Annotated in this window: 56 protein-coding genes, 1 tRNA gene and 1 other RNA gene (2 of these 58 running past the window's edge); 32 read left to right on the top strand and 26 right to left on the bottom strand. The window is 61.9% G+C overall.

The features are described 5' to 3' along the window. Both ACGYK9_RS01660 and ACGYK9_RS01655 read right to left on the bottom strand, forming a co-directional pair. Positions 1–622: the 5' portion of a DUF1638 domain-containing protein gene (locus ACGYK9_RS01660; RefSeq protein ID WP_394407826.1), read on the bottom strand. Its footprint begins 23 nt before the window's first position; the window shows 622 of its 645 coding nt (coding positions 1–622); its start codon is at positions 620–622; the stop codon falls past the left edge of the window. A gap of 55 nt (positions 623–677) precedes the next feature. Continuing rightward, positions 678–1,376: a B12-binding domain-containing protein gene (locus tag ACGYK9_RS01655; protein ID WP_067266651.1), complete on the bottom strand. Its 699-nt coding sequence runs from the start codon at positions 1,374–1,376 to the stop codon at positions 678–680. A 201-nt stretch (positions 1,377–1,577) separates the two neighbouring features. Here ACGYK9_RS01655 and ACGYK9_RS01650 point away from each other — a divergent pair, with 201 nt between their 5' ends. Further along, entirely contained in the window at positions 1,578–2,654 is a 1,077-nt protein-coding gene (locus tag ACGYK9_RS01650) for a PA0069 family radical SAM protein (RefSeq protein WP_394407824.1), read from the top strand. A 3-nt stretch (positions 2,655–2,657) separates the two neighbouring features. Here the strand turns inward: ACGYK9_RS01650 and bmt are convergent, their stop codons facing one another. Together bmt and ACGYK9_RS01640 are read right to left on the bottom strand one after the other, a co-directional pair. Beyond that, positions 2,658–3,671, bottom strand: coding sequence for a betaine--homocysteine S-methyltransferase (bmt, locus tag ACGYK9_RS01645; protein WP_394407822.1), 1,014 nt, complete (start codon positions 3,669–3,671; stop codon positions 2,658–2,660). A 138-nt stretch (positions 3,672–3,809) separates the two neighbouring features. Then, positions 3,810–4,127, bottom strand: a complete 318-nt coding sequence (locus tag ACGYK9_RS01640) for a DUF1476 domain-containing protein (RefSeq protein WP_209217756.1) — start codon at positions 4,125–4,127, stop codon at positions 3,810–3,812. 167 nt (positions 4,128–4,294) lie between these two features. Between ACGYK9_RS01640 and purC the strand changes: the two genes are divergently transcribed. From purC to ACGYK9_RS01615, 5 genes are read left to right on the top strand one after another with little or no spacing between them, the layout of a single operon-like run. Continuing rightward, on the top strand, positions 4,295–5,056 hold the full coding sequence (purC, locus tag ACGYK9_RS01635) for a phosphoribosylaminoimidazolesuccinocarboxamide synthase (RefSeq protein WP_067266657.1): 762 nt from the start codon (positions 4,295–4,297) through the stop codon (positions 5,054–5,056). 48 nt (positions 5,057–5,104) lie between these two features. After that, a complete protein-coding gene (gene purS / locus ACGYK9_RS01630) occupies positions 5,105–5,335 on the top strand; it encodes a phosphoribosylformylglycinamidine synthase subunit PurS (protein WP_067266658.1) in 231 nt (76 codons plus the stop codon). Continuing rightward, entirely contained in the window at positions 5,335–6,003 is a 669-nt protein-coding gene (gene purQ / locus ACGYK9_RS01625; protein ID WP_394407819.1) for a phosphoribosylformylglycinamidine synthase subunit PurQ, read from the top strand. The genes purS and purQ overlap by 1 nt, the downstream gene beginning before the upstream one ends. 36 nt (positions 6,004–6,039) lie before the next feature. After that, positions 6,040–7,800, top strand: a complete 1,761-nt coding sequence (locus tag ACGYK9_RS01620; RefSeq protein ID WP_067266661.1) for an ATP-binding protein — start codon at positions 6,040–6,042, stop codon at positions 7,798–7,800. Positions 7,801–7,804: 4 nt separating this feature from the next. Continuing rightward, positions 7,805–9,139 carry a sigma-54 dependent transcriptional regulator gene (locus tag ACGYK9_RS01615; RefSeq protein ID WP_067266663.1) on the top strand — a complete coding sequence of 445 codons (1,335 nt, stop codon included), beginning with the start codon at positions 7,805–7,807 and terminating at the stop codon, positions 9,137–9,139. Between the two features lie 23 nt (positions 9,140–9,162). Here ACGYK9_RS01615 and ACGYK9_RS01610 read toward each other — a convergent pair whose 3' ends face one another. Continuing rightward, a complete protein-coding gene (locus ACGYK9_RS01610) occupies positions 9,163–9,453 on the bottom strand; it encodes a hypothetical protein (RefSeq protein WP_394407817.1) in 291 nt (96 codons plus the stop codon). Between the two features lie 548 nt (positions 9,454–10,001). On the opposite strand from ACGYK9_RS01610, the gene ACGYK9_RS01605 reads away from it, so the two are divergent. Then, positions 10,002–12,908 (top strand): Rne/Rng family ribonuclease, encoded by a 2,907-nt coding sequence (locus ACGYK9_RS01605; RefSeq protein ID WP_394407815.1) that lies wholly within the window; start codon positions 10,002–10,004, stop codon positions 12,906–12,908. Between the two features lie 89 nt (positions 12,909–12,997). Here ACGYK9_RS01605 and ACGYK9_RS01600 read toward each other — a convergent pair whose 3' ends face one another. Continuing rightward, positions 12,998–13,225: a sulfurtransferase TusA family protein gene (locus ACGYK9_RS01600; protein ID WP_067266668.1), complete on the bottom strand. Its 228-nt coding sequence runs from the start codon at positions 13,223–13,225 to the stop codon at positions 12,998–13,000. A 91-nt stretch (positions 13,226–13,316) separates the two neighbouring features. Between ACGYK9_RS01600 and ACGYK9_RS01595 the strand changes: the two genes are divergently transcribed. From ACGYK9_RS01595 to ACGYK9_RS01580, 4 genes are all read left to right on the top strand, one after another. Beyond that, positions 13,317–14,069 carry a cytochrome c biogenesis CcdA family protein gene (locus tag ACGYK9_RS01595; protein WP_271687236.1) on the top strand — a complete coding sequence of 251 codons (753 nt, stop codon included), beginning with the start codon at positions 13,317–13,319 and terminating at the stop codon, positions 14,067–14,069. A gap of 53 nt (positions 14,070–14,122) precedes the next feature. After that, positions 14,123–15,352: a hypothetical protein gene (locus tag ACGYK9_RS01590; RefSeq protein ID WP_394407813.1), complete on the top strand. Its 1,230-nt coding sequence runs from the start codon at positions 14,123–14,125 to the stop codon at positions 15,350–15,352. Further along, the gene (locus ACGYK9_RS01585) at positions 15,349–16,701 is read left to right on the top strand and encodes a cytochrome P450 (RefSeq protein WP_394407811.1); all 1,353 of its coding nucleotides are present in this window, start codon (positions 15,349–15,351) and stop codon (positions 16,699–16,701) included. Before ACGYK9_RS01590 ends, ACGYK9_RS01585 begins: the two co-directional genes overlap by 4 nt. A gap of 68 nt (positions 16,702–16,769) precedes the next feature. After that, positions 16,770–17,663 (top strand): fructose bisphosphate aldolase, encoded by an 894-nt coding sequence (locus ACGYK9_RS01580; RefSeq protein WP_394407809.1) that lies wholly within the window; start codon positions 16,770–16,772, stop codon positions 17,661–17,663. Positions 17,664–17,711: 48 nt separating this feature from the next. On the opposite strand, the gene ACGYK9_RS01575 is transcribed toward ACGYK9_RS01580, so the two are convergent. From ACGYK9_RS01575 to ACGYK9_RS01540, 8 genes are all read right to left on the bottom strand, one after another. After that, entirely contained in the window at positions 17,712–17,939 is a 228-nt protein-coding gene (locus ACGYK9_RS01575; RefSeq protein WP_394407807.1) for an N-(5'-phosphoribosyl)anthranilate isomerase, read from the bottom strand. Between the two features lie 9 nt (positions 17,940–17,948). Beyond that, positions 17,949–18,182, bottom strand: coding sequence for a ribbon-helix-helix domain-containing protein (locus ACGYK9_RS01570; RefSeq protein WP_394407805.1), 234 nt, complete (start codon positions 18,180–18,182; stop codon positions 17,949–17,951). Further along, entirely contained in the window at positions 18,179–18,355 is a 177-nt protein-coding gene (locus ACGYK9_RS01565) for a DUF4169 family protein (protein ID WP_067266677.1), read from the bottom strand. The genes ACGYK9_RS01570 and ACGYK9_RS01565 overlap by 4 nt, the downstream gene beginning before the upstream one ends. Further along, positions 18,352–19,743, bottom strand: coding sequence for a class II fumarate hydratase (gene fumC / locus ACGYK9_RS01560; RefSeq protein WP_209217764.1), 1,392 nt, complete (start codon positions 19,741–19,743; stop codon positions 18,352–18,354). The genes ACGYK9_RS01565 and fumC overlap by 4 nt, the downstream gene beginning before the upstream one ends. Positions 19,744–19,838: 95 nt before the next feature. Next, entirely contained in the window at positions 19,839–20,318 is a 480-nt protein-coding gene (locus tag ACGYK9_RS01555) for an SspB family protein (RefSeq protein WP_394407803.1), read from the bottom strand. A gap of 73 nt (positions 20,319–20,391) precedes the next feature. Next, the gene (chrA, locus tag ACGYK9_RS01550; protein WP_394407801.1) at positions 20,392–21,636 is read right to left on the bottom strand and encodes a chromate efflux transporter; all 1,245 of its coding nucleotides are present in this window, start codon (positions 21,634–21,636) and stop codon (positions 20,392–20,394) included. A gap of 120 nt (positions 21,637–21,756) precedes the next feature. Next, positions 21,757–22,105, bottom strand: a transfer-messenger RNA (tmRNA) gene (gene ssrA / locus ACGYK9_RS01545). 63 nt (positions 22,106–22,168) lie between these two features. Beyond that, positions 22,169–22,921: a FadR/GntR family transcriptional regulator gene (locus ACGYK9_RS01540; protein ID WP_394407799.1), complete on the bottom strand. Its 753-nt coding sequence runs from the start codon at positions 22,919–22,921 to the stop codon at positions 22,169–22,171. A 77-nt stretch (positions 22,922–22,998) separates the two neighbouring features. Here ACGYK9_RS01540 and ACGYK9_RS01535 point away from each other — a divergent pair, with 77 nt between their 5' ends. From ACGYK9_RS01535 to ACGYK9_RS01460, 16 genes are all read left to right on the top strand, one after another. After that, the gene (locus tag ACGYK9_RS01535; RefSeq protein WP_394407797.1) at positions 22,999–23,787 is read left to right on the top strand and encodes a DUF2182 domain-containing protein; all 789 of its coding nucleotides are present in this window, start codon (positions 22,999–23,001) and stop codon (positions 23,785–23,787) included. A 1-nt stretch (position 23,788) separates the two neighbouring features. Then, on the top strand, positions 23,789–24,421 hold the full coding sequence (locus ACGYK9_RS01530; RefSeq protein WP_067266687.1) for a DUF1326 domain-containing protein: 633 nt from the start codon (positions 23,789–23,791) through the stop codon (positions 24,419–24,421). Then, a complete protein-coding gene (locus tag ACGYK9_RS01525) occupies positions 24,418–24,918 on the top strand; it encodes a DinB family protein (RefSeq protein ID WP_394407795.1) in 501 nt (166 codons plus the stop codon). Before ACGYK9_RS01530 ends, ACGYK9_RS01525 begins: the two co-directional genes overlap by 4 nt. Then, positions 24,918–26,021: a dimethylsulfoniopropionate demethylase gene (locus ACGYK9_RS01520; RefSeq protein ID WP_394407793.1), complete on the top strand. Its 1,104-nt coding sequence runs from the start codon at positions 24,918–24,920 to the stop codon at positions 26,019–26,021. Before ACGYK9_RS01525 ends, ACGYK9_RS01520 begins: the two co-directional genes overlap by 1 nt. 36 nt (positions 26,022–26,057) lie before the next feature. Continuing rightward, positions 26,058–27,044 carry an acryloyl-CoA reductase gene (gene acuI / locus ACGYK9_RS01515; RefSeq protein ID WP_394407791.1) on the top strand — a complete coding sequence of 329 codons (987 nt, stop codon included), beginning with the start codon at positions 26,058–26,060 and terminating at the stop codon, positions 27,042–27,044. Positions 27,045–27,111: 67 nt separating this feature from the next. After that, complete coding sequence (locus ACGYK9_RS01510; RefSeq protein WP_067266693.1) at positions 27,112–27,537, top strand: HIT family protein; 426 nt, start codon at positions 27,112–27,114, stop codon at positions 27,535–27,537. 177 nt (positions 27,538–27,714) lie between these two features. Then, positions 27,715–29,352: a BCCT family transporter gene (locus ACGYK9_RS01505; RefSeq protein WP_394407789.1), complete on the top strand. Its 1,638-nt coding sequence runs from the start codon at positions 27,715–27,717 to the stop codon at positions 29,350–29,352. Positions 29,353–29,450: 98 nt separating this feature from the next. Further along, on the top strand, positions 29,451–30,674 hold the full coding sequence (locus ACGYK9_RS01500; protein WP_394407787.1) for an aminotransferase class V-fold PLP-dependent enzyme: 1,224 nt from the start codon (positions 29,451–29,453) through the stop codon (positions 30,672–30,674). Between the two features lie 61 nt (positions 30,675–30,735). Continuing rightward, on the top strand, positions 30,736–32,157 hold the full coding sequence (locus tag ACGYK9_RS01495; RefSeq protein WP_394407785.1) for a cryptochrome/photolyase family protein: 1,422 nt from the start codon (positions 30,736–30,738) through the stop codon (positions 32,155–32,157). Positions 32,158–32,219: 62 nt separating this feature from the next. Continuing rightward, entirely contained in the window at positions 32,220–33,431 is a 1,212-nt protein-coding gene (locus tag ACGYK9_RS01490) for a class I SAM-dependent methyltransferase (RefSeq protein WP_394407783.1), read from the top strand. A gap of 36 nt (positions 33,432–33,467) precedes the next feature. Continuing rightward, positions 33,468–33,908, top strand: a complete 441-nt coding sequence (locus ACGYK9_RS01485; RefSeq protein WP_271687254.1) for a TrgA family protein — start codon at positions 33,468–33,470, stop codon at positions 33,906–33,908. A gap of 5 nt (positions 33,909–33,913) precedes the next feature. Then, positions 33,914–35,047, top strand: a complete 1,134-nt coding sequence (locus ACGYK9_RS01480) for an NUDIX domain-containing protein (protein ID WP_394407781.1) — start codon at positions 33,914–33,916, stop codon at positions 35,045–35,047. Positions 35,048–35,060: 13 nt separating this feature from the next. Next, positions 35,061–36,095, top strand: a complete 1,035-nt coding sequence (locus ACGYK9_RS01475) for a cysteine synthase A (RefSeq protein WP_271691326.1) — start codon at positions 35,061–35,063, stop codon at positions 36,093–36,095. Then, entirely contained in the window at positions 36,092–38,452 is a 2,361-nt protein-coding gene (locus tag ACGYK9_RS01470; RefSeq protein WP_394407779.1) for a DUF3772 domain-containing protein, read from the top strand. Before ACGYK9_RS01475 ends, ACGYK9_RS01470 begins: the two co-directional genes overlap by 4 nt. Further along, positions 38,449–39,171 (top strand): alanyl-tRNA editing protein, encoded by a 723-nt coding sequence (locus ACGYK9_RS01465; RefSeq protein ID WP_394407777.1) that lies wholly within the window; start codon positions 38,449–38,451, stop codon positions 39,169–39,171. Before ACGYK9_RS01470 ends, ACGYK9_RS01465 begins: the two co-directional genes overlap by 4 nt. 72 nt (positions 39,172–39,243) lie before the next feature. Further along, positions 39,244–39,333 (top strand) — tRNA-Ser (locus ACGYK9_RS01460). A 110-nt stretch (positions 39,334–39,443) separates the two neighbouring features. Here ACGYK9_RS01460 and ACGYK9_RS01455 read toward each other — a convergent pair. From ACGYK9_RS01455 to ACGYK9_RS01435, 5 genes are all read right to left on the bottom strand, one after another. Beyond that, positions 39,444–39,734 carry a hypothetical protein gene (locus ACGYK9_RS01455; RefSeq protein WP_067266706.1) on the bottom strand — a complete coding sequence of 97 codons (291 nt, stop codon included), beginning with the start codon at positions 39,732–39,734 and terminating at the stop codon, positions 39,444–39,446. Between the two features lie 437 nt (positions 39,735–40,171). Continuing rightward, positions 40,172–40,768 (bottom strand): L,D-transpeptidase, encoded by a 597-nt coding sequence (locus ACGYK9_RS01450; RefSeq protein ID WP_394407775.1) that lies wholly within the window; start codon positions 40,766–40,768, stop codon positions 40,172–40,174. A 111-nt stretch (positions 40,769–40,879) separates the two neighbouring features. Further along, positions 40,880–41,509, bottom strand: coding sequence for a hypothetical protein (locus tag ACGYK9_RS01445; protein ID WP_394407773.1), 630 nt, complete (start codon positions 41,507–41,509; stop codon positions 40,880–40,882). Between the two features lie 21 nt (positions 41,510–41,530). Continuing rightward, complete coding sequence (locus tag ACGYK9_RS01440) at positions 41,531–42,607, bottom strand: FAD/NAD(P)-binding protein (protein WP_394407771.1); 1,077 nt, start codon at positions 42,605–42,607, stop codon at positions 41,531–41,533. Positions 42,608–42,654: 47 nt separating this feature from the next. Continuing rightward, complete coding sequence (locus ACGYK9_RS01435; RefSeq protein WP_067267369.1) at positions 42,655–43,224, bottom strand: DUF882 domain-containing protein; 570 nt, start codon at positions 43,222–43,224, stop codon at positions 42,655–42,657. Positions 43,225–43,555: 331 nt separating this feature from the next. On the opposite strand from ACGYK9_RS01435, the gene ACGYK9_RS01430 reads away from it, so the two are divergent. Genes ACGYK9_RS01430 through ACGYK9_RS01415 form a run of 4 tightly spaced genes read left to right on the top strand, consistent with a single transcriptional unit; the run spans position 43,556 to position 47,800 of the window. Continuing rightward, on the top strand, positions 43,556–45,172 hold the full coding sequence (locus tag ACGYK9_RS01430; protein ID WP_394407769.1) for a murein L,D-transpeptidase: 1,617 nt from the start codon (positions 43,556–43,558) through the stop codon (positions 45,170–45,172). 34 nt (positions 45,173–45,206) lie between these two features. After that, on the top strand, positions 45,207–46,298 hold the full coding sequence (gene lpxD / locus ACGYK9_RS01425; RefSeq protein ID WP_394407767.1) for a UDP-3-O-(3-hydroxymyristoyl)glucosamine N-acyltransferase: 1,092 nt from the start codon (positions 45,207–45,209) through the stop codon (positions 46,296–46,298). 32 nt (positions 46,299–46,330) lie between these two features. Next, positions 46,331–46,588, top strand: a complete 258-nt coding sequence (locus ACGYK9_RS01420) for an acyl carrier protein (RefSeq protein ID WP_209217782.1) — start codon at positions 46,331–46,333, stop codon at positions 46,586–46,588. A 3-nt stretch (positions 46,589–46,591) separates the two neighbouring features. Beyond that, positions 46,592–47,800 (top strand): beta-ketoacyl-[acyl-carrier-protein] synthase family protein, encoded by a 1,209-nt coding sequence (locus ACGYK9_RS01415; protein WP_394407765.1) that lies wholly within the window; start codon positions 46,592–46,594, stop codon positions 47,798–47,800. Positions 47,801–47,869: 69 nt separating this feature from the next. Here ACGYK9_RS01415 and ACGYK9_RS01410 read toward each other — a convergent pair whose 3' ends face one another. Continuing rightward, positions 47,870–48,520: an invasion associated locus B family protein gene (locus ACGYK9_RS01410; RefSeq protein WP_209217784.1), complete on the bottom strand. Its 651-nt coding sequence runs from the start codon at positions 48,518–48,520 to the stop codon at positions 47,870–47,872. A gap of 467 nt (positions 48,521–48,987) precedes the next feature. Between ACGYK9_RS01410 and ACGYK9_RS01405 the strand changes: the two genes are divergently transcribed. Further along, a complete protein-coding gene (locus ACGYK9_RS01405) occupies positions 48,988–50,526 on the top strand; it encodes a helicase HerA-like domain-containing protein (protein WP_394407762.1) in 1,539 nt (512 codons plus the stop codon). A gap of 74 nt (positions 50,527–50,600) precedes the next feature. Here the strand turns inward: ACGYK9_RS01405 and ACGYK9_RS01400 are convergent, their stop codons facing one another. The 6 genes from ACGYK9_RS01400 to ACGYK9_RS01375 form a co-directional block, all read right to left on the bottom strand. Continuing rightward, a complete protein-coding gene (locus ACGYK9_RS01400; RefSeq protein WP_394407760.1) occupies positions 50,601–51,905 on the bottom strand; it encodes a branched-chain amino acid ABC transporter permease in 1,305 nt (434 codons plus the stop codon). Then, complete coding sequence (locus ACGYK9_RS01395; RefSeq protein WP_067261483.1) at positions 51,902–52,912, bottom strand: branched-chain amino acid ABC transporter permease; 1,011 nt, start codon at positions 52,910–52,912, stop codon at positions 51,902–51,904. The genes ACGYK9_RS01400 and ACGYK9_RS01395 overlap by 4 nt, the downstream gene beginning before the upstream one ends. Positions 52,913–52,914: 2 nt before the next feature. Beyond that, entirely contained in the window at positions 52,915–53,736 is an 822-nt protein-coding gene (locus ACGYK9_RS01390; RefSeq protein ID WP_209217788.1) for an ABC transporter ATP-binding protein, read from the bottom strand. Then, positions 53,733–54,515, bottom strand: coding sequence for an ABC transporter ATP-binding protein (locus ACGYK9_RS01385; RefSeq protein ID WP_067266791.1), 783 nt, complete (start codon positions 54,513–54,515; stop codon positions 53,733–53,735). The genes ACGYK9_RS01390 and ACGYK9_RS01385 overlap by 4 nt, the downstream gene beginning before the upstream one ends. A gap of 88 nt (positions 54,516–54,603) precedes the next feature. Further along, positions 54,604–54,765 carry a hypothetical protein gene (locus ACGYK9_RS01380; protein ID WP_394407757.1) on the bottom strand — a complete coding sequence of 54 codons (162 nt, stop codon included), beginning with the start codon at positions 54,763–54,765 and terminating at the stop codon, positions 54,604–54,606. A 147-nt stretch (positions 54,766–54,912) separates the two neighbouring features. Then, on the bottom strand, positions 54,913–55,460 hold the end of the coding sequence (locus tag ACGYK9_RS01375) for an ABC transporter substrate-binding protein (protein WP_067266789.1). 637 nt of this gene lie beyond the right edge of the window; the window shows 548 of its 1,185 coding nt (coding positions 638–1,185); its start codon lies beyond the right edge, outside the window — the gene reads right to left on this strand; it ends in the stop codon at positions 54,913–54,915.

Genomic DNA, 55,460 nt, shown 5'->3' with positions numbered 1-55,460 from the left:
CCAAATCACCGTAACCCGTGAAGCGCCGCTCGAACGCAAGGCCGAGCCGCGCGGCGCAGTCTTGGGCCTTTTCGGTCAGCGCCGGGTCATCCGTCTGCGCCTGATAGACCAGTTTTTCGTAATTTCCGAAATACATGTCGCGCAGCTCGGGATGCCGGTCGAGGCCCATGGGTTTGATGATGAAAGCGTCGAACTGCCGGACCAGAAAATCGGTGAGGTAGAAGGTGGTGATCTCATCTTCGGCGGTTTTGGCGAAGCTATCGTTGCCTTGGAAAAAGCTGTAGCAATGCGGCCCGGCGACCATTTGCACGCCGAGTTCTGCGCAGGCGCGTTCCAGCCCGCCGCCCGTGCCGCAATCGGCGTAGACAACAAAGAAATCGTCGTAATCCGCACGGTGTTTGGCGACCGTATCACGCACCGCCTGCGTAATCTTTGCCGGGTAGAGGTGATATTTCGCGGGCAGGCAGGTCAGGTCCAGATGGGTCCAACCGTTGGCGGCTTTCAGATCCAAAATCTCACGCGCCAGTGCCCCGCAGGCGATCAGCAAGATACGGCCCGCGCGGGTGGGCGCGAGCCCGTCTTGGGTCAGGGTTCGGTCATCTGGGAGCGGGGTGTCATCCATGCCGATACCATCGCATGTCACCGCGCCCCAAGCCAAGCGGGCAGGGGCGAGAGGCTCAGGCGTTGGCCGAATTATGTCGACGGCCCATCCAGTCTTTCGCGGTTTCAACCGCCACGGCAGCGTCGCGGCAATAGGCATCGGCACCGATGGCCTTGCCGAATTCCTCGTTCAGCGGCGCGCCACCGACAAGCACGATATAGTCATCGCGCTTGCCCTGTTCGACCAGCGTGTCGATCACCACTTTCATATAGGGCATGGTCGTGGTCAGCAGGGCGGACATGCCAAGGATATCGGCCTTTTCCGCTTCGAGCGCTTCGAGATAGGCTTCGACCGCGTTGTTGATGCCCAGATCGACAACCTCGAAACCCGCGCCTTCCATCATCATGCCGACGAGGTTCTTGCCGATGTCGTGAATGTCGCCTTTGACGGTGCCGATCACCATCTTGCCCACGCGCGGCGCGCCAGTTTCCGCAAGCAGCGGTTTGAGGATGGCCATGCCGCCCTTCATCGCATTGGCGGCCAGCAGCACTTCGGGCACGAAAAGGATACCGTCGCGGAAATCCGCGCCGACGATGGTCATCCCGCCGACAAGCGCCTTGGTCAGGATCTCATAGGGTTCCCACCCGCGGTCGAGCAGGATTTGCACCCCTTCTTCGATCTCTTCCTTGAGACCGTCATAGAGGTCATCGAACATCTGCTGGACCAGTTCTTCGTCGTCCAACTCGGCCAGGATGATATCGTCTTCTTCCGACATGGTGTTTCCTTCTGCTGGGCGTGCAGGTGCATGACACTTGAGCCCTTGTCTCACGGAATGTTGGCGCCGGGGTCGCGGTTTGCGACATCGGCCGCGCCTTGCGCGACGCATTGGGGGCAAACTACTGCTTTTTGCGGTGTAAGGACAAGGGTTTGCACGAGGTTACTTGCCGATGTTCGCGCAATGTTCTAACCTTCTTTCATGGATAGGGAAGACCAGCGATTCCGCGTGCTTGGCCGCGCGGCAGGCAGCAATGATGCGGGCCGGTTTGAGCGTCATAGCCGCGTCGCCGAAGATGACGGTTGGGCGCGTGACGAGGTGCTTCCGGTGCTGCGCACCCAGACCAGTATCGAAGTGCCGCGCCGGGTGATCACCTACAACCGCTCGCCGGATTTGCCTTTCGACCGCTCGATCAACCCCTATCGCGGCTGTGAACACGGCTGCGTTTATTGTTTCGCGCGGCCCAGCCATGCCTACCTCGGCCTGTCGCCGGGCTTGGATTTCGAAACCCAGTTGATCGCCCGCCCCGAAGCGCCGGACGTTCTGGCGCGGGAGCTGCGGTCGAAGCGCTATCAAGTCGCGCCCATCGCCATCGGCACAAACACCGATCCCTATCAGCCGATCGAAAAGACCCATGGCATCATGCGAGAGTGCCTTGAGGTGTTATCGGCGTTCAATCACCCGGTGGCGATCGTCACAAAGGGCAGCCTGATCGAACGCGACATCGACATCTTGGGCGACATGGCAGGGCGCGGATTGGCGGCGGTCGGCATTTCGGTGACCACGCTGGACGCAAAGCTGAGCCGCTTGATGGAGCCGCGCGCGCCCGCGCCGCAGCGGCGGTTGCAGGTGATCCGAAAACTGTCGGAAGCAGGGATCCCGGTGCGGATCATGGCATCGCCGATGATCCCGGCGCTGACGGACCCGGAGTTGGAGGCGATCCTCACCGGCGGACGCGACGCCGGCGCGCGGCATGCAAGCTGGATCATGCTGCGCCTGCCGCAAGAGGTGTCGCCGTTGGTGCAGGACTGGCTGGCCACCCATTACCCCGACCGGGCCGAGCGGATCATGGCGCGGTTACGCGATATGCATGGCGGAAAGGAATATGACGCGGGCTGGCATAAGCGGATGCGGGGCGAGGGGCCATATGCGCAGATGGTGGCGCAACGTTTCGATCTGGCGGTGAAACGTTTGGGGCTGGCCCGTTCCGGCGTGCCGCTGCGCTGTGATCTGTTTCGACCGCCCTCCGAAAAGGGCGATCAATTGAGCTTGTTCTGAGCCTCAGCCCCGGCGACGCCCGCGGCGCGGCGCGCGGGTGGGGCCTTGGCCATCGGTGCCATCGCTTTCGGAAGAGAAATCACCGATCTCTTCACGGATCTGCTCCAACGTCGGGGCCGGGCCTTTTTCGGTGCTGTCGAGCGCCTCGCGCATGGCGACCAGATGCTCGGGCAGGGTGCCGCAGCAACCGCCGATGATGCTTGCGCCTGCGTTGCGGGCCATCACCGCATAGCGCGCCATCAACTCGGGCGTGCCGTCATAGTGGATGTGGCCTTCGACGTATTTCGGGATGCCTGCGTTGCCTTTCGAAATGATCGGTAGCGTGCCGTTCTTCGCGGCAAAGCCAAGCACGGTGCGCAGCAGGTCAGAGGCGCCGGTGCCGCAGTTGGCACCATAGGCCAGCGGCATGTTGTCGAGCCCATGCACCAAGTCGACCATCCCTTCGGAAGTCAGCCCCATCATCGTGCGGCCCGCGGTGTCAAAGCTCATCGTGCCACACCACGGCAGACCGGCAAGCTGGAACCCCTCGGCAGCGGCACGGTATTCTTCGGGGGCGCTGATCGTCTCTAGCCAGCCGATATCGGCACCGCCTGCCTTGAGCCCATCGGCGGTCTCGTGGAACATCTCAACGGCGAGGGAATGCGACAGGGTGCCCACAGGCTCCATGATCTCACCCGTGGGGCCGACAGAGCCTGCAACGATCACCTTACGCTCGGCAGTATCGGCCACTTCGCGCGCCAGTTCGGCGGAGACGCGGCTCAACTCATGCACGCGGTTCTGCGCGTCGTGCAGCTTGAGACGGGCGGCATTGGCACCGAAGGAATTGGTCAGGAACAGATCGCTGCCCGAATCCACCGCGAAACGGTAAAGCTTGGTGATCTTGGCAGGCTCGTCGGTGTTCCACAATTCGGGCGCATCGCCCGACATCAGCCCCATGTTGAACAGATTGGTGCCCGTGGCCCCATCGGCGAGCAAACTGCCCTTTTCAGCGAGAAGATCGGTGAATGCGTTGCTCATGGGGGCTCCTGTTGGGTCTGGGAATTTCGCCTGATGTCATGGCGGCCACTTGGGGGCAATCTCATAATATTCATCTTCATTATGAGGGCAGGCGGGAAGGCTGCACCGCGGTGCTAAGACCGGGGCGCAGGGGGGGGGTCAGCTTGTCTCGCTCAGCAATTGCGCCTTGGCCTCGGCCATCAGGCTTTGCATCTTGCCGCGGATCGTCGCCTCATCCGCGCGGTCGCCCAGATCGCCCGAGACTTTGCGATAAACGTCTTCGTCGCCCGCCTCTTCGAAATCAGATTTCACGACCTCTTTGGCATAGTCCTCGGCGTCGCTGCCGGATTTGCCCAAAAGTTCAGCAGCCCAGAGGCCCAGAAGCTTGTTGCGCCGCGCCTCGGCGCGGAATTGCATGTCCGCGTCGTGGGCGAACTTGCTTTCAAAGGCATTTGCGCGGTCGTCAAAATTGCTCATGGCAGGTCTCCGATTGCTGTTGTTACCCGTTTGATATGCGAACGCCTGCCCGTTCTCGCAAGTGGCGGGGCAAAGGTGGCGGGCCATGCTTGCAGCAGCGGGGTGCTTGCACTAAGAGAAGCGCAAGCGGCGGGGATGTTCCCGGCCCCCTGTTGGAAAGGATGCCCATGGCCCGGCGCAACAAGATCTACGAAGGCAAGGCAAAGATCCTCTATGAAGGTCCCGAGCCCGGTACGATCGTTCAATATTTCAAAGACGATGCCACGGCCTTTAACGCCGAGAAGAAAGCCACGATCGAAGGCAAGGGCGTGTTGAACAACCGCCTGTCCGAGTTCTTTATGACTGGCCTGAACAGCATCGGCGTGCCGACGCATTTCATCAAACGCCTGAACATGCGCGAACAGCTCGTGCGGCAGGTTGAGATCATTCCGCTGGAAGTAATCGTGCGCAACTATGCCGCCGGTTCCATGTCCAAGCGCCTTGGCATCGAAGAAGGCACACAGCTGCCGCGCCCGATTGTCGAATATTGCTACAAGGACGACTCGCTCGGCGATCCGCTGGTGACAGAAGAGCATATCGCCGCATTCGGCTGGGCCAGCCAGCAAGACATGGACGATATTCTGAGCCTTGCGTTGCGGGTCAATGACTTCATGTCGGGCGTGATGATGGCCGTGGGCATCAAGCTGGTGGACTTCAAGATCGAGATTGGCCGCGTTTACGACGGTGATTTCCAGCGTCTGATCGTTGCCGATGAGATCAGCCCCGACAGCTGCCGCCTGTGGGACATCGAAACGGGCCAGAAGCTCGATAAAGACGTGTTCCGCCGCGATCTGGGTTCGCTCACCGATGCCTATACCGAAGTGGCCAAACGCCTTGGCGTCATGCCCAAGAACAACGCGCCGGTGACCAAGCCGACGCTGATCAACTAACGCGGCTTCGCCGTTCAATTTGCAGATGTTACAAAGGGGTGTCGCGCCATGAAAGCACGGGTGCATGTGATGCTGAAGAACGGGGTGCTCGACCCTCAGGGCGAAGCGGTTCGCCACGCGCTCGGAGCCTTGGGCTTTGACGGGGTGAACGGTGTGCGTCAGGGCAAGGTGATCGAACTTGACCTCGCCGAAGGCACCTCCGAGGCTGATGTGAACGCCATGTGCGAAAAGCTCTTGGCCAATACGGTGATCGAATCCTATTCGGTGGAGCTGGCCTGATGCACGCAGCGGTGGTTGTCTTTCCCGGGTCCAATTGCGATCGCGACCTTGCCGTGGCTTTCAAAGCCGCGGGCGCCAAGGTCTCCATGGTCTGGCACAAGGACAGCGAACTGCCGCAAGGCGTTGATATCGTGGGGATCCCCGGCGGGTTCTCCTATGGCGATTACCTGCGCTGCGGGGCCATCGCCGCGAATTCGCCGATCTGCCGCACAGTGGCAGCCCATGCGGAACGGGGCGGCTATGTGCTGGGGATCTGCAACGGTTTTCAGGTGCTGACCGAAACCGGCCTGCTGCCGGGCGCGTTGCTGCGGAACGCAGGGCTAAAGTACATTTGCAAGACTGTCGGCCTCAAGGTTGAGACCACGGCGAGCGATTACACCTCTGGCTACACCGCTGGTCAGGTCATCGACATTCCGATCGCCCACCACGACGGCAACTATTTCGCGGATGACGAGACGATTGCGAAACTGCGCGGCGAAGATCGCGTGGCCTTTAGCTATGCCGAGAACCCGAATGGCGCGCGCGATGACATCGCGGGCATCCTGTCGGAAAACCGCCGGGTGCTGGGCATGATGCCGCACCCTGAGCGGGCGGCGGAAGCGGCGCATGGCAATACGGATGGGGCGGCGCTCTTCCGCGCATTGACCGGTGCTTTGCAAACCGCCTGACTTGAGTGCGGCGCGCGGAGCGCGTAGGTTGCCGCGATGAGTGATACATCCGGTTCCGAAGGCAATAGCATGGCCGTATCCTGGCGGGTGCGGTTCGCCATCGCGGCGCTGATGATCCTCGCCGTGGTGACCATTTCGATCACCAACAAACTGCTGACCGACCGTTTTACCGAAAGCACCCGCAACCGCGCCGAACTGCGCATCGCGCTTTATAGCGGCAACCTGCTGGCGGAACTGCGCCAGAATGCCATCGTGCCGCAGCTTTTGGCCCGCGACCCCACCTTGATCGGGGCGCTACAAACGGCGGATTATTCCCTGTCGACGCAACGGCTTATCTCCTTCGTGGAAGAGATTGGCGCGGCCTCCTTGATGCTTTATGACATCGACGGGCGCACGGTGGCGGCGACCGACCGCAACCGTTTGGGATCTGCGCATAAATCCGAGCCTTATTTCGTCGACGCCATCCGCTCCAACGCGACGATCTTTTCGACGATTGAGCGGGAGCAGGGCGGCTATCGTTTCCTCTATTCGCGGCGGATGCAGTCGGGCGGCACGACCCTTGGCGTGATCGCGGTCGAGGTCGACTTGCAGAAGTTCGAGCGCGCATGGGCCGGGATTTCCGATGCGGTGATCGTCATGGACAGCACCGGGCAGATCATCCTCGCCACCGAGCCGCGCTGGCGTGGCCTGACCGAACCCGAAGCCCTAGCCAATCACACGCCGCAAAGCGCCATCGAGCGCGCCATCCAAGCCACCACCGATTGGACCGCGTTGCCGCCCGACGCCTATTTGCAGGGCGAAGCGGTGATGCGTCTGGAAAACCGGATCCCGTTCCGGGGCTGGCGGATGAGCAGCTACACCACCTATGCCTCGGTCCGCGAGAAGGTGAACGGCGTGCTGGCGCTTGAGGTGATGGGTTTTGCGATCCTGCTGGCCTTGGCGTTCTACTTCCTTAGCCGTCGCACGGCCGGAAGGCTGGCGATCTTCCAACGGGAATCGGCAAAACTGCGGGCGCTGAACCTTGCCCTGCAACGTGAGATTGCCGAACGAAAGCGCGTGCAACAGACCCTCGCCGTAGCCGAGCAAACCCTTGAACAGTCATCGAAACTCGCCGCCTTGGGCGAGATGTCTGCCGCCGTCAGCCATGAGTTGAACCAACCGCTTGCCGCGATGAAGACCTATCTGGCGGGCGCGCGGTTGTTGCTCAATCGCAACCGGCAAGATGAGGCGCTATCGTCCTTTGGGCGGATCGACGATCTGATCGAACGGATGGGCGCGATCACCCGGCAGCTGAAATCCTATGCCCGCAAGGGGCAGGAGGCTTTCTCTCCGGTCGACATGGGCGCGGCGCTGGCATCGTCCCTGTCGATGATGGAGCCACAATTGCGCCAACGACAGGTCCAGATCAGCCGGATTCTACCCGATAATCCAGTCATGGTGATGGGAGACCGTATGCGGATCGAGCAAGTTATGGTAAACCTGTTAAGAAACGCATTAGACGCAACAAAATCGGAACGAAACCCTCAGGTGGACATTATACTATCAGCGGGGGAGACGGCGACATTGACCGTGCGCGACAATGGCCCGGGGATCGAAGACTTGGACGCGCTGTTCGAACCTTTCTACACGACCAAACAGCCCGGCGATGGCGTTGGGCTGGGTCTTGCCATTTCATCGGGGATCGTGAACGACCTCGGCGGAAGGCTAACAGCGCGCAACGGACAGAACGGTGGCGCTGTTTTTGAAATGCAACTGCCCATATTGGCAGATGAAACGAAGATAGAAGCGGCGGAGTGAACGCATGGCTCAGGCAATGAAAATCGCGATTGTAGATGACGAACAGGACATGCGGCAGTCGATCAGCCAGTGGCTTGCCCTTTCGGGCTATGACACGGAAACCTTCGGCAGTGCCGAGGATGCGCTCAAGACATTGGGGCCCGATTATCCGGGCATCGTCATTTCCGACATCAAGATGCCGGGCATGGACGGGATGCAGTTTTTGAAAAAACTCATGGGCAGCGACTCGGCCCTGCCGGTCATTATGATCACCGGCCATGGCGATGTGCCGATGGCGGTTGAGGCGATGCGGGTGGGCGCGTTCGATTTCCTCGAAAAGCCCTTCAACCCCGACCGGATGAGCGAGTTGGCCAAGAAAGCCACCAACGCGCGGCGGCTGGTCATGGACAACCGCGCGCTGCGGCGTGAACTGTCCGACGGCGGCCAGTTAATGAAAAAGCTGATCGGCCAATCCCCGGTGATGGAACGCCTGCGCGAAGATATTCTTGATCTGGGGCAGGCCGATGGGCATGTGCTGATCGACGGGGAAACCGGGACGGGCAAGACTTTGGTCGCCCATGCGCTGCACGCCGTAGGCTCGCGGGCAGGCAAGAAATTCGTGCTCGTCTCTTGCGGCGCCTTGGAGGAAGAAGCGCTGGCCAAGCGCCTATTCGGCCCGATGCAGCCCGAAGACGCGCAACTGCCCGCCATCGAAGAAGCCCGCGGCGGCACTTTGGTTTTGGAGGATATCGAAGCGCTGTCCGAGCAGCTCCAAGCCCGGCTGCTAAGCGCGATCAACGAGCAGGGCACCCCGGCGGAGACGCGGATCGTCGCCATCTCGAACCTGCAAGAGGCAGGGCGCACCTCGGAAGACGCGCTGCGCTCGGACCTGTTTTATCGTCTGGCGGCCCTGCGCATCACCGTGCCCCCGCTGCGCCAACGGGGCGAGGATATTCTGACGCTCTTTACTCGGTTGAGCGATCAATTCGCGGATGAATACGGTTGCGAGGCGCCTCAGGTTAGCGCGCAAGAGGCGGCACAGCTGTTGCAGGCGCCTTGGCCCGGCAACGTGCGTCAACTCATCAACGTCGCCGAACGCGCCGTGCTGCAATCGCGCCGCGGCTCGGGCACCATTGCCTCGCTGTTGATGAGTGACCATGACGAAATGCAGCCGGTGATGACCACCGAGGGCAAGCCGCTGAAAGAATATGTCGAAGCCTTTGAGCGTATGTTGATCGACAACACCATGCGCCGCCACAAGGGCTCGATCGCCAGCGTCATGGACGAGCTCTGCCTGCCGCGCCGGACATTAAATGAGAAGATGGCGAAATACGGGTTGCAGCGGTCAGATTACCTCTGACCGCGCCCCACAAGCAGCGCGGCTTAACCGTTGCGCTGCTCCGCGATCTCGACCGCTTTGCCATTCGGATCGGTGATGCAAGACCAGCTCGCCGCGCCGGGCACATCGACGATATGGCGGTAAAGCTCAACGACCGGACAGGTGGTATTGATCGCAACCCCCGCCGCTCCGGTTTGCTGGGCCACCGCAGAGACACAGCTTTTCTGCCCGCGCAATTCCGCCAGCGCTGCGGGGTCGTCGGCCACGGCGATCTCATCACAGGCGGTGAGGCCCAGAAGGGTCAGACAAAGCGCGGGGCGCAGAAATTTAGGCATGAGAGCGGTCCTTTGAAACTCTGGGCCGCATCGGCGGCAAGGCAATTCAATAGCGTCGACCGGCGACAGCCGCTGCGACAGTCTGAATGTTTCCAAGCCCATGCGCCTTGTCAACCGACCGGGGATAAAGCGCATTTGACTGTTGCTCATTCGATTGACCATTGTGTTTCACCCCGTAAAGCCCTTAACTAGCCGGATAAGTCCCGTAACGCCCGACCGGCGTGGGGTGACTTTTGACAGTTTCGCTGCCGTGCCCGCCCGACACCGGGGGGCCAGCAGACCGATTGGGCCGGAAACGGCCGAAGAACCGCTGATATTCGCGAGGGTTAGCCCGACCGAAGCACAGCTAATTAATGGATGGGAGAGGCCGCAGAGCCCTCGCATCGGAGAAGAACCGCGATGACGCGCGCAGATGCTCAGAGCAGACAGTCGGGGGCCATTCGTGGCCCTGCTGTTGCCGCGTCCTCCATCGCCCTGACAAGTCACACCTCCCAGCCCGAAGCCCCGCCAGGGGCCTTTTGTGCGCGGGTGCTGTGCATAATGGATCTATGTCTAAGAAAATGCTTATCGATGCCACCCACGCCGAGGAAACTCGGGTCGTGGTCGTGGACGGAAACAAGGTCGAAGAATTCGATTTTGAATCGGAAAACAAACGCCAGCTTGCTGGCAATATCTATCTAGCCAAGGTTACACGGGTCGAGCCGTCGCTTCAGGCGGCCTTTGTCGACTATGGCGGCAACCGTCACGGTTTCCTCGCTTTCTCGGAAATTCACCCCGATTATTACCAGATTCCCGTGGCCGACCGTCAGGCGCTGCTGGAAGAAGAGCGCGCCTATGCCGAAGCGCAGGCCGCCAAGGATGACGAGGAAGAAAAACCTAAGCGGACTCGCTCGCGGTCACGCAGCCGGTCGAAGAGCCAAGCGGCCGAGACCAACAGCGATGATGCCGTAGCCACCGCCGAGGTCGCCGAGGACAACAGCGATCAGATCGCGGGCATGGAAACCGTCGATCTCGACAGCGAAGAGGGCAGCTCGCCCATGGAGCGGGTCGCGGAGACGCCGGTTGAAGAGCCCGAGAATGATGCGGCGGAGGGTGATATCGCCAAGGCCGAGGACGCGGCCCCGGCCAAGGCGGATGACGCGGCAAAGGCCGAGGATGCCGACGCCCAGGATGACGCGCAGGCCGACGGTGAAGACGCCGATGGCGAGGACAAAGGCAGCGATGCCACGGCGAAGGACGATTCCATCGAATCCGTCGCCGATGAAGACGACAGCGAAGACATCCGCCCCGTGCGCAAACCGCGCCCGCGCCGCTACAAGATTCAAGAAGTCATCAAGGTCCGCCAGATCCTGCTGGTGCAGGTCGTTAAGGAAGAGCGTGGCAACAAGGGTGCGGCGCTGACCACCTATCTCAGCCTCGCCGGTCGTTACTGCGTGCTAATGCCCAACACCGCCCGTGGGGGCGGCATCTCACGCAAGATCACCAATGCCGCCGACCGCAAGAAACTGAAAGAGATCGCGACCGAGATCGAGGTGCCGAAAGGTGCGGGCCTGATCGTGCGCACCGCCGGGGCGAAACGCACCAAGGCCGAAATCAAGCGCGATTACGAATACCTCCAGCGCCTCTGGGAGCAGATCCGCGAGCTGACGCTGAAATCCATCGCGCCCGCCAAGATCTACGAGGAAGGCGACCTGATCAAACGCTCGATCCGCGACCTCTATAACCGCGAGATTGATGAGATTCACGTTGAAGGCGAGCGCGGCTACCGCATCGCCAAGGACTTCATGAAGATGATCATGCCGTCCCACGCCAAGAACGTGAAGCTCTACAACGAGAGCCTGCCGCTCTTCGCCCGCTATCAGGTGGAAAGCTACCTCTCGGGCATGTTCAACCCGACGGTGCAACTGCCCTCGGGCGGCTATATCGTGATCGGTGTGACCGAAGCGCTGGTAGCGATCGACGTGAACTCGGGCCGGGCGACCAAGGAAGGTTCGATCGAACAGACCGCGCTCAAGACCAACCTTGAGGCCGCCGATGAGGTGGCACGCCAGCTGCGTCTGCGTGACCTTGCGGGCCTGATCGTGATCGACTTCATCGACATGGACGAGCGCAAGAACAACGCCGCCGTCGAAAAGCGCATGAAGGATCGGCTCAAGACCGACCGCGCGCGGATCCAGGTCGGCCGCATCTCGGGCTTTGGCCTGATGGAAATGTCGCGTCAGCGTCTGCGTCCCGGCATGATCGAGGCGACGACCCAGCCTTGCCACGCCTGCCACGGCACCGGCCTCGTGCGCTCGGACGATAACCTCGCCCTGTCGATCATCCGCCAGATCGAGGAAGAAGGCACCCGCCGCCGCTCCCGCGAAGTACTGGTGCGCGCGCCCGTGGGCATCGCCAACTTCCTGATGAACCAAAAGCGCGAGCATATCGCCCATATCGAAATGCGCTACGGCATGTCCGTGCGGATCGAGGGCGATCCGTCGCTGGTGAGCCCCGACTTCCACATCGAGAAGTTCAAGACGGCCACGCGCACCGTGCCGCCCGTCTCGGATCACGTCGTCTCGGTCGATACTTCCCTCATGGATCAAATCGACGAGGATGAGAGCGCCGCCGAGGCCGAAGAGGCCCCCGCCGCACAGGACGCCAGCCCCTCCGACAACGGGAACGGCAATGGCAATGGTGAAGAGGGCGAGGGCAAATCCAAGCGCCGCCGTCGTCGTCGTCGCAGCCGGGGTGGCCGTGGCCGCAGTGGCAATGGCGATCAGCAAAACGGTGCAGAGGATCAAAACGGTGCTCAGCAGCAGGACGAAGCGAAATCGGACGAGGGCGAGAAAACCGCGCCGGTAGAGGCGGAAGCCCCGCAGGCCGAAGCGGAAGCCGCGCCCGCCGCCGAGGAGAAGCCCAAGCCGAAATCCCGCAGCCGCTCGCGCAAGCCTAAGGCCGAAGTCGCTCCCGAAGCGGAACCCGCGCCCGAAGCCCTTGCCGCCGCAGAAGGCGAAGCGCCGAAGGTCAGCGCCGAGGCCGAAGGGCAGGAGACGCCCAAGCCCAAGGCCAAGCGTAGCCGACGGACCAAGAAACCCGCAGCCGAAGCGGCGGAAGAGACCGTGAGCGCAGACGCCGTGGCAAGTGAGGAAGAGGCCGCACCCGCGCCGAAGCCCAAGCGCCGCAGCCGGGCCAAGGCCAAGCCGGTCGAGCCGGTCGCCGAGGCCACGCCCGATGCAATGGCCGAAGCCCTGCCGAGCGAAGCGCCCATCGCGGCCCCGTCACCGGAAACGGCGCCGCCCGTCGCGGAAGCGCCTCAGCCTGAGCCGCAGCCCGACCCCGCGCCGCAGCCGGTGGAGGCCGAGGCACCCGCTGCCGAAACCGCTCCTGAGCCGGTGGCCGAAAAGGTAGAAGAGCAGCCCGCCGAAAAGCCCAAGCCCAAACGGCGCGGCTGGTGGTCGCTGGGCAGCTAAAGCGCTCTAGATAAAGCAAACGGCGGGCTCTCAGGCCCGCCGTTTTCAGTTTGGCGATAGGGTAAGAAAGACGGCGCGACCGCGCCCGCTCAGCCGCCCTTGGTGATGATATAAAGCTCTGCCGCGCCCTCGGTCCGGGTTTCGGTCAGCTGATGGCCCGCCTCGGCACAGAAATGCGGCACGTCGATCACGGCGGCGGGGTCATCCGCCGTCATGTGAAGCTGATCGCCCGGCGCCAGCGCGGCCAGTCGTTTGCGTGCCTTCAGCACGGGCAGGGGGCAGAGAAGCCCCGTGGCATCCAGTTTTTCGATCTTCATAAGATCAGTTAAGCCAAGCCGGTCCCGAGGTCCACGATCTTGTGACAATATGACAGGTGACGCCGGGGCCATGTCGGTCTAGGAGTCGGTCATGTTTGAAATAAGCCTCCTCGACGCCGGGATCCTGCCGGCCATGACCATCGCCCTTGTCGCCGGGATTTTCAGTTTCCTGTCGCCCTGCGTGCTGCCCATCGTGCCGCCATATCTGGCCTATATGGGGGGCGTGTCGATCAATGACATGTCGAGCCAATCCAGCGCGCGGCGGCGGGCGGTGGTGGCGGCGCTGTTCTTCGTGCTGGGGCTAAGCACCGTCTTCGTGCTCTTGGGCTTCACCGCCTCGGCCTTTGGGATGTTCTTTCTTCAGAATCAGGCGCTTTTCGCTAAGATTTCCGGCGTGGTGATCATCGTCTTTGGCCTGCATTTCATCGGCCTTTTCCGCATTCCCTTTCTGGACCAAGAGGCGCGGTTGGACGCGGGCGACAAGGGCGGCTCCAGCTTTGGCGCCTATGTTCTGGGGCTGGCTTTCGCCTTTGGCTGGACGCCCTGCATCGGCCCGCAGCTCGGCGCAATCCTGTCGCTCGCGGCGAGCGAGGCTTCCGTCTCTCGCGGGACGCTTTTGCTGGGCGTCTATGCGGCAGGGCTGGGCATTCCGTTCCTGCTGGCCGCGATGTTCATCACCCGCGCGATGACACTGATGAATCGGATCAAACCGCATATGAAGCTGATTGAGCGGATCATGGGGGGGCTTCTTGTGCTCGTCGGGCTGGCCTTGCTGACCGGTGCCTTCACCGCCTTCTCTTTTTGGCTGCTCGAAACCTTCCCGATCCTCGCAACCGTGGGTTAAGCCTTATTCTCGCCCCGAATTACGGCTAGACTATGCCGAAGAAGAGGGCGGGCATGGTAAGCAAAGCGCAGGGAAAGACGGTGAAAACGCGCCGGGTGTTCTACATCCCCGGCTACGATCCGATTCACCCGCGCCGCTACCGCGAGCTGTACCGCAAGGAAAGCGCGGCGCAGGCGGCGATCTCGGGCTATGAGATTGGGCTGAAGCCGAAAGCAGGCCGCGGGAATTACGGCTGGCAGGTGGATGCTGAGATCGACGGGCAGCGGGTGAGCGCGCAGGTCGAGGTTCTGGTCTGGTCCGACATCGTGCGCGAAAGCATGAGCAGTTCGATCCCCGCGACCTATTGGCAATTGCTCCGCACCGCTTGGGTCTACATCGGGTCGGGCGCGCTCTGGCGGCTCATGCGACTGCGCAAGGGGCCGGTGATCGCCGCACTCTACCCCGTTGGCATGTTGATCGCGCAGGCGCTGCTGGCGGTGGCGCTTGGCCTGTTGAGCTATGGCCTTCTCGGCATGCTCAGCGATCATTGGGCCGCGCGGCTCGCCTTCGCGGCACTGGGCATGGGGTTGGGCATTGCCCTGCTGCGCTGGTTCAAAAAGAAGGACGGCAAGTTTTTCGCCTATTACCTCATGCATGACTACGCCTATTCCGCCGCCACCAAGGGCGCGAATCCACCGCAGCTTGAGGCCCGGATGGCCACCTTTGGCGATGCCATCGCCGCCGCGCTGACTGATGATGTCGACGAGGTGTTGGTCGTCGGCCATTCCTCGGGCGCGCATCTGGGGGTTTCTGTGCTGGCCGATCTGATCCGGTCGGGCAGGGTGGCCGAAGGCGGGCCTGCTCTGGGTTTCCTCACGCTGGGGCAGGTGGTGCCAATGGTGTCTTTCTTGCCCCGGGCCGAGCGGTTGCGCAGCGATCTGCGCTATCTCTCGGCGCGTGATGAATTGGCTTGGGTCGATGTCACCGCCCCGGGCGATGGCTGCGCCTTTGCGCTTTGCGATCCGGTGTCGGTGTCCGGCGTGGCCCCCGAGGGGAAACGCTGGCCGCTGGTCTTCTCCGCCGCCTTCACGCAAACGCTTAGTCCCGCGCGTTGGAAGGCGCTGCGCTGGCGCTTCTTCCGGCTGCATTTCCAGTATCTTTGCGCCTTTGACCGGCCACGCGACTACGATTATTTCCAGATCACTGCCGGGCCCCAGACACTCGCCACGCGCTATGACGGACGGCCCGCGTCGAAATCCCGGATCGACCACGCGGTCAGCAAATACACCTCTGTCGCCGCATGAGCCATCCGCCCAAACCCCCCGCGCGGCCCGACCGCGTGTCGCTCTGGCGCTATGCCAAACTGTTTCGCGCCGACATCCTCTCGGCCCAGCCCGCGCGGCTCTATCGGGCGTGGATGGCCGAGTTCAAAACGCCCTTCTTCCGCAGCTACCTGATGAACCAGCCCGAACTGGTGAAAACCGTGTTGAAAGACCGGCCCGAAGATTTCCCCAAGTCCGACCGCATCGGCGAGGGGCTGCGGCCCCTCTTGGGCAACTCCGTCTTTCTGACCAATGGCGAGACATGGAAACGCCAGCGCCGCATTATCGACCCAGCCTTCGAGGGCGGGCGCCTGCGCGAGACCTTTCCAGCCATGTGGGACGCGGCAGAGGCGGCTGCGGCACGGCTGGAGCCCAAGGCGGGTGAGGTGGTCGAGATCGAGGCTGAGACAAGCCACGCCGCCGCCGATGTGATCTTTCGCACGCTGTTTTCCCTGCCGATCGAACATGAGGTCGCCCGCGCGGTTTTTGACGAGTTTCGCAATTACCAGCGCAGCCAGCCAATCCTGAACCTCGGGGCGCTTTTGCCGCTGCCGCGCTGGATGCCGCGCCTGTTTCGCCGCGACACGCGGGCCAGCGCGGCGCGGATCAGGACACTGATCACCGATCTGACCCGCGCGCGCATGGCGCAGATCGAGGCGGGCACCGCGCCCGATGATCTTGCCACCAAGATCATGACCCAAGCCGATCCCGAAACCGGAGAGCGCTTCGACACCCAAGAGATGGTCGATCAGGTCGCGATCTTCTTTCTTGCAGGGCATGAGACCAGCGCCTCGGCCCTTGCTTGGGCACTGTACCTGATGGCCACCCATCCCGCGTGGCAAGAGCGACTGGCGGAAGAGGCGCAGGCGCTTGAGACCTGCGATTTCGCGGTGATGTCGAAACTCAAGCTCAGCCGCGATGTATTTCGCGAGACGCTGCGCCTCTACCCGCCGGTGCCGATGATGGTGCGCGAGAACCGCTGCCCCGAACGCTTCCGTGACCGACAGGTGAAACAAGGCGCGCAACTGGTGCTCAGCCCGTGGCATCTGCACCGCCACGAACGGCTCTGGGACAACCCCGACGGCTTTGACCCGACCCGCTGGCAGACTGAGAACGGCAGACAGTGCCAGCGCGACGCTTTCATCCCATTCTCCGCCGGGCCGCGGGTCTGCACTGGGGCGGGCTTTGCCATGGTCGAGGGGCCGCTGATCCTGTCGCGCATCCTGCGCGACTTCCGCGTGACCGCCCAACCGGACCGCGTGCCAGTGCCTGTCGCACATTTGACCGTCCGTTCAGATAAGGGCATTTGGTTAGCGCTATCAAGACGCTAGCTGCTATCATCGGCTTTGCGTTTCAATTAGAAACGCAGCGAACGGAATCAAAATAGGACCTGGGTGACATGGGCTACGACAAGGCGCAACTTGAGCAAATGGACAGCGGCAAGGGCTTCATCGCGGCGCTTGATCAATCGGGTGGCTCCACCCCCAAGGCGCTGAGCCTCTATGGCGTGGAACCGTCGGATTACAACGGCGACGAAGAGATGTTCAAAGCCGTCCATGACATGCGCGCGCGGATCATCTTGGCCGATGATTTCACCTCTGAAAAAGTGATTGGCGCGATCCTTTTCGAGCGCACGATGGATGACACGATCAATGGCAAACCGGTCGCGCAGCTGCTCTGGGAAGACCGCGGCGTGGTGCCTTTCCTGAAGATCGACAAGGGTCTGGAAGAGACCAATAACGGCGTGCAGATGATGAAGCCGATCATGGAGATCGACGATCTGCTGGCCCGCGCGGTAAAGCACGGCATCTTCGGCACCAAGGAACGCTCTGTTATTCATGAGGCCAATGAAAACGGCATCGCCGCCGTGGTGGCGCAGCAGTTCGAACTGGCCAAACAGGTCTGTGCCGCCGGTCTCGTGCCGATCATCGAGCCCGAGGTGAACATCAACTCCGTGAGCAAGGCCGAGGCCGAAGAAATTTTGCACGGTGAGATCGCGAAACACCTGAAGGCGCTGCCCGAAGGTGAGATGGTGATGCTGAAGCTGACGATCCCCGAGAAGGCCGGTCTCTATGATGATCTGGCCGAACATGCCAATGTTCTGCGCGTCGTGGCGCTGTCGGGTGGCTATTCCACAGCGGAAGCCTGCGAACGGCTGGGCAAGAACCGGACCATGATCGCCAGCTTCTCCCGCGCTTTGACCGAAGGGCTGAACTTCAAGATGACGGACGCGGAGTTCAACGAGGCGCTTGGGCAGAACATTGAGAAAATCTACCAAGCCTCAATTTGCTGAACGGAATTTTTTGAAAATTCCGAAGCCGATTTCTTTTAAAGAAATCGGCTACACGATCCGCCGGATGGGTTCACGATTGCAAAATATGATGACCTGTCCGGCGTTCTCCACCGCTTGATAGCCGCGGCGTTTCAGTTCCAGTTCAAATTCTCGGCGGCCAACGAACTTTTCGATATCGCGCGCTTTTCGGCGGATCACTTGACCCCGAATGGTTGACTTTGACGCAAAGATATCGTCCAGCCAAGCAGCCGGTGAGAGAGGGGATACGAGGACCATGACCCGACGCTAATCCGCTTTTGGTAAACGTTCCTTTAACGACCGCAGCACGAATAGGCGGATCGCCCCTGCCAGCCCGATATCCAGTCCGCGGGCGGCGTCAATCTCGGCCACCAACGCGTTGATCGGCATGCCTCGTGCGGCGGCGATGGCGCGGAACTCATGCCAGAATTCGTCTTCGAGGGAGATCGATGTCCGGTGACCCCTTAGGGTCACCGAATGTTTGCGGGGCCTTGCGCTCATGTCTCGCGCTTATGCGCGTCGAGCGTGGCCTTGGCTTGGGCGGCGCTTTTGCGCGCCGCCTCCTTCTCAGCTTTGCTACGGCCAAAGCGCAGCGCATTCTCATCCGCCTGAGCGCGGCGGGCCGCAAGATCGCGTGCCTTTCTCGCCTTGTTCAGGTTGATGGGCTGGCTCATTTCGGGCCGATCATATTCTCAGGGCGCACCACACGCTCGAAGGTCTCGGCATCGACGAAGCCCAAGGCAATCGCCTCTTCCTTCAACGTGGTGCCGTTCTTATGCGCGGTCTTGGCGACCTTGGTGGCGTTGTCATAACCGATCTCGGGGGCCAGCGCGGTGACCAGCATCAGCGACTCGCGCATCAGCTTCTCGATCCGGTCCGCGTCAGCCTTGAGGCCATCCACCAGATTGTCGGTAAAGGCCGAAGCCGCATCGCCCAAAAGCTGCATGGATTGCAACACGTTATAGGCCATCATCGGCTTGTAGACGTTAAGCTCGAAATGCCCCTGCGATCCGGCGAAGCCCACGGCGGCATCATTGCCCATGACATGGGCGCAGACCTGCGTCAGCGCCTCGCATTGGGTCGGGTTCACCTTGCCCGGCATGATCGAAGAGCCGGGCTCGTTCTCGGGCAGGATCAGCTCGCCCAGGCCGCAGCGCGGGCCGGAGCCCAGAAGTCGGATGTCATTGGCAATTTTGAACAGCGAGGCCGACACGGTTTTCAGCGCGCCAGAGATCTCGACCATCGCGTCATGGGCGGCCAGCGCTTCGAACTTGTTGGGCGCTGTGACGAAGGGCAGGCCGGTGATCTCGGCCATGTTGTGGGCCACGGTTTCCGCCCAGCCTTGCTTGGTGTTGAGCCCGGTGCCCACGGCGGTGCCGCCCTGTGCCAGCTCATAGATACGGCCAAGCGCATCGCGCACGCGGGCAATGCCCATGGCGACCTGATGGGTATAGCCCGAGAATTCCTGAGACAGCGTCAGCGGTGTCGCGTCCTGCGTATGGGTGCGGCCGATTTTGATGATGCCGTCAAATTCCTCGACCTTCTTCTGCAACGCGCCGTGCAGCTTCTCCAGCCCCGGCAGCAGCACGTCACGCGCCGTCATCGCGGTGGCGATATGCATGGCGGTGGGGAAGGTGTCGTTCGAGGACTGGCCCATGTTGCAGTGATCGTTGGGGTGCACCGGATCTTTCGAGCCAATGGTGCCTCCCATGAGTTCAATTGCGCGGTTGGCGATGACCTCATTGGCGTTCATGTTCGACTGGGTGCCGGAACCGGTCTGCCAGACCACCAGCGGGAAGTTATCGTCGAACTTGCCCTCGAAAACTTCGCCAGCGGCCTGAATGATCGCGCGACCGCGTTCCTCGTCCAGCGAGCCCTGCGCCACATTCGCCTGCGCGCAGGCCTTCTTGATCACGCCGAGCGCGCGCACGATGGCGATGGGTTGCTTTTCCCAGCCAATCGGGAAGTTCATGATCGAACGCTGCGTCTGCGCGCCCCAGTATTTATCGGCGGGGACTTCGAGCGGACCAAAGCTGTCGGTTTCGGTGCGGGTATCGGCCATTCTGCGGCTCCTGCTGTGACTTATCGTTGTCCAGCGGTGTACCTGCGCCTTACGCGCTGCGCAATGCGGGGATGGCGCTAACGGCCATTCCGCCGCTACTTCCGAAAGGAATCGAGCGAGACGATCTCGGCATCTTTGACCGGCTCTTCTGCGACTTCCAACTCTGCTTCATCCGTCTGATCGAGCGTGGCCTCATCTTCCGCCACGTCTTGCTCTTCGGTTTCTTGCTGTTCGAACCGCAGGCCGAACTCAACCGAAGGGTCCACGAAGGTGCGGATCGCGTCGTAAGGAATATAAAGCGGCTCCGGCGCATCGCCGAAGTTCAACGTGATGGCGAAACCGTCCTCACCCACATCGAGGCCATCGTACCAATGCTGCATCACCACGGTCATCTCATCGGGATAGCGGTCGGACAGCCAATCGGCCAATTCCGCGTCCGGATGCGAGGTGTCGAAGGTGATGAAGAAGTGGTGATTCCCCGGCAGTCCCTTGTCCGATACGTCTTGCAAGACCCTGCGGATCAGGCCCCGCATGGCTTCGTGCATCAGGTTGCCGTAATCAATGCTGCGGCTCATTCTTCTCTCCGGTCCGGACGTTGGGCAGGGGTAAGCATACCCCATTCAGGGGCGAGTGAAAGGGGGTCCCGCGCTAAATCGCGTGAAGGATCAGCGCCAGCGTGGCGAGCAGAACCATCGTGAGGACAAAACCGCGCTTGAGCGCCAGCATCAGCACGGAAGCCAAGAGGGTAAGCGCGGCGGCCATGGGGTTGAAACTGTGCCAGACGGGCAGAGGCAGGGCGAGCGGGCCATCAGCGCCCACCCGGTCAAACAGCACATGCAGCGCGAACCAGACCGAGAGATTTGCAATGACCCCCACCACAGCCGCCGTGATCGCCCGCAGCGCGCCTGCGATGCGCGGCTGTTCAGAGAGCGCTTCAAGATACGGGCCAGCGAGGAAAATCCACAGGAAACAGGGCGTGAAAGTGACCCAAAGCGCCAGCAGCCCGGCAACCATCGCCCCCGCGGGGCCGCTTTGCGCAAATCCCGCCAGCATCCCGACGAATTGCGTCACGAGGATCAGTGGGCCGGGGGTCGTCTCAGCCAGGCCAAGCGCGTCGATCATCTGATCGGTCTCGATCCAGCCGAAATCCTGCACCACGGTCTGGGTCATATAGGCCAGCACCGCATAGGCCCCGCCGAAGGTCACCACGGCCAGTTTGGAAAAGAACAGCCCCAGTTGCAGCAGAAAGTCGTCGCCGATGAAGGCAAGGAACAGAAGCGGCGCGGCCCAGAGACCACCCCAGATGAGCAGGGTGCGCAGGCTATGCGCAGGCGGCAGGTTGGCGGCTTCGGTCTCGGGCGTCGGGCTTCGGGTCAGCATCCCAATGGCCCCGGCCACCAGAATGATCAGCGGAAACGGCAGACCCAGCACGAAGAGCGCGATGAAAGACCCAAAGGCCAGCGCCCAGCCGAGCCGCCCATGAAGCGCCTTTAAAGAAACCTTCAGAAGCGCTTGGAATACCACGATAATGACAGCGGCCTTGATGCCCAGGAAGGCCGTTTGCACCAAGGGCATCTGCCCATACCACGCATAAAGCAGCGCAAGTGCCGCAATGAAGACCGCACCCGGCACGACGAAAAGCAACCCTCCCAACAGCCCGCCCGCGACGCCGCGCAGGCGCCAGCCTGCATAGGTCGCCAGCTGCATCGCCTCCGGTCCGGGCAACAGCATACAGAGCGAAAGGGCCCGCAGGTAGGTCTGCTCGCTCAGCCACGGGCGATGCTCGACCAGCTCGCGGTGCATCACGGCGATTTGGGCTGCGGGGCCGCCGAAGGACATCAACCCAATCCGGCCAAAGACGCGAAACATATCGGGCCAACTAGGTGGGGTCATCGGGGCCATCCTGCGTCATCAAAGCCACCACGGCTTCGCTGCGTCACGGATAGGGACAGAGGAAAGCGCGGTCAAGTTAATGCAAGAGCGCCTTCTAACGGGTATGAAACGGAAGGAAAAAGTGCAGGTTTCTGTTGCCAGGTACCTGCGAACCCCGCCTTAAGCTGCAAGGCCTAAGGACTTAAGATTTCAGTCGCTGAAACCGCTTACGCGGCCATCGCAACTGGAGCACGATTGTCATTTGCAATTGTACAGTTTGAACCGATAACGGTGGTATCTCACCGAGACAAAGCAACCCCTTTAGACGTTCGTCGATCCTATTTCGGCCCCATGATCCCCAAATGAAGGATGTTTGGTGGAGCCGCCGGGTACCGCCCCCGGGTCCGAACCGCTTATTACGAGCGCGTTTATGTCCATAGTCCCGAAGGACAGGATTAAAGTAGGGCTGCGATGGGTGAATTGCAAGGGGTGGGATGCGGCGAATTTTCTACGTCAAGATAAGCGCGTATCTCATTGTTTTATATGCCCCAACCTAGCGTCGCCCCGCAGCTTCGGCATTCCGCGCCGCACGCGCGGCGAAAACGCTTTGGGCAAGCTGTTGCGTCTCGGCCTCCAGCGCGGTCAGCCCTGCCCTTACCGCCCTGCCGTCATGGGCCTCTGCCGCATCCGCGATCTCTTGATGCAGAGCTACGATCCGCGCGCGATCCCGCGCGGTGAAGGTGATCATATTCATCAGGGGCTGCATCGCCTCAACCGCGCCTGCAAGTTGATAACTTAGCACCGGATTGCCCGCACCATCGACCAGCGCCCGGTGAAATGCCACGTCGGAGGCGCAAAAGGCCTCATCGGTCAGCCCCGGCTGCGCCTGCCGGTGAATCTCCGCGCGCATGGTGGCAAGGTGGTCCGCCGTCCGCCGTTCTGCCGATAGCGGGGCGCAGGCGCGCTCCAAGGCGAAGCGCGCCTCGCAAGCGGTCTCAAAACTCACCGCGTTCATGGACAGCAACAGGGTCGAGGTGGTGATCTGCTGCGCATAGGCATCCGGGAAGCTCAACCGGTTGACGAAAGCACCCCCCGTGGCCCCGCGCTGCGTTCGGATCAGCGATTGCGCAGCGAGCCGCTTGAGCGCCTCGCGCACCGTGGGGCGGGAAACCTCGAACTGCTCGGCAAGCTCCGCCTCGGAGGGCAGGCGCTGGTCGACGATCAGATGCCCGCCGATGATGGCGTCGCGGATGGCCGTGGCGATCTGGGCCGATAGATCGGCGGGGTTGCTTGGGTCGATTTTCATATGTCTTACAATTAGTGTTTGCGAGGACTTTAATTGTCTGACATTAAATCTACAAGAGCACGCAGGGGAGGGCGGCGATGACCGGGATGGTACGATCAACACTATGGCTGGGGTTTTTCGCCCTAATTCTCGCGGCTTGGTGGATGATGTACAGCATGGCGATGCAGATGGACCTCGATCTGCTGGGCCGCCCCGGTGCCATGGGCGAACGCATGCGGCAGATGGATCCGGGCATGGATATGTATATGCCCATGGCGCGTTTCTTTCCGCTGTTCGTGATGTGGGGCGCGATGATGGCGGCGATGATGGTCCCGACCATGGTGCCGACGCTGCGCGCCTACGAAGACCTCATGACTTCGGCCAATGGCACGCGCGCGGGCTGGCTGGCGGTGCTTGCAGGCTACCTCGCGGTCTGGCTCGTCTTCGCGGCGGGGATCGCGGGTTTGCAACTGTTGCTGCTGCACGGCGGCGTCATCGACATGCTCGGCATCGCCAAATCGCGTTGGACGGCGGCGGCGCTGCTCTTGGCTGTGGGCCTCTTCCAATTTACCCGCGCCAAGGAGATTTGCCACGGCGTCTGCCACTCTCCGATGATGTATTTCATGGGCCACTGGCGCCCCGGCGCCGCGGGCGGCTTTCGCATGGGGCTGGGCCTCGGCGCCTTTTGCGCGGGCTGCTGCTGGGGCTTTATGCTTCTGGGCTTTGCCGGCGGGGTCATGAGCCTTGCATGGATGGGGCTGGCCACGCTTTTCATGGTCATCGAAAAACTGCCCCAAATAGGGCATTACGTAACAAAACCAATGGGTTTCGCCCTGATCCTCGGCGCAGGTGTCGTGGCGGGTTGGCCCATGATCACAGGAGGATGATATGCCAAACAGAGAGATGACACCCGCCGATTGGGCGATCAAGGGCGAGCTTTTCCTAAACTGCTCTTGCGATGTCTTCTGCCCCTGCGTGGTCAGCCTTGGCGCGCATCTGCCGACCGAAGGCCACTGCCATGCATGGATGGGCATCGTGATCGACGAGGGCCATTTCGAGGGGGAGGATTTGGCCGGGCTGAACGTCGGGCTATTGGTCGACATTCCCGGCCGCATGGGCGAGGGAAATTGGAAGGTCGCCGCCTATGTGGACGACCGCGCGAGCGAGGCGGCCTATGACGGGTTGCTGCAAATCTTCTCAGGCGCTGCGGGCGGCACCACGGGGCTGTTCACCATGTTGGTGAGCGAGATCATCGGCGCCGAACGCGCCCCGGTCGAAATCATTCGCGACGGCAACCGCCGGGTCATCAACATTGGCCGAAAGATCAACGGCGAGATCGAGATGCTGGCCGGGGCCGAACCGGGAGAGCCGGTGACGATCACCAACTCGAAATACTGGATGGGCCCGAATATCGTGGCTGCGCGTGGCGTAAAATCCAAGGTCCGCGACTATGGACGCGTCTGGGATTTCGGTGGTAAATCGGCAGAGGTCTGCGCGATCGATTGGCAGGGGGCGCGGTGATCACCCCCACCTATGCCAAGGAAATGGCGCGCTATAATGCGTGGCAAAACAGACAGTTGTCGAATGTCGTTCAGACTTTGGATGAAGCGTCGTTAACGCAGGATCGCGGGGCGTTCTTCGGCTCCATGCTCGGCACGTTGAACCATCTTCTGCGGTGCGATCAACTCTGGCTGTCGCGGTTCTACCCTGCCGCGCCAAAACCGGAAGGCAAAGACACCGAGCTTTGCCCCTCCGGTGACGCATGGGTTTTGGCGCGGGTTCAATGCGACCTTGCCATTTCTCAGTGGGCGGCGGGGCTGGACCAGTCGATACTAAACCGCGATTTAACGTGGCATTCCGGTATCTTGCAGCGCGATGTTTCTAAGCCGATGGCGGGATGTGTGGTGCATTTCTTCAACCACCAAACCCACCACCGCGGCCAAGTGCACGCCATGCTCACCAACGCAGGATGTGACGCGCCGGTGACCGATTTCATCTTTATGCCGGAGGAGGGCTGATGGCCGAACTCTCTCCCTCGCGCCGGATCAGGCGCACGCCATTCTCTGACGGGGTCGAGGCGGCGGGTGTGAAAGCCTATACGGTCTACAACCGGATGCTGCTGCCGACCGTCTTTGAAAGTACCGAGGCGGATTATCACCACTTGAAGAAAGCCGTGCAAGTCTGGGACGTGGCTTGCGAAAGACAGGTTGAACTGCGCGGGCCCGATGCTTCCCGACTGATGCAGATGCTGACGCCCCGTGATCTGCGCAATGTGGCGCCGGGCCGCTGTGTCTATGTGCCAATCGTGGATGAGACGGGTGGTATGCTCAATGATCCTGTGGCGGTGAAACTGGCCGAGGATCGTTGGTGGATTTCCATCGCCGATAGCGATTTATTGTTGTGGGCCAAGGGGATATGCAACGGTTATCATCTTGATGTTTTGGTCGATGAGCCGGATGTGAACCTGCTGGCGGTGCAGGGGCCGAAAGCCGAAGACCTGATGGAACGCGTTTTTGGTGCGGGGGTGCGGGAAGTGAAGTTCTTCCGCTTCGGGGAGTTCCAGTTTCAAGGCCGCGCCATGAATGTCGCGCGCTCCGGCTACTCCAAACAGGGCGGCTTTGAGATTTACACCGAAGGGGCCGATATCGCGATGCCGCTTTGGGAGGCGCTTTTCGAGGCGGGGCGCGATCTGGATGTGCGGGCGGGCTGTCCGAACCTGATTGAGCGGATCGAGGGCGGATTATTGAGCTATGGCAATGACATGACCGACGACAACACGCCCCACGAATGCGGTCTTGGCAAGCTCTGCGACACGCAGGCGGCGATGGGCTGTATCGGCAGAGATGCGCTGCTGCGGGTGGCGAAAGAGGGGCCGGTGCAACAGATACGTCCCCTAGAGATCGCGGGCGATCCGGTGCCGCTTTGTGATCGTGTCTGGCCCTTGATGGCGGGCGACAAACGCGTGGGGCAGGTGACCTCGGCGGTTTGGTCCCCTGACTTTGGCGTGAATGTCGCCATCGGAATGGTGCGGATGACCCATTGGGACCCGGGCACGCGGTTGCGGGCGCACACCCCCGATGGCGAGCGTGACGTGACCGTGCGTGAAAGTTTCTGGGCCTGAGGCCCGGTCGATTGAAACCTGAAAAGGAGATGAAAGATGAGCTTTAATGCGCTGATTGTAAACAAGGATGACGAAGGCAAGACCCAGGCCGAGGTCACCCAGATCACCGAAGACCAACTGCCCGAGGCCGAGGTGACGGTCGCGGTCGAATATTCCACCGTGAACTACAAAGACGGGCTGTGCATCGGGCCCGGTGGTGGCTTGGTCCGCAACTACCCGCATGTGCCGGGCATCGATTTCGCCGGCACGGTCGAGACTTCGAATGACGACCGTTATAAGCCCGGCGACAAGGTGGTGTTGACCGGTTGGCGCGTGGGCGAGGCGCATTGGGGCGGCTATGCGCAAAAGGCGCGGGTCAAGGCCGATTGGCTGGTGCCACTGCCCGAAGGGCTGGACACGCGTCAAGCGATGGCCGTGGGCACGGCAGGTTTCACCGCGATGCTGGCCGTCATGGCGCTTGAGGATCACGGCATCAAGAAAGGTCCGGTTCTGGTCACGGGTGCTGCGGGGGGCGTTGGCTCGGTCGCGACCGCGATCCTTGCCAACCTCGGCTATGAAGTGGCGGCGGTCACCGGGCGGCCCGAGACCAAAGATTACCTAAAGAGCCTCGGCGCGGCCCGGATCGTCGCGCGGGACGAGATCAACGAGACGGTCAAACGCCCCCTTGAGGGCGAGACATGGGGCGGATGCGTCGATGCCGTGGGCGGCGCGATGCTGGCCCGCGTGCTGGGTCAGATGGAATATGGGGCGAGCGTGGCGGCCGTGGGCCTTGCGGGCGGTGCGGCCCTGCCTGCCACGGTGATCCCCTTCCTGCTGCGCGGCGTGAACCTCTTAGGCATCGACAGCGTCATGCAGCCCTATGACAACCGTCTGCGCGCTTGGGAGCGGGTGGCCAAAGACCTGCCGATGGACAAGCTGGAGGCGATGGTCCAACCCGCTGGGCTCAGCGATCTGCCGCAACTGGGGGCGGACATCCTGAAAGGGCAGGTCAAGGGCCGGGTGGTCGTCGACGTAAACGCTTGATATTGCCTCGGCGCGGGGCGGTGTGGTTAATGGTCCGCGCCGCCCCGACCGCCAGAAGGAGAGCATGATGGCCAGCTATGACGACGACAATATCTTTGCCAAGATCCTGCGCAAAGAGATCCCCAGCTTCAAGGTCTATGAGGACGACAAGACCTATTGCTTTATGGACATCATGCCCCGCGCCGAAGGGCATTGTCTGGTGATCCCCAAGTCGCCCTGCCGCAACATGCTCGACGCGAGCCCTGCACAATTGGCGGATTGTCTGGCGACGGTTCAGAAAGTCGCCAATGCCTGCCTACGCGCTTTTGGCGCCGATGGCATCACGGTGCAGCAGTTTAACGAGGCTGCGGGCGGGCAAGAGGTCTTTCACCTGCACTACCACATCCTGCCGCGGCATGAGGGCGACAAGCTGCGCCCGCCCGGTGTCCAAGGCGACATGGACCGGATTCGCGAACAGGCCGATGCGATTGCAGCCGCGCTCGGGACAGGGTAGTCCCCCCAAACTTACGTCGCAGCAGATACCGAAACGGTCGTTTTAGCCAAGTTTCCAAGGGGGCTTGGCCGCAATGGCTTGCCCAATGGTCGCAAGCCTCTATCCTGTTGCGCACGGATGAGAAAAACAGAAGGCCGCGTTTTGCGCGGTAATCTGTCATCAAAGAGGGAACAGATTATGAGCGATACCAATTCGCACGGCATCCCCGAGCCTGAGGGCAAGGCGGATGTGATCGATACCGATTATGAGATCGGTCAGGATAATATCGAACGGCAGATCGGGCCGTTCGGGCTCGACATTCACAACCCGGTCTTTCTGATTTCGGGGATCGCCGTGGTGATCTTCGTCTTTTACACCATCGCGCTGCCGGAACAGGCTGGCGCGATCTTTTCGGCCATGTTCAACTTTACCACTAAGAACTTTGATTGGTTCCTGATCGGCTCTGCCGATTTGGTGGTGATCTTCGCACTTTTGCTGATCGTGACGCCCTTTGGCAATGTTCGCCTTGGCGGCAACGAAGCGGTTGCGGATTATACCTATCTTGGCTGGTTCGCGATGCTTTTCGCGGCGGGCATGGGCATCGGTCTGATGTTTTATGGCGTCTCCGAGCCGCTGACCCACTTCTCGACTTCCATGGGGGAGATCACGACCGAGAACGGGCTGCGCACCGACTGGGCCCCGCTCGCGGGTGCGTCGGGTGACGAGGCCGGTTCGCTGCGCCTTGGCATGGCGGCGACGATTTATCACTGGGGTCTGCACCCTTGGGCGATCTACGCCATCGTCGCGCTGGCGCTGGCGTTGTTTACCTATAACAAAGGTCTGCCGCTGACGATCCGCTCGGCCTTTTACCCGGTTCTGGGCGAACGTGTTTGGGGCTGGCCCGGGCATATCATCGACATCATCGCGGTCTTTGCCACGCTCTTTGGTCTGGCCACGTCGCTGGGTCTGGGTGCCACGCAGGCCAACGCCGGTCTGAACGAACTGTTCGGGATTCCCGTTGGCACCACATCTGAGATCGTTCTGATTTCGCTGATCACCGCCGTGGCGCTGGTTTCGGTGCTGCGCGGTCTTGATGGCGGTGTGAAAGTCCTCAGTGAGGTTAACATGGGTCTGGCAGCACTGCTGGCACTGTTCACCTTGATCGTCGGGCCAACTGTTTTCCTGCTGTCCTTCTTCTGGGACTCGCTGGTCGCTTACATTGAGTATCTGCCTGCACTCGCGAACCCGTTTGGCCGTGAAGACGTGAACTTCTCCCAAGGCTGGACAGCGTTCTACTGGGCTTGGTGGATCAGCTGGTCACCCTTCGTCGGAATGTTCATCGCCCGCGTCAGCCGGGGCCGTACCGTGCGCGAATTCATCGTTTGCGTGCTGTTGATCCCATCGCTTGTCTGTGTGCTGTGGATGTCGATCTTTGGCGGCACCGCGATCCATCAGGTGCTGAACGACGGCTACACCGCGGCCCAAGATGCGGGTCTGCCGTTGCAGCTGTTCAAAATGCTCGACGCACTGCCGCTGGCTTCGATCACCTCCTTCATCGGCATCGTGCTGGTGGTGGTGTTCTTCGTCACCTCGTCCGACTCCGGGTCGCTTGTGATCGACACGATCACCGCAGGCGGCAAGGTCGACGCGCCGGTGCCGCAGCGAGTGTTCTGGTGCATCTTTGAGGGTGCCGTGGCCATCGCGCTGTTGATCGGCGGGGGCCTCGCGGCGCTGCAATCCATGGTGATCTCCACCGGTTTGCTGTTCACGCTGCTGCTGCTCTTCATGTGCTTCTGCATCTTCCGCGGTCTGCAGGACGAGCGTAAAATCCGCTAACCTGCACAGCCTTTAAGACACGGATGACGGCGGCCTCTCGGGGCCGCCGTTTTCTTTGGGCGCTTGACCTTGGCCGCGCCGCGGTGGACCTTCCCGCCATGCATATTGATTCCGAATGGGTCCGCGCCCAATTTCCCGCTTTCGCCGAGCCGAGCCTTCAGGGGCAGGCTTTCTTTGAGACCGCCGGTGGGTCTTACACCTGCCGCCAAGTCATCGACCGGCTGCATCGCTTCTACACCCAGCGAAAGGTGCAGCCCTACGGCGCCTATGAGGCCAGCCGCCTTGGTGGGGAGGAGATGGACGAAGCCCGCACCCGCATGGCCGCGATCCTAGGCGTGACGCCGGAGGAGCTGAGCTTTGGCCCCTCCACCACGCAGAACACCTATGTGCTGGCGCAGGCTTTCGGCCAGATGATGCAGCCCGGTGAGGCGATCGTCGTGACCAATCAAGACCATGAGGCCAATACCGGCCCGTGGCGCCGGCTGGCCGAGCGGGGGATCGAGATCCGTGAATGGCAAATCGACCCTGACACCGGGCATCTCGATCCGGCAAAGCTCGAAGACCTACTCGACGAGAATGTCCGGCTGGTCTGCTTCCCGCATTGCTCAAACGTGGTGGGCGAGATCAACCCGGTGACCGAGATCACGGCGCTGGCCCATGCCGCCGGCGCTTTCGTCTGCGTCGATGGCGTCTCCTATGCGCCACATGGCTTTGCCGATGTCGGGGTGCTGGGGCCAGATATCTACCTCTTTTCGGCTTACAAGACCTTCGGGCCACATCAGGGTGTTATGGTCATCCGCCGGGCGCTCGCCGAACTGCTGCCGAACCAAGCGCATCACTTCAACGGAGACGTGCTTTACAAGCGTTTTACCCCCGCCGGGCCGGATCACGCGCAGATCGCAGCCAGCGCGGGCATGGCGGACTATATCGACGCTTTCCACGCCCACCATATCGGCGGCACTGCCGGGGCCACGGCGCGCGGTGTTGCTGTGCATGACGCGATGCGCGCCCATGAGACGGCTTTGCTGCAACCGCTGCTGGATGCCATGGCGGCGCGCAACTCGGTGCGGGTCATCGGCCCCACCGATGCGGCAACTCGCGCGCCCACGGTGGCATTGGCGCTTGATCGACCGGCGGTCGAGATGGCGCAGGCATTGGCCGCGCGCGGCATCATGGCTGGGGGTGGCACCTTCTACGCAGGCCGGGCGCTTGGTGCGATGGGGGTAGATGAGGCCAAAGGCGTGCTCCGGCTCAGTTTCACCCATTACACGACGCAGGATGAAATGGACAAACTGTTGAACGCGCTGGACGATCTACTCTGATCCTTGACCCCGGCGCAGGGGCGCTATGTTTCGGGACAAGTGCAGGAGCAAGACCCCGAACGTGAGCGACAATTCCCCGATTATCATGTGGTTCCGCCGCGATCTGCGGCTGAGCGACCATCCCGCCCTAACGGCGGCCTGCCAGTCGGGCCGCCCGGTGATCCCGCTGTTCATCCACGACGCACAATCGGAAGCTTTGGGCGCGGCCCCAAAGTTCCGCCTCGGGCTGGCCTTGGGCTGTCTTGGAGAAACTCTGGCCGAGAAGGGCAGCCGCCTGATCCTGCACCGTGGCGATACGCTTGAGGTGCTGCGCGAGGTGATCGAAACTACCGGCGCGGGCGCGGTGTATTGGAGCCGCCTTTACGATCCCGCCGCGATCGACCGCGACGCCAAGGTCAAAGAGACGCTGAAGGACAATGGGGTCGAAGCCTGTAGCTTTGCCGGGCATCTGATGTTCGAGCCTTGGACGGTTGAGACCAAGACCGGCGGCTTTTACAAAGTCTTCACCCCCTATTGGAAGGCGGTCCGGGGCCGCGATGTGGCGGCCCCCTTGGCCACCCCAAGCGACATCCCAGCCCCGCCAAACTGGCCCGAGAGCGCCGCGCTTAACGATTGGCAAATGGACGCCGAGATGCAGCGCGGGCGCGACGTGGTGCGCCCCTATGTGCGTCTGGGGGAGGCCGCGGCTCAGGCCCGGCTTGGCTCATTCATGGCCCATATCGTCGAAGGCTATGACGAAAGCCGCGACCTGCCGGGCGAAGATGGCACCTCGGCCCTGTCAGAAAACCTGTCGCTGGGTGAGATCAGCCCGGCCCAGTGTTGGCACGCGGGCCAGCGGGCGATGCAGGAGGGCAAGCGCGGGGCTGAGACTTTCCTCAAGGAACTCGCCTGGCGCGAGTTTGCCTATCACCTCATGTATCACACGCCGCGCATCCTTGACCAAAACTGGCGCGAGGAATGGCAGGCCTTCGCATGGAATGAGGACGAGCGCCGCGCCGAGGTGCTGGCATGGAAACAGGGGCGCACCGGGGTGCCTTTCGTCGATGCGGCCATGCGCGAGTTGCAGGTCACGGGGCGCATGCACAACCGGGGCCGCATGATCGTGGCGAGCTATCTGACGAAACATTTGATGTGCCACTGGCGGATCGGGCAAAAGTGGTTCGAAGAACACCTGATCGACTGGGACCCGGCCAATAATGCGATGGGCTGGCAATGGGCCGCAGGCTCTGGCCCCGATGCGACGCCGTTCTTTCGCATTTTCAACCCCGAGACCCAGCTTGATCGGTTCGACAAGGGGCGCGACTACACCCGCCGTTGGATCGCCGAGGGGCGCGCGAAACCGAGTGACGAGGCGCTGGCCTATTTCGACGCGATCCCGCGCCGCTGGGGCCTAAGCCCAGAGGACGATTACCCCGATCCGATCGTCGATCTGTCGGAAGGGCGGGAACGGGCGCTCGACGCCTACCGCAACCGCGACTTTTAACTTTTTGCGAAACAGAAGCCTGCGGTTACAGTAGGCGTCAAGAACAAGAACGGAACCGAGGTATGAAGCTTACGACCACCGAGGGGCAGAAAGGTCTGCCGCGCTATTTCCCGCAGGTCTTCGCCATGGCGCAGGAGATGCAGCACGGGCGGGTGAACTTTGTCCTGCCCGATGGCCGCGTGTTCCGCGCCGAAGGGGCCAAGCCCGGCCCGGTGGCGGAACTGCACATCCATAACGATGACCTTTTCGCACGGTTAATCCGCGAGGGCGATCTGGGCTTTTGCGACGCCTATCTGGACGAATGGTGGTCGACGCCGGACCTGCAAGCCTTCATGGATTTGGTTCATGCGGGGAATGAGACGGTCTATGACGGTTTCCCCGGCCAAGGGCTGCTGCGTCAGTTCGAGAAGTTCCGCTTCTGGCTTCAGCGCAACAACCGCAAACAGGCCAAGCGCAATATCAGCTATCACTACGATCTGGGCAATGCGTTCTACAGCCTCTGGCTGGATGATACGATGACCTATTCTTCGGCCATTTTCGAGGGCGACGCCCAGCAATCGCTGGAGGCCGCGCAGCGGGCGAAATACAAGTCCATGGTCGATCAGATGGGTGTGCAGCCCGGCGATCATGTCTTGGAAATCGGCTGCGGCTGGGGCGGTTTTGCGGAATATGCCGCCGCCGAACGCGGGCTGAAAGTGACCGCGCTGACCATCAGCCAAGAGCAGTTCAACTACGCACAAGAGCGGATTGCCAAGGCGGGCCTCTCGGACCGCGTGACCTTCAAACTGCAAGACTACCGCGACGAGACCGAAAGCTATGACGGCATTGCCAGCATCGAGATGTTCGAAGCCGTGGGCGAAAAATACTGGCCGGTCTATTTCGACACGCTGCATCAGCGTCTTAAACCGGGTCGCGCCGCGACCTTGCAGATCATCACCGTCGCTGACCGCCGTTGGGAGGTTTACAAACGCGGCGTAGACTTCATCCAGAAGTACATTTTTCCGGGCGGCATGCTGCCTAGCCCGACGGTCCTGCGGGAGCAAGTCGAACGGGCAGGGCTGGTCGTCGACCGTTCGATCGAATTTGGCAAAAGCTATGACATTACACTCCGCCGTTGGCATGAGACCTTTAACGAGAAATGGGATCAGATCACCGCGCTCGGATTTGACGAACGCTTTCGCCGGATGTGGAATTTTTACCTCACTTCCTGTGCCGCGACATTTGACAGTGGCAATTGCGACGTGACGCAGATTACGGTACGGCGACCTGTGTGACCGCCCCTGCGGTCCGCCCCCGCAAGGAGCCGAAAAATGCCGACTGGTGCACGACTTATGGCGGCGATCTCACTCGCCGTGCTGGCCTTTGTCCTGTCGGGCATGGTGGTGCCTTTGATGCCGGAAAGCACGGATTTCGGATATTTCCTGCCGCTTAACGTGGTGCTTGGCCTCATCGTGGGCTGGCGCGTGATGGGCCGGCGCGCGGGCCGGGGCATCGTGGCTGCGATCAACAACGGTTTTGCCGGGGTCTTCGTGCTGATGCTCTGGGCGATCTTCTTGCAGGCGGCGAATGAAATGGTCCGGCTGGCGTTGCGCAACCGCTATGACGATCCCTTCGAGGCCATCGTCGCCGTGTTCCAGATCGGCGCGGAATTCGGCCTGATGATCGCCACCGTGCCCATCGGCGTGGCACTTGTCGTCGGCGGCGTGATCGCAGGGCTTTTGACCGAATTTGCTTATAACCGTTGGCCCTGATCACCATGCGACATCTCTTTATCTACGGCACTCTGCGGCATCTGCCGCTGTTGGAAATCGTGCTTGGCCGCACCGCCGAGGCGATTGATCTCAGCCCCGCCAATCTGTCCGGCTACCAAGTCTCTGCCGCCGCCGAAGGCCCGTTTCCCACGATTGAGACGCGTGATGGCGCGCAGACCGAGGGCTTGCTGGTGCGGGGGCTGAGCGCGGATGATTTCGCGCGGCTCGATTTCTATGAAGGCGCGTTCGACTATGATTTGGTGCCGGTGACACTGGCAGACGGGCAAGGGGCTGAGGTCTATCTGCCCCAGCCCGGGCGCTGGACCGCGCAGGGGCCGTGGTCCTTGCCTGAATGGGAGCGTGATTGGGCCGCGCTTTCCTGCCATGCCGCGCGCGAAGTGATGAGCTATATGGGCAAGCGCCCGCGGGCCGAGGTCGATGCGATGTTCCCGATGATCCGCCGCCGGGCCCATCAGCAGGTGCTGGCGGCGCAGGGCATGCATGATCCGCTAGCGCTCGATGGCAAGGTCGAGGTGACCGACCGCCGCCGCGTTTACGCGAACTTCTTCGCCCTTGATGAAATCTCGCTGCGACATGAGACATTTGACGGCAGCATGTCGGCGCAGATCGACCGCGCGGTTTTTGTCAGCGCGGATGCAGCTTTGGTGCTGCCCTATGACCCGCTGCGCGACCGCGTGCTGCTGGTCGAGCAAATCCGCATGGGCCCGCTGGCGCGCGGCGATCATACCCGCTGGCAGTTGGAGCCCATCGCAGGCCATATCGACCCCGGCGAGACACCGCAGGCCGCCGCCCGGCGTGAAGCGCAGGAAGAGGCGGGCATCACCGTGGGCGCCTTGGAGCCGGTCGGAAACGTCTATGCCTCCCCCGGGAATGCGACGGAATTCTTTCACATTTTCGTGGGATTGGCGGATTTGCCGGATCATATCATCGGCACCGGCGGTTTGGCTGCGGAGGGCGAGGATATCCGGTCGCATCTGATGTCATTCGATGATCTGATGGCCTTGGCCGATGCGCAGGCGCTGGCCAATGCGCCATTGGTGGCAAGCGCCTATTGGCTGGCCCGCCACCGCGAACGCTTGAGGTCCGAAGGCGCGACAGCTAAACCGGACGGAACATGAACTGGGGGCAAACATGCAGGTTGCTAAAGATCTGGCCGAGGCCATTGGAAACACACCGCTGATCCGGCTGCGCGGCGCGAGCGAAGAGACCGGCTGCGAAATCTTGGGCAAGGCGGAGTTCATGAACCCCGGCCAATCGGTCAAGGACCGCGCGGCGCTGTTCATCATCCGCGACGCCATCGCACGGGGTGAATTGAAGCCCGGCGGCACCATCGTCGAAGGCACCGCGGGCAACACCGGCATCGGGCTCGCGCTGGTAGGCGCGTCGATGGGTTTCAAAACCGTCATTGTCATCCCTGAGACGCAATCTCAGGAAAAGAAAGACATGCTGCGGCTGGCCGGTGCCGAACTGGTGCAGGTGCCCGCCGCACCCTACAAAAACCCCAATAACTTCGTCCGCTATTCCGAGCGTTTGGCCAAGGAGTTGGCCAAGACCACGCCCGAGGGGGTGATCTGGGCCAACCAGTTCGACAATACCGCCAACCGGCAAGCACATATCGAAACCACCGGCCCTGAGATTTGGGAACAGACCGGCGGCAAGGTCGATGGCTTTTGCTGCGCGGTCGGCTCGGGCGGCACGCTTGTTGGCGTGGCCATGGCGCTGCAACCCAAGGGCGTCAAAATCGCATTGGCCGATCCCGATGGCGCGGCGCTGCACAGCTACTATACCGAAGGCGAGTTGAAATCCGAAGGCAGCTCCATCGCCGAAGGCATCGGGCAGGGGCGGATTACCGCAAACCTCGAAGGGTTCAAGCCCGACTATTCCTACAACATCTCAGACGAAGAGGCGCTGCCGGTCGTCTTTGACCTGCTGGAGAATGAGGGGCTCTGCCTTGGTGCCTCCTCGGGCGTCAACGTCGCCGGGGCCATGCGTCTGGCGAAAGAGATGGGGCCGGGCCATACCATCGTGACCGTGCTGTGTGACTTCGGCACGCGCTATCAATCCAAACTCTTCAACCCGGAGTTCCTGCGCGAGAAGGGGCTGCCGACGCCCGCTTGGCTTGATGCCGCGCCGCAATCCATCCCAGGTGTTTTCGAGGATACATGACCCAAATGCTCCGCTTCGCCCTCGGCCTTACCGCGCTGCTGGTCTGGCTGACCGGCGCTGCTGTCGCACAGGAACCGGCTTTGCCGGATTTCGACCAATGGGAAACCGTCGCCTCATCGGCTGAAGAGGCGATTGACGCGCCCGATACCACCGAAACCATGCTGGAGGTGCAGCGCGCCCGGCTGGTGGATTACCGCGCCGAGTTCGACGCGGCGCGCAACCTGAATGCGGCGCGGATCAGCGCGCTGCGCGAACAATTGGCCGCGCTCGGAACCCCGCCCGAGGGCGAGGGGGCCGAGCCGGAATCCCCCGAAGTCGCCGCCAACCGTGAGGAGTTAAACCGACAGCTCAACACTCTGCTGACCCCGGTCCAGCGGGCAGAAGCGGCATATCTGCGCGCCGATGCGCTGATTGGGCAGATCGACGTTGCCTTACGCGAACGCCAGACCGAGCAGTTGATGGAGGTGGTGCCCACGCCGCTCAACCCCGTCCACTGGCGCAGCGCGATTGACGATCTGGCCACTGCGGCGGGTGAGATCGCCGCCGAAGCACCTGACGATGCCGACACGGCACGGCGCAGCCTGCGCGCCTCTCTCCCTGCGGTTCTGGCCCTCACCGTTCTGGGCTTGGTGCTGATCTTCCGCGGCCACCATTGGTCGACCGCGATTGTGGGTCGGCTTCAGCAATTCGGCGCGCGCGGCTTTGGCATTTGGCGCTTTGTCGTGTCTCTTTTGCGGATCATCCTGCCCACGGTCGGTCTGGTTTTGCTGGCCATGGCCGTCTTGGCGACCGATTGGCTCGGCCCGCGCGGCTCGACCCTTGTGCAGCTGATCCCGGTGATCGGCGGCGCGATGCTGGGTGTTCGCTGGGTCGCCGAACGGGTGTTCTCTCGCGATGAGGACGAGGCGCTGATCCTGCTGCCCCCAGCTGAGCGCAAAGCGGTTCGTTTCTACGTCAGCATCATCACCGTCACCGTCATCATTGGCGCCATCATCACCGCCATTTTCGACGGCCAGCAACCGGCGGAAACCACCGAGGCCGTGCTGCGCCTGCCGGTGATGCTGCTGAGCGCTTTTGCCCTGTTCCGCATCGGGAAAATCCTGCGCGGTTATAGCGATCCGGTGACAGAAGATGTCTCCGCCGCCGAAGAGCCGCGGACCTCGACCCTGAACCGCGTCGTGCGCGGCCTGGGCTTGGGCGCGATGATCGTGGCCGTGGTCGCGCCCCTCTTGCTGATCAGCGGCTATTACAACGCCGCCGTCTCGCTGCTGCCGCCCTATGTCACCACGCTGGTGCTTCTGGGGCTGGTGATGACGCTGCAACGCTTCTTGGCCGATGTTTACGGTGCCATGACCGGGCAGGGGGTGCAGGCGCGCGACGCGCTGATGCCCGTCTTCTTTGGCCTGATCCTGCTGCTGCTGTCGCTGCCTGTGATGGCGCTGGCATGGGGCGCGCGGGTCACTGACCTGACTGAGCTTTGGGCGCTGTTCAGCCGCGGCTTCGCCTTTGGTGAGACGCGGATCCGTCCCACGGATTTCCTCTCCTTCGCGGTGATCTTCGTGATCGGCTACGCCGCCACCCGTCTGATCCAAGGCGCGCTGCGCAGCAACGTCCTGCCCAAGACCCGGATGGACATCGGGGGGCAGAACGCCATCGTTTCGGGGATCGGCTATGTGGGGATTTTCCTCGCCGCGCTGCTCGCCATCACCGGGGCGGGGATCGACCTTTCTGCGCTGGCCTATGTTGCCGGGGCACTCTCGGTCGGTATCGGTTTCGGCCTGCAAAACGTGGTGTCGAACTTCGTCTCCGGCATCATCCTGTTGATCGAACGTCCGATCTCCGAAGGGGATTGGATCGAGGTGGGTGGCCAGATGGGCTATGTGCGCGACATCTCGGTGCGCTCCACAAGGATCGAAACCTTCGACCGCACTGATGTCATCGTGCCCAACGCCGATCTGATCAGCGGCACGGTCACCAACTACACCCGCGGCAATACCGTGGGCCGCCTCATCGTACCCGTGGGCGTGGCTTACGGCACCGACACCAAACGGATCGAAGGCATCCTGCAAGAGATTGCCGAGGCGCAGCCCATCGTGCTGACCAACCCGCCGCCCGCGGTCTTGTTCTTGAACTTCGGCGCCGATGCGCTGGAGTTCGAGGTGCGCTGTTACCTGCGGGACGTGAATTGGATGATGAAGGTCAAGAACGACATCAACCACGCCATCGCCGCGCGTTTCAAAGAGGAAGGGATCGAAATTCCCTTTGCCCAACGCGACCTATGGCTGCGCAACCCTGAGACGTTGAAGGCCGAAGCACCGAAAATAGAAGATGACGCAAAGCCGGAGCCGCAGGCATGACGGGCGAGCTGTACCGGACCGAGACCTACCTACGCGACGCCCCGGCCCGCGTGGCGGCCCATACGCCCGAAGGTGGGGTGATCTTGGACAATTCCCTGTTCTACCCCACGGGCGGCGGCCAGCCGGGCGACAGCGGATGGCTGACGTGGGATAAACAAGAGCTTACCATCGCGACCACGGTGCGCGACCGCGACAGCGGCGGCATCGCGCTGGTCCCGGCAGAGCCGCGTCCCTTGCCGCCGGTCGGCGCATTCGTGAAACAGGAGCTCGACTGGGACCGCCGCCACAAGCACATGCGCGTTCATACGGCGCTGCACCTTCTGTCGGTCGTGATCCCGCATCCGGTCACGGGGGGGCAGATTTCGGCCACCCACGGGCGGCTTGATTTCAACATGCCCGATGCGCCGCAGAACCGCGAGGAACTGGAGGAGGCGCTGAACCACTTCGTCTCCCTCGATGCGCGGGTGAGCGAGGACTGGATCACCGAAGCCGAATTGGACGCCGCGCCTGAACTCATTAAAACCATGTCCGTCGCCCCGCCGCGCGGACGGGGGGACATTCGCCTGATCCGCATCGGAGAGGCGCAGGACCCCATCGATCTACAGCCCTGTGGCGGCACCCATGTCGCGCGCACCGGCGAGATCGGCGGGCTTCGCCTTGGAAAGATTGAGAAAAAGGGCCGTTTGAACCGCCGGGTCTACGTTCATCTGGGCGGTTAGATAAATTTATCCTCTCTGGGGGGAATTCGCTCTTGCAACTCACTGCCCCCCCAAGCTAAACCCCGCCTCAACGGAGCGGTGGCCGAGTGGTCGAAGGCGCACGCCTGGAAAGTGTGTAGGCGGGAGACCGTCTCCAGGGTTCGAATCCCTGTCGCTCCGCCATTTTCCCTTTTTTGCTGAAAGAAGCTGTTGCCTGTCGGGCCATGCGGCTTCACATGTAGAAAAGCCCGGCACCTTTCGGGCCGGGCTCTCTCGGGTCTACCTATGACAGTTTAGCGGGAGTCGTTGCCCGCGCCGTAACCACCATAGGCGAAACCTTCGCCCAAGCTGCTCACGGGGCCGCTGGTCGAGAAGGTGGCGACCGGCGCACTTTCGTCCGAGAATGTTTCCAACCGCAGGTCAGCGGCGCGCTCATTAGGGCGGGTTTCACCGGCATCCGCGGCATGGACGACATCAGCCGTTAGGGACGTGTCCAAGCGCAGGTCTTCGTAGCGTGTCGACTGGCCTGCGAAGCTCGCGGTGGCGATCAGAGTGGCGGCGGCGGTTGCGATAAAGAGTTTCATTGATCTAGTCCTTTCAGGTTTGGGATAGGGCGTCGGCTTTCTCGCTCTGGGGAGAGGCGGGGAGGTCGGGAGGCCCGTTCGATACAATGATATTAAGGCGCAGTGAGGGGCGGTTACAAAGCAACTCGGATCACGGCCCAGTGTTAGAGCGAGACCCGGCGCGATCAGATCGTAACAAATTGACATATCCGCATAAGATACTGATTTTAATAAGTTCTCACCATGCCGCAGAACGGGACTTATGACATTGGCCGGCCCCGCGAAGAGCGTTCAAGACCTGCTACACAGTCGTCGCAGAAACGTGTGTGCCGCCACCGCACCCAAACCTCTTCGGCCCGTGTGAAATGTTTCAATCCTACTGGTCGACCGAGAGGCACAAAAAAAGCCCGAAGCGGATATTCTCCGCTCCGGGCTGCTTGATGTGGCCGAAAGAAAACTCAGCCGATGGGTTCGTAAAGCACCACGCGGGTGTTCATCGGCACGCGGTCATAAAGCTCGGCCATCTGATCGTTCACCAGACGGGCACAGCCGTTCGAGACGCGTTTGCCCAATGTGCTGGGGTCATTGGTGCCATGGATGCGCAAGAAGGTATCGCCGCGCTCTTCGGTAAAGAGATAGAGGGCACGCGACCCCAGCGGATTGTCCAAACCGCCTTCCATACCATCGGCGTATTTCTTGTATTTCTCCGGCTCGCGGTCGATCATACCCGGGGTTGGGGTCCAGCTCGGCCATTCCTTTTTGGCACCGACGTAGAACTCACCGGATTCATAAAGACCAGGGCGGCCCACGCCCACGGTATAGCGCCACGCCATATTGTCGGGCAGAGTCCAGTAGAGCGCGAAATTGTCGGGATCGACGTGGATTTCATAGGGCGGCGCGCCTGCCGCGATTGGCACTTTGCGCGGCATCATCTCTGGCGGCACGTCATAGCTCGGCATTTCCTTGGGCGGATGCGCCAGTGCAGGCGTGGCAAGAACACCGCCGAATGCGGCACCGCTGGCGGCTACACCGGTGATGAAATGTCGTCTCTTCATTGCGTCGTTCCCCTATTCCTCAATCTCGTGTTGAAAGGGAAACCGTTTCAGCGCCTTGCCGTTCCATCGCGCGGGCCGGATCACAAACTGTTGTAGCCAAGCGGCAGCGCGTCAAACCGACAGCCTGTCGATCACGCCCTGCGCCCAACGGTCGGCGGATTGGCCAAAGCAATCGTGCAGGGAATCCACCGCCGTCACACTGCCGAGCGCCAGCCGCCCCAGCACGCAAAGGCCGGGCACGGGGCGTCCGTCAACGGCGCGCAGCGTCCCGTCAGGCGCGGTCGCGGCGGCCAGATCGGATGACAGCGAGGAGAGCAAACCTTGGCAGATGAGATCGGGCAGGGGCGGTGCTGCGATGCTCGAGAGGTTCGGCACAGGCAGCACCGCATCGACGATGACCGAAACCTCCGCCGCGTGCCCCTCCGCCTGCAATGTCCAGCCTTGCGCGCTGTTCGTGATCTCTGGATTGGTGGCGAAGGAAAGATCGACCAACCCCGCGTCGATCAGCGCCAAAAGCTCTCGTGCGGAGGCGAGGGGTGGGCCGTAGGAATATCGTTTCAACCCCTCATCGAAGTCTATCAGCCGCTTGGCTGTCTGGGGCGACGCGCCGCGCGGGTTGAATGCCGCACGCCATGTGTCTTGCCATTTGCGCCAAACCTGCCCGAGCGTGTAGCCAATGCTCGGCGCGACCTCTCCGGCGGCCAAGTCTATCCCATGGCGCAGCGCCTCCATTGGGGGCAACTGGTCCTGCGTGCCGGGGTCTCACCATTCCACCTTGAGCCAGTTCGCGATTTCCGCCACCCGCACATTCTGGGGCGCAAGGATACGCGCGACTACGGGCAGGAGAGCGTCAGAGATCAGCAAAGGCGCCGCCTCGGGTCCCGCATTGACCGCAGCGATGGCGGCTTTTGAGAAGCCCGTGGTCTCTTCCGATGTGGGATCGAACAGCGCGTCGAAGGCGGCATCCTGTGGCTTGGGGAAGGGGGGATGCCCGTTGAGCGAGAAGGGCAGAATGCGGCAGGGCTCCCGGCCCGAGGCATGATAACCCGCCGCATTGAAACGCCCGGCCTGTGCCATGGTCAGACCGCGCAACACGTCATAGGTCGACAGCCCCAAGCCCCGGATCGCGACGTGCTTGCCCTGCCATGCCGCCGCCCGCGCGCGCAGATCTGCCGCTGGATAGGCCTGCGCGACTTCCGCCTCGCGCCGCGCCGCGTGCTCTTGCCACTCGGCCCATTGCGCGTCCGGCTCGACAGGGGGCTGCCCGAGGGTGAGGAGCACTTCGTCATATAGCGCCTCCGCCCCGCTTTCCGACTGCACACGCCAGCCCGCCTCCTCGGGCGAGATGCGGGCCACAGCGGCGGGGATCACCCTGCAAGTCACGCCGGTTTTCGTAAAACACTGGGCAAAAAGATCGTCCCGCCGCGCCATGAGGTAGCGGCCCATTTCGGCGCGGGAGGGGAAACTGTCGGGATCTACGGCGCGGTCTTGCCACTCCGCGAAATGTCCGACCCGCGACCCCTTCGGCGGGCGGATCGCGATATCGCGGTTTGGGATGTTAAGCAGACAATAGGTGGGCTCCGAGGGGGCGAAGTTCGGACCCGCGCCGGGATGGGGGCCGGGTTCATAAATGTCGATCTCAATCCGCCCTTCGGTCCTAGTAAGCCGTTGCGACAGAGCCTCCAACGCGCCAAGGCCGCGCGGCCCGAAACCGATCACCACAATGCGCGCCGCTTCTATCTGCATCTCTCTCCCCGGCATGTGTTTGGCGCGACCGTAGAGCCGTACCACGGCCAGCGAAAGCCCACCGGCGACAAAATCGGGCAACAAAAAAGGCACCCGAAGGCGCCCTTAACAATTCACTCATCCCGATGGAGAGGCTGCGATCAGCCGCCCCAGCTGCGCACTGTGCCGCAGTCCATATGGGTGAAGTTCGAGCCGGAGTAGCGCCCGACACCGCCACCGCGACAAGCCATCGCCGCGCGCGCCACCTGATGCACCGAGCGCGAGGCGAGGCGCAGGTCAGCGGCCTGACCCTTGAGGTGCAGCGAATTCTTGGCCACACCGCTGGAACGGGAGCGCAGCATCGCGTTGGTTTTCGGGCTGCGGTAGCCGGAGAGGAGCATATAGGGCTCGTTCACATCCAGCAGATTGTGCGACGCGGCCATGATATCGATGGTGCGCAGGTCCATGTTGATGACATCGTCGGTCCGCCAGTCGCGCATGAAGTGATTGATTTCGGCAAAGGCGTCTTTGATATAGTGGCCTTCGATCCAATAGATCATGTCCAACCGCTCACCGGTGCGGCCCGAATACATGCGGATGCGGCGAATGTCGCCTGCGCCCCGTAGAAAGCCTGCCGCGTTCGAGAAGGTGGGAGCTGCTGCAACGGTGGTTGCTGCGAATGCGCCGAGAAGGGCGCGCCGGGTCATCCCCGAGGAGCTTTTGCCTGTCATGTGTCTCTGTCCCGTCGTCTGCCTAAGTTACCCAAGATGTTACATGGGCCATTCATCTCATCCCCAGATGCAACATTGTTATTGCATAGCGGGAAAATCTGACCAAGGGCTGAATCGGAATGGTTCCCGAGTGGTTCAAATTTAGGCAAGTTTTTGCGCAATGCGGTTGAAAAACCCAATGTTTGCAGGGGCAACCGATGCGCAATCCGCACAGGCCATCACGCGTTTTTCCTGCGAACGGAAATTTGAATGGACTTGCGCGTATTATTATTGGCAAACCGGACAGGCAATAGGGTCGCGCGGCGGCAATGGTATATTCACGGGGTACGACATGGGATTCAGCGCGACTTTTTCACGGCAACTGTCTAAATTTATCACAGGGTTTGCCCTGTTGATTTCGGCCCTGGTCCTTGCCGCGCCTGCCACGGCGCAGGTTACCGCCTTCAAACAAGCCGTCGCCGAAGCTGCCGCCCAAGACGATGACATCGCCGCCTTCTACCGTGAGAACGATTATACCGCCATCTGGACAGGGGCAGCCGAAGAACACCGCGCGCGCCGGTCGGAACTGATGCGGGCGATCACCACGGCAGATGATCATGGCCTGCCGGTCACGCGCTACAACCCCGATGTGGTGTTGGAAATGCTGCGCACGGCCAAGACCCCGCGCGACCGGGGATTCGCCGAGGTGGAGTTGAGCCGCGTGTTCCTGCGCTATGCCCGCGACGTGCAGACCGGCGTACTGATCCCCAAACGGATCATCAGCCAGATCGTGCGCGAAATTCCATACCGTGACCGCAAGACCTATCTGCAAGACCTGCCCAAATCCACGCCCGCCGCTTATTTCCGCGCCCTACCGCCGCGCAGCCTTGAGTATAATGCGCTGCTGAAAGAGAAGATCGCGATGGAAAAACTGCTCTCGCAGGGCGGCTGGGGCCCCTCGGTGCCTGCAGGCAAGCTTGAGCCGGGCGATACTGGGAATGACGTGATTGCCCTGCGCAACCGCCTGATCGCCATGGGCTTTCTGGAGCGGTCCAATGCCGTGGGCTATGACGCCAGCCTGACCGAAGCCGTGCGCCAGTTCCAAGAGGCCCACGGGCTGAACACCGATGGCGTCGCCGGTCCGGCCACCATGAAACAGATCAACATCGGCGTTGAGCAGCGGCTGCAATCGGTCATGGTCGCACTTGAGCGTGAGCGTTGGTTCAACACCGACCGCGGCAAACGCCATATCCTTGTGAACATCCCCGATTTCTCGGCCAAGATCATCGACGATGGCAAGATCACCTTCCAAACCCGCTCGGTCGTGGGGGCCGCGCGCGAGGACCGCCCGACGCCCGAATTCTCGGACGTGATGGAGCATATGGTGGTCAATCCCAGCTGGTATGTGCCGCGGTCGATCGTCACTGGGGAATACCTGCCGCAGCTCAAGCGCAACCCCTATGCCGTGGGCCATATCGAGATTACCGACAGCCGGGGCCGCAAGGTGAACCGCGGCGCGGTGAACTTCAACCGCTATACCGCGCGGAGCTTCCCCTTCGCCATGCGCCAACCGCCCAGCAAGACCAATGCCTTGGGTCTGGTGAAGTTCATGTTCCCCAACAAATACAACATCTACCTGCATGACACCCCGGCCAAGAGCCTGTTTGCCCGCGATGTGCGTGCCTTCAGCCATGGCTGCGTGCGTCTGGCCGAGCCCTTTGAATTCGCCTATGCGCTGCTGGCCCCGCAATCAGCAGACCCGGAAGGCGAGTTTCAGGCCATTCTGCGCAGCGGACGCGAGACGCGCGTCGTCCTCGAAGAGCAGGTGCCGGTGCATCTGATTTACCGCACCGCTGTGACCAACGCCCGCGGCCATACCGAATACCGCGATGACGTATATGGCCGGGATGCGCTGATCTGGAACGCGCTCTCCAAGGCGGGGGTGGCCTTGCGCGGCGTTCAGGGGTAACTCTCGGGCGCGCAACAAGTAAGGGCCGCCCGAAATGACCTATAGTGTTCAGCAAATCGCCAAAGCCGTCGGCGCCAGCGCCGAGGGCGACATCGAACTCAAGGTAAGTGGCGTCGCGGAACCCGCCAGCGCCAAATCGGGCGAAATGGCGCTGGCGATGGACCCGCGCTATGCCAGCAGCCTTTCCGAAGGCGCTGCCGAAGTGGCGATGCTTTGGGAAGGGGCCGACTGGCGCGCTCTGGGTCTTAAGGCCGCGATCTTGCCCAACCGCCCGCGCTACGCGCTTTCTAGCGTGACGCGAATGCTCGACAAGGGGCAGGGGTTCAAGCCTGGCATACACCCCACCGCCGTGATCGACCCCGATGCCGTGCTGGGCGAGGGCGTCTCGGTCGGTCCCTTGGCGGTGATCTCTGCCGGGGCGCGGATCGGCGCGGGCAGCGTCATCGGGCCGCTGTGTTTTGTCGGCGTGGATGCGACATTGGGCGATGGCTGTTTTCTGCGCGAACATGTCAGCATCGGCGCGCGGGTCACCATCGGATCGGGTTTCATCGCGCAGTCGGGCGTGCGCTTGGGCGGGGACGGTTTCTCTTTCGTCACGGCTGAGCTGTCCACCGTGGAAAGCGCGCGGCAAACGCTCGGCGATCAGGGTGATGCCGCCCCGCAGCCTTGGACCCGTATCCATTCGCTTGGCGCTGTGACCATCGGCGCGGATGTCGAAATGGGCATGGGTTCCACCATCGACAACGGCACCATTCGCGACACGCAGGTCGGCGACGGCACGAAAATCGACAACCTTGTGCATATCGGCCACAATGCGGTGATTGGCAAAAATTGCCTGCTCTGCGGGCAGGCGGGCGTTGGCGGCTCGACCCGCGTGGGCGACAATGTGGTGCTCGGCGGGCAGGTCGGTCTGGCCGACAACATCACCATTGGCGACCGGGTGATCGCGGGCGGGGGGACCATTGTGCTCTCCAACGTGCCCGAGGGGCGCACCATGCTAGGCTACCCCGCCACCCAGATGAGCAAGCAAACCGAAATCTACAAAGCGCTGCGCCGTTTGCCCAAGCTGCTGCGTGATGTCGCGGCCCTGCAAAAGGTGGTTTCCAAAGCCGACAAGGCTGACTAAACCTGCCGCGGACATATGTTGGGGGACGCCGCATGAGCACTCAGGATCAGGTCATTACCATCCTCGCCGAACAGGCCATGATAGAGCCGGAGGATGTCACGCTCGACAGTACGCTCGAAGACCTCGGGATCGACAGCATGGGGGTTGTGGAATGCATCTTTGCCATTGAAGAGACATTCGACATCAACGTGCCTTTCAACGCCAACAGCCCCAGCGAAAGCGATTTCGACATCTCGACCGTGCGCAGCATCGTCGCCGGGGTGGAACGGCTGCAAGCCGAACAGAGCTAAGCGATGCGGCGCGTTGTCATCACCGGCGCGGGCACGATCAACGCTCTGGGCCTGTCGGTGCCCGAGACCTTGGCGGCCATGCGCGAGGGCAAATGCGGCATCGGTCCGCTTGAGTTCCGGGATGTGGAGCGGCTGGCCATCCGCATCGGCGGTCAGGTGCGCGGTTTCGAGGCCGAGGGCCGCTACAACCGCCAACAAATCGCGCTTTATGATCGGTTCACACAATTCACCCTCACCGCCGCCCGCGAGGCGATCGAGCAATCGGGCCTGACCTTCACCGATGACTTGGCCGCCCGCGCAGGGGTTGTGCTGGGCACCGCGGGGGGCGGTGTCTCGACATGGGACGACAATTACCGCGCGGTTTACGAAGAGGGCAAAAATCGGGTGCATCCCTTCGTGGTGCCCAAGCTGATGAACAACGCCGCGGCCAGCCATGTCAGCATGGAATGGAACCTGCGCGGGCCGTCCTTCACCGTCTCCACCGCCTGTGCCTCGTCGAACCACGCCATGGCGCAGGCCTTTGCCATGGTCCGCTCCGGCATGAGCCCGGTGATGGTGACGGGCGGATCGGAATCCATGCTCTGCTTCGGCGGGGTGAAGGCTTGGGAAGGGCTGCGCGTGATGAGCCGCGATGCCTGCCGCCCCTTCTCGGCCAATCGCAACGGAATGGTGCAGGGCGAGGGGGCGGGGGTCTTTGTCTTTGAGGACTATGAACACGCGCGCGCGAGGGGAGCCGAGATCCTCTGCGAAGTCGCGGGGTTCGCCATGACCTCGGATGCCAGCGATATCGTCATGCCCTCCAAGGCGGGAGCCGCGCGGGCGATGGAAGGGGCGCTGGCCGACGCGGGCATCAACCGCGGAGAGGTCGGCTATATCAACGCCCATGGCACCGGGACCGCGGCGAATGACAAGACCGAATGCGCCGCCGTGGCGGATGTTTTCGGCACCCATGCAGACCGGTTGATGATCTCTTCCACCAAGTCGATGCATGGTCATATCATCGGTGGCACCGGCGCGGTTGAGCTTTTGGCCTGTATCATGGCGCTGCGGGATGGGGTGATCGCGCCGACCATTGGCTATGAGGAACCCGACCCGGAATGCGCGCTCGACGTCGTGCCCAATGAGGCACGCGAGGCGCAGGTCGATGTGGCGCTCAGCAATGCTTTCGCCTTTGGCGGGATGAATGCCGTTCTGGCGCTGCGGCGCGCCTGATCCACGCACAACCATAGAAAATGCCGCCCCCGGGGTCGGGCGCGGCATTCAAATCGGTAAAATCCAGTCTTACTGCTCGATCACCGAGACTTCGTCGTAGCTGGCAGTGAAGCCGTCAAGCGAGAGGGTCAGCTTCACTTCCTGATCCGGTGCGAGAGCGGGCACGATGGTCAGCACCGCTTCCTTGCCGCGTTTGAAGGCGCCGATATCGGCATCGGTCAGACCCATGCGCACGTAGCAGCCCACGGGGTTGCAAAAGGCATAGGGGTAGCGGCGGGCCTTGCCACCGTCGACCGACAGGGTCAGCTGCGCGGGCAAGGCGGTCTCAAGCGGGACGACAACCGTGGCACCGGCCTTGGCCTGACCACCGTCGGGCAGACGGAAGAGCGAGACTTCGGCAACCGGCGCGCCTTCGCCATCGGCGAGGAGTTGGTACATCTGGCAGGGATCGACCTCTTCCTCGGTCTTGATGCAGCGCATCTCCCAAGCACCGATCTCCTTCTTGGTGTAGGGCTTGCCCAGATCGGGGTCTTTGTCCGCATCTTCACCGAGGCTCAGCTGCTCTTCGATCTGCGAAGCATTGCCGCTAGTGCCGGGCTGGGGCTGCTGCTCTTCGGTCTGAGCGGTGTCTTCTTCCGTGGCAGTCTGGGCGAAAGCCGTCATCGGGGCCGTCAGTGCAAGCGCTGCACAAAGCGGCAGGGCGGTCATAAACTTGCTCATGTCATATCCACATTTGTTGCGTTATCGCCCCTTACCACGCCGCCCCGGGATTGTCAGTGGCCAGGGCCGCATTTCGATCAAGGTTCGGGCAATTTCATGCCGACCCCGCAATCGCGGTTTTCACGCGATGTCAGAGGCTTAAAGACCAGAAATGCAAAAGGGGACGCAGCGCGCCCCCTTTCCGTGTACTTTCTCCCCGTCGGACTGGGCCGACTTATTAATGCCACGTTAGGCAAGCGCGTGATGCCGGTCAACAGGAAAAATGCGACAATCTGTCAGGGTTTTAGCACGGCCCTCGGCAGAAAAAGGGCCGCACCCGAAGGCGCGGCCAAGTCTAACAGGGAGGAAGTACACCCACCCGATAAAAGGACATGCGGGCGGGATGCCTTCACTATGGCGCGCAAAGGTTAAGTTTGTATGCTCTAGTGGAACGGACGAATGGCTAAAATTGACAGAAAGGCCCCAGCGTGAGCAGTGACATCTTTATCGGCGGCGGCGGTCCCGACCATGCGACCCAGCAATTCCTCGATCTCGGCTATGCCAACCGTCATGGGCTGATCGCGGGCGCGACGGGTACGGGCAAAACGGTGACGCTGCAAATCCTTGCCGAGGGCTTTGCCAATGCCGGGGTGCCGGCGTTCTTGTCGGATGTGAAGGGCGATCTGTCCGGCCTTGCCGTCACGGGGAGCGAGGCCGCCAAACTGCACGGCGCTTTCACCGAACGCGCGGCCAAGATCGGCTTTGACGACTATAGCTATCAATCCTTCCCGGTCACCTTTTGGGATCTCTTTGGTGAGCAGGGCCACCCCGTCCGCACCACGGTTTCCGAGATGGGACCGCTGCTCATCGCGCAGTTGCTCAGCCTGTCCGAGGCGCAGGAGGGCATCCTGAACATCGCCTTCCGCGTGGCCGATGAGGAAGGGATGCCGCTTTTGGACCTGAAAGACCTGCAATCCCTGCTGGTCTGGGTGGGCGAGAATGCAAAGGACTTGGCGCTGCGCTATGGCAATGTCTCGACCGCCTCCGTCGGCACCATTCAACGGCGGCTGCTGGTGCTGGAGAACCAAGGCGGCGCGCAGTTGTTTGGCGAACCGGCGCTGGCGCTCTCGGACCTTATGCGCTGCGATGCCGAAGGGCGCGGGCGGATCAACATCCTCGCCGCTGACAAGCTCATGGCTTCGCCCAAACTCTATGCCACCTTCCTTTTGTGGCTCATGTCCGAGCTGTTTGAGGAGCTGCCCGAGGTGGGCGACCCCGACAAACCCAAGCTCGTGTTCTTCTTCGACGAGGCACATCTGCTGTTCGACGATGCGCCCAAGGCGCTGGTCGACAAGGTAGAACAGGTGGCGCGGCTCATCCGCTCCAAAGGCGTCGGGGTTTATTTCGTGACCCAGAACCCTGCCGATGTGCCCGACGATATCCTTAGCCAGCTTGGCAACCGTATCCAACATGCGCTACGCGCCTTTACCGCGCGTGACCGTAAGGAACTGCGCCAAGCCGCAGAGACCTACCGCGAGAACCCGCGTTTCGACACCGAAGAGGCGATCCGCGAGGTCGGCGTTGGCGAGGCGGTGACCTCTATGCTGCAACGTAAGGGCGTGCCGGGCGTGGTGGAGCGTACCTTGATCCGGCCACCGTCTTCGCGGCTCGGCCCGATCACCGTGGCGGAGCGTGCGGCGGTGCTGGCGGACTCCGATCTGGCGGGGAAATACGAGACCGTGCAGGACCGCGAGTCGGCCTATGAAATGCTGAAGGCCCGCGCGGAGGCGGCGGCCAAGGAGGCGGAAAAGATCGAAGCCGCGGCAGAGGCCGAGGACGCAGCCGCGCGTGAGTTCCAGAAGGCCCGCCGCTATGGCGGGGCACGCAGCGGCGGCAGCCGGTCAAGCCGCAAGGCGACGGACGGTTTCGGGGATGCCATCGCGAGCGCGGTGATTAAAGAGCTGAAAGGCACCACCGGGCGCCGGATCGTGCGCGGTATCTTGGGCGGATTGTTCAAGGGGCGTTAAAGCGGCCTGAGAAGTGAAAAAGGGGCGCGGTATTGCGACCGCGCCCCTTTTTATATCGTGAAGCTCAGCGGGATTTACCGCTCGGGGATCAACCCGCGCGGGCTGAAGCGCAGGACCAGAAGCAGCACGATGCCCATGGTCAAAAGCCGCATATGCGCCGCGCTCTCAATCAGATGGGCCTTCAGGGCCGACCCTTCGGACATGCCCGCGGTGATCAGGTTCATCAGCCACAGGCCCATCGGCTCGACCTGCACCCAGAGGAACCAGATCAGGAAGCCGCCGAGGATCGCGCCGAAGTTGTTGCCCGAACCGCCAACGATCACCATCACCCAAATGAGGAAAGTAAAGCGCAGCGGTTGGTAGGTACCGGGCGTCAACTGGCTGTCCATCGTCGTCATCATCGCCCCCGCGATGCCGCAGATCGCGGAGCCAAGGATGAAGACCTGCAAGTGCCGCGCGGTCACGTCTTTGCCCATGGCCTCTGCCGCGACTTCGTTGTCCCGGATCGCACGCAGCATCCGGCCCCAAGGGGAGTGCAGCGCACGCTGGCTCATCCACAACAGGACGATCAGCACCGCCGCGAAGAGCGCGATATAGAGCAGTTTGACCCAGAGCGTCGAGGCATCCACGGGATCAAAGCCAAGGCCCGCCGCACGTTCCACGAAGGCGGGGTTGTTTTGCAGGTCGATCTCGTAAGGCACGGGGCGGGGCAGGCCGATCACGTTCTTCACGCCGCGGCTCATCCAGTCTTCGTTCTTTAGGACCGCGATGATGATCTCGGCGATCCCCAGCGTCGCAATCGCCAGATAATCCGACCGCAGGCCAAGGGCCGTCTTGCCGATCAGCCACGCCGCGCCAGCGGCAAAGAGGCCGCCCACGGGCCAAGAGATCAGCACCGGCAGGCCAAGACCCCCGAGATAGCCGGTCTGGGCCGGGTTGATCGCCTCGACCGCCTGAACGGCGGGGTCGAGCAGGGCGCGGAAGATGAAGAAACCGATGACCAAGACCGCGATCACCGAAAGCGTGCGCAGCGTGCCCGCGGCCATCCGTTTCATCAGCATGACCGCCGCCACCACGGTGGTCGCCCCAAGCGCCAGCGCCCCCAGAATGGCGAAACCACCGGTGGACCAAGCGCCCTCGGTCGGGGGCATGGAGACCAGCACAGCCGCCAGACCGCCAAGCGCCACAAACCCCATGACGCCCACGTTGAACAGCCCCGCAAAGCCCCATTGCAGGTTCACCCCAAGCGCCATGATCGAAGAGATCAGGCCCATGGCGATGATCAGCAGGGCCGAGTTCCAACTTTGCGCAAAGCCGGTGTAGATGATCATCAAGGCGATGATCGCGAAAAGGATCGTGTTTTTCACAGTCTGGGTCATACCGATTTCCCCTTGAACAGGCCGGTGGGCTTGATCAGCAGAACGATCAGAAGAATGACGAAGCTGACCGCAAATTTGTAATCCGTGCTCATGAGCTGCACCAAACCGTCCGGCTGCAACCCTTCGGGCATCACATAGCCCAGCACCTTTTTCCACGCGTAGGTGATCGTGACCTCGCTAAAGGCGATCACGAAACCGCCCGCGATGGCCCCCACCGGAGAGCCGAGCCCGCCGACAATGGCCGCCGCAAAGATCGGCAGCAGAAGCTGGAAATAGGTGAAGGGTTTGAACGACTTGTCGAGGCCATAGAGCGTGCCCGCAATCGTCGCCAAGGCGGCCACGATCATCCATGTGATCATCACCACACGCTCGGGGTTGATGCCCGACAAGAGCGCCAGATCCTCGTTATCGGAATAGGCGCGCATGGATTTGCCCGCCCGCGTCTTGTTGAGGAACCAAAACAGCAGCGCCACGACGATGATCGCGGTGACGATGGTGATGCCTTGCGTGGTCTTAAAGGCCAGACCTTCGCGCAGGCCAGTCATCTCTTTGAAATCCCGCGCCGACATGATGAAGCGCTGGCCGTCGAGGAAGTTCTGGTCATCCGCGCCGATGATGAAGCGGGTGATGCCGTTGTAGATGAAAGTCACGCCGAGCGAGACGATCACAAGGATCACCGGCTTGGCCTTCTGTTCACGGTAGAACTTGTAGACCACCTTGTCGGTGCCGAGCACCAGCAGCATGGTAAAGGCGATGCCGAAGGGCAGGGCCAGAAGCGCCGTCGGCAGCACGCCGAGGCTCAGACCCATGGACTGGAACAGCCATGTCATCAGGATCGTCGCCATGGTCCCCATGGCCATCGTGTCGCCATGGGCGAAGTTGGAAAAACGGAGGATGCCGTAGACCAGCGTCACCCCAAGTGCGCCGAGCGCCAGTTGCGAGCCATAGGCGATGCCCGGAATGAGCACATAGTTCGAAAGTGCAATGAAAGCGTTGAGCAGATCCATGTTCAGCCCCCCAGAAACGATTTGCGGACTTCAGGATCGGCCAAAAGCTCTTTGCCGGTGCCGGTAAAGGCATTCGCCCCCTGCACAAGCACATAGCCTTTGTCCGCGATTTCAAGCGCTTGACGGGCATTCTGTTCGACCATCAGGATCGGGATGCCGGTGCGGGCGACCTCGATGATCCGGTCGAAAAGCTCGTCCATGACGATGGGCGAGACACCCGCCGTCGGCTCATCCAGCATCAGCACCTTGGGCTGGGTCATCAGCGCGCGGCCCACGGCCACCTGCTGGCGTTGCCCGCCCGAGAGTTCACCCGCCGCCTGATGGCGCTTTTCCTTCAGGATCGGGAAAAGGTCATAGACCTGCGTCATCGTATCGCGAAAGTCATCGCGGCGGATGAAAGCGCCCATCTCAAGGTTCTCTTCGACCGACATGGAGGTAAAGATGTTCGAGGTCTGGGGCACGAAGCCCATGCCCTTGGCCACACGGTCCTGCGGGCTAAGTTCGGTGATGTCTTCACCATCCAGCCGCACATGGCCTTTGCGCATGTCGAGCATGCCAAAGACCGCCTTCATGCCGGTGGATTTGCCCGCCCCGTTGGGGCCGACGATCACCGCGATCTCGCCGCGGTCGACCGCGATGGTGCAGTCATGCAGGATGTCGGGGCCGTTGCCGTAGCCCGCCGTCATGCCGTCACCAATCAGGAAGGGGCCGCCGGGGGCGGGGTGGGTTTTGCCGCTGGCCTTGGGCATGATGCTGCCTTGGCCCTTCGCGTTGCCGACCGACCAATCTTTGTTGCCGCGGTCGCCGTAGGGATCATTGCTCATGCGCCTACCTTGTCCTTGTTCTTCAGACCGGTGCCGAGATAGGCCTCGATCACCTGTTCGTTCGCCTTGATCTCATCCAGCGTGCCTTCGGCCAGAACGTGGCCCTCGGCCATGCAGATCACCGGGTCGCAAAGGCGGCCAATGAAATCCATGTCATGCTCGATCACGACGAAGGTGTAGTTGCGCTCTTGGTTGAGGCGGATGATCGCGTCGCCGATGGTATTCAGCAGCGTCCGGTTCACGCCCGCGCCGACCTCGTCGAGGAAGACGATTTTCGCATCCACCATCATGGTGCGGCCAAGCTCCAACAGCTTCTTCTGCCCGCCCGAGATCTGGCCCGCCTTCTGTTCGGCCAGATGTTCGATGGTCAAAAACTCCAACACCTCATCGGCCTTGGCCTTGAGCGCGCGTTCCTCATTGGCGATGCGTTTGGTGCCGAACCATGTGTTCCACAGCGTCTCGCCCGACTGGTTGCCCGGCACCATCATCAGGTTCTCGCGACAGGACATCGAAGAAAACTCATGCGCGATCTGGAAAGTGCGCAGCAGCCCCTTGTGGAAAAGCTCATGCGGGGGCAGGCCGGTGATGTCCTCCCCATCCATGGTGACGCGGCCCGATGTGGGCTGAAGCACGCCGGCAATTACGTTGAACAGCGTGGTTTTCCCCGCGCCATTGGGGCCGATCAAACCGGTGATCGATCCTTTCTCGATCGACAGGCTTGCCCCGTCGACGGCGTGAAACCCGCCGAAGTGTTTGTGTACGTCGTCTACGACGATCATATGTCCATCCCCGTGTCCGCCACCTTGTGGCTGGTTTTTATTGGTCGTCATATGGGCCGCGCAGGCAGATGCGCGCCGCCATACCTGTTTACAATGTGCTGAGATTCTTGGCAGGGACCGCTGCGGTCCTGATCTGAAGAAAGCCCTGCGCTGCCTTGTCAGAGGCAGATTGCGCCGCATTGCCGAAATCACGTTCAGCAAAATACATGCCCAAAGCCCTGACCGAGACGGCCATACGTTGCTTTTTCATCCTGTCCTCCCAGACGGGACGTGTTTTCCACGTCCTCAATAGGGGATTTGTACTGGCTGCAACCCAGGAAGAAAAGCCGATTTCCTAAGCAAAAGGCCCGATCGCACTGCGACCGGGCCTCTCATGACATTCAGATGGTGGCGCGGATCAGCGGTAGCCGACCGTGACCATCTTGCCGTCCTTCATCTCGATCTCGCGGTAGTTGCCCGCGCTCTCGCCCGGTCCGATCAACTCGACCGCCGAAGCACCGACATAGTCCACGTCGCCGCCGTCTTTGATGATCTGAAGCGCCTTGCCCAGTTCACCCGGCAAGATTTTCTCACCCGGGGCGTTGGCGACTTCCATCACCTTTTCCTTGTACTCCGCCGGATCGTTGGAGCCTGCGGCCTGCATCGCCAGCAGCATCAGCGCCGCCGCGTCATAGGATTCAGGCGAGAAGGCGTTGGTCGGCTCGAAGCCGGCTTCCTTGCCCATCTTCTTGTAGTTGTCCGGGCCTTCGCCAGCAGCACTCGGGTTCTGACCAAAGGAGCCATCCGCGATCTCGGCGAATTTCTCTTCCAACGTGTCGGAGACCATGCCGTCGGGGAACATGAAGACGTCGAATGCACCGGCGTCCAGCGCACCGTTCACGATGCCCGCGCCACCTTGGTCGACATAGCCTGCCACGACCAGAACCTCACCACCGGCAGAGGCCA

Origin of the sequence: Sulfitobacter sp. 1A15258, from assembly GCF_043557045.1 — a bacterium.
Lineage (GTDB): Bacteria > Pseudomonadota > Alphaproteobacteria > Rhodobacterales > Rhodobacteraceae > Sulfitobacter > Sulfitobacter faviae.
Note: the sequence above shows the minus strand (reverse complement) of the source record. Positions and strands in the feature narration are given on the sequence as shown.

Coding starts and splice junctions, on each gene's coding strand:
- ACGYK9_RS01655 (WP_067266651.1), bottom strand. CDS start 1,376: ATGTCGGAAGAAGACGATATCATCCTGGCCGAGTTGGACGACGAAGAA.
- ACGYK9_RS01650 (WP_394407824.1), top strand. CDS start 1,578: ATGGATAGGGAAGACCAGCGATTCCGCGTGCTTGGCCGCGCGGCAGGC.
- bmt (WP_394407822.1), bottom strand. CDS start 3,671: ATGAGCAACGCATTCACCGATCTTCTCGCTGAAAAGGGCAGTTTGCTC.
- ACGYK9_RS01640 (WP_209217756.1), bottom strand. CDS start 4,127: ATGAGCAATTTTGACGACCGCGCAAATGCCTTTGAAAGCAAGTTCGCC.
- purC (WP_067266657.1), top strand. CDS start 4,295: ATGGCCCGGCGCAACAAGATCTACGAAGGCAAGGCAAAGATCCTCTAT.
- purS (WP_067266658.1), top strand. CDS start 5,105: ATGAAAGCACGGGTGCATGTGATGCTGAAGAACGGGGTGCTCGACCCT.
- purQ (WP_394407819.1), top strand. CDS start 5,335: ATGCACGCAGCGGTGGTTGTCTTTCCCGGGTCCAATTGCGATCGCGAC.
- ACGYK9_RS01620 (WP_067266661.1), top strand. CDS start 6,040: ATGAGTGATACATCCGGTTCCGAAGGCAATAGCATGGCCGTATCCTGG.
- ACGYK9_RS01615 (WP_067266663.1), top strand. CDS start 7,805: ATGGCTCAGGCAATGAAAATCGCGATTGTAGATGACGAACAGGACATG.
- ACGYK9_RS01610 (WP_394407817.1), bottom strand. CDS start 9,453: ATGCCTAAATTTCTGCGCCCCGCGCTTTGTCTGACCCTTCTGGGCCTC.
- ACGYK9_RS01605 (WP_394407815.1), top strand. CDS start 10,002: ATGTCTAAGAAAATGCTTATCGATGCCACCCACGCCGAGGAAACTCGG.
- ACGYK9_RS01600 (WP_067266668.1), bottom strand. CDS start 13,225: ATGAAGATCGAAAAACTGGATGCCACGGGGCTTCTCTGCCCCCTGCCC.
- ACGYK9_RS01595 (WP_271687236.1), top strand. CDS start 13,317: ATGTTTGAAATAAGCCTCCTCGACGCCGGGATCCTGCCGGCCATGACC.
- ACGYK9_RS01590 (WP_394407813.1), top strand. CDS start 14,123: ATGGTAAGCAAAGCGCAGGGAAAGACGGTGAAAACGCGCCGGGTGTTC.
- ACGYK9_RS01585 (WP_394407811.1), top strand. CDS start 15,349: ATGAGCCATCCGCCCAAACCCCCCGCGCGGCCCGACCGCGTGTCGCTC.
- ACGYK9_RS01580 (WP_394407809.1), top strand. CDS start 16,770: ATGGGCTACGACAAGGCGCAACTTGAGCAAATGGACAGCGGCAAGGGC.
- ACGYK9_RS01575 (WP_394407807.1), bottom strand. CDS start 17,939: ATGGTCCTCGTATCCCCTCTCTCACCGGCTGCTTGGCTGGACGATATC.
- ACGYK9_RS01570 (WP_394407805.1), bottom strand. CDS start 18,182: ATGAGCGCAAGGCCCCGCAAACATTCGGTGACCCTAAGGGGTCACCGG.
- ACGYK9_RS01565 (WP_067266677.1), bottom strand. CDS start 18,355: ATGAGCCAGCCCATCAACCTGAACAAGGCGAGAAAGGCACGCGATCTT.
- fumC (WP_209217764.1), bottom strand. CDS start 19,743: ATGGCCGATACCCGCACCGAAACCGACAGCTTTGGTCCGCTCGAAGTC.
- ACGYK9_RS01555 (WP_394407803.1), bottom strand. CDS start 20,318: ATGAGCCGCAGCATTGATTACGGCAACCTGATGCACGAAGCCATGCGG.
- chrA (WP_394407801.1), bottom strand. CDS start 21,636: ATGACCCCACCTAGTTGGCCCGATATGTTTCGCGTCTTTGGCCGGATT.
- ACGYK9_RS01540 (WP_394407799.1), bottom strand. CDS start 22,921: ATGAAAATCGACCCAAGCAACCCCGCCGATCTATCGGCCCAGATCGCC.
- ACGYK9_RS01535 (WP_394407797.1), top strand. CDS start 22,999: ATGACCGGGATGGTACGATCAACACTATGGCTGGGGTTTTTCGCCCTA.
- ACGYK9_RS01530 (WP_067266687.1), top strand. CDS start 23,789: ATGCCAAACAGAGAGATGACACCCGCCGATTGGGCGATCAAGGGCGAG.
- ACGYK9_RS01520 (WP_394407793.1), top strand. CDS start 24,918: ATGGCCGAACTCTCTCCCTCGCGCCGGATCAGGCGCACGCCATTCTCT.
- acuI (WP_394407791.1), top strand. CDS start 26,058: ATGAGCTTTAATGCGCTGATTGTAAACAAGGATGACGAAGGCAAGACC.
- ACGYK9_RS01510 (WP_067266693.1), top strand. CDS start 27,112: ATGGCCAGCTATGACGACGACAATATCTTTGCCAAGATCCTGCGCAAA.
- ACGYK9_RS01505 (WP_394407789.1), top strand. CDS start 27,715: ATGAGCGATACCAATTCGCACGGCATCCCCGAGCCTGAGGGCAAGGCG.
- ACGYK9_RS01500 (WP_394407787.1), top strand. CDS start 29,451: ATGCATATTGATTCCGAATGGGTCCGCGCCCAATTTCCCGCTTTCGCC.
- ACGYK9_RS01490 (WP_394407783.1), top strand. CDS start 32,220: ATGAAGCTTACGACCACCGAGGGGCAGAAAGGTCTGCCGCGCTATTTC.
- ACGYK9_RS01485 (WP_271687254.1), top strand. CDS start 33,468: ATGCCGACTGGTGCACGACTTATGGCGGCGATCTCACTCGCCGTGCTG.
- ACGYK9_RS01480 (WP_394407781.1), top strand. CDS start 33,914: ATGCGACATCTCTTTATCTACGGCACTCTGCGGCATCTGCCGCTGTTG.
- ACGYK9_RS01475 (WP_271691326.1), top strand. CDS start 35,061: ATGCAGGTTGCTAAAGATCTGGCCGAGGCCATTGGAAACACACCGCTG.
- ACGYK9_RS01470 (WP_394407779.1), top strand. CDS start 36,092: ATGACCCAAATGCTCCGCTTCGCCCTCGGCCTTACCGCGCTGCTGGTC.
- ACGYK9_RS01465 (WP_394407777.1), top strand. CDS start 38,449: ATGACGGGCGAGCTGTACCGGACCGAGACCTACCTACGCGACGCCCCG.
- ACGYK9_RS01455 (WP_067266706.1), bottom strand. CDS start 39,734: ATGAAACTCTTTATCGCAACCGCCGCCGCCACTCTGATCGCCACCGCG.
- ACGYK9_RS01450 (WP_394407775.1), bottom strand. CDS start 40,768: ATGAAGAGACGACATTTCATCACCGGTGTAGCCGCCAGCGGTGCCGCA.
- ACGYK9_RS01435 (WP_067267369.1), bottom strand. CDS start 43,224: ATGACAGGCAAAAGCTCCTCGGGGATGACCCGGCGCGCCCTTCTCGGC.
- ACGYK9_RS01430 (WP_394407769.1), top strand. CDS start 43,556: ATGGGATTCAGCGCGACTTTTTCACGGCAACTGTCTAAATTTATCACA.
- lpxD (WP_394407767.1), top strand. CDS start 45,207: ATGACCTATAGTGTTCAGCAAATCGCCAAAGCCGTCGGCGCCAGCGCC.
- ACGYK9_RS01420 (WP_209217782.1), top strand. CDS start 46,331: ATGAGCACTCAGGATCAGGTCATTACCATCCTCGCCGAACAGGCCATG.
- ACGYK9_RS01415 (WP_394407765.1), top strand. CDS start 46,592: ATGCGGCGCGTTGTCATCACCGGCGCGGGCACGATCAACGCTCTGGGC.
- ACGYK9_RS01410 (WP_209217784.1), bottom strand. CDS start 48,520: ATGAGCAAGTTTATGACCGCCCTGCCGCTTTGTGCAGCGCTTGCACTG.
- ACGYK9_RS01400 (WP_394407760.1), bottom strand. CDS start 51,905: ATGACCCAGACTGTGAAAAACACGATCCTTTTCGCGATCATCGCCTTG.
- ACGYK9_RS01395 (WP_067261483.1), bottom strand. CDS start 52,912: ATGGATCTGCTCAACGCTTTCATTGCACTTTCGAACTATGTGCTCATT.
- ACGYK9_RS01390 (WP_209217788.1), bottom strand. CDS start 53,736: ATGAGCAATGATCCCTACGGCGACCGCGGCAACAAAGATTGGTCGGTC.
- ACGYK9_RS01385 (WP_067266791.1), bottom strand. CDS start 54,515: ATGATCGTCGTAGACGACGTACACAAACACTTCGGCGGGTTTCACGCC.
- ACGYK9_RS01380 (WP_394407757.1), bottom strand. CDS start 54,765: ATGAAAAAGCAACGTATGGCCGTCTCGGTCAGGGCTTTGGGCATGTAT.